General features: G+C 39.3%; 51 protein-coding genes, 12 tRNA genes, 1 rRNA gene and 2 pseudogenes (1 of these 66 running past the window's edge). 54 read left to right on the top strand and 12 right to left on the bottom strand.

Translation table 11 applies throughout. The features are described 5' to 3' along the window. Positions 1–11: 11 nt before the first annotated feature. From rrf to cydC, 22 genes are all read left to right on the top strand, one after another. Positions 12–127: ribosomal RNA gene (gene rrf / locus ACYTR8_RS02190) — 5S ribosomal RNA — on the top strand. A 16-nt stretch (positions 128–143) separates the two neighbouring features. Beyond that, a tRNA-Val gene (locus ACYTR8_RS02185) sits at positions 144–216 on the top strand. 5 nt (positions 217–221) lie between these two features. Beyond that, a tRNA-Gly gene (locus tag ACYTR8_RS02180) sits at positions 222–292 on the top strand. Between the two features lie 27 nt (positions 293–319). After that, positions 320–393, top strand: a tRNA-Ile gene (locus ACYTR8_RS02175). A 16-nt stretch (positions 394–409) separates the two neighbouring features. Then, positions 410–481: transfer RNA gene (locus ACYTR8_RS02170), tRNA-Glu, on the top strand. A gap of 10 nt (positions 482–491) precedes the next feature. Next, positions 492–581, top strand: a tRNA-Ser gene (locus tag ACYTR8_RS02165). A 9-nt stretch (positions 582–590) separates the two neighbouring features. Then, positions 591–664 (top strand) — tRNA-Met (locus ACYTR8_RS02160). 17 nt (positions 665–681) lie between these two features. Then, positions 682–754 (top strand) — tRNA-Phe (locus tag ACYTR8_RS02155). Positions 755–773: 19 nt separating this feature from the next. Then, positions 774–854: transfer RNA gene (locus tag ACYTR8_RS02150), tRNA-Tyr, on the top strand. Between the two features lie 6 nt (positions 855–860). Further along, a tRNA-Trp gene (locus ACYTR8_RS02145) sits at positions 861–931 on the top strand. Between the two features lie 10 nt (positions 932–941). Then, positions 942–1,014, top strand: a tRNA-His gene (locus tag ACYTR8_RS02140). 8 nt (positions 1,015–1,022) lie between these two features. After that, positions 1,023–1,094: transfer RNA gene (locus tag ACYTR8_RS02135), tRNA-Gln, on the top strand. A 19-nt stretch (positions 1,095–1,113) separates the two neighbouring features. Beyond that, a tRNA-Leu gene (locus tag ACYTR8_RS02130) sits at positions 1,114–1,197 on the top strand. A 143-nt stretch (positions 1,198–1,340) separates the two neighbouring features. Beyond that, on the top strand, positions 1,341–1,742 hold the full coding sequence (locus tag ACYTR8_RS02125) for a hypothetical protein (protein ID WP_479641598.1): 402 nt from the start codon (positions 1,341–1,343) through the stop codon (positions 1,740–1,742). Positions 1,743–1,762: 20 nt separating this feature from the next. Beyond that, a complete protein-coding gene (locus ACYTR8_RS02120; RefSeq protein WP_479641597.1) occupies positions 1,763–3,349 on the top strand; it encodes an ATP-binding cassette domain-containing protein in 1,587 nt (528 codons plus the stop codon). A 507-nt stretch (positions 3,350–3,856) separates the two neighbouring features. Then, complete coding sequence (locus ACYTR8_RS02115; RefSeq protein WP_443597147.1) at positions 3,857–4,393, top strand: NUDIX hydrolase; 537 nt, start codon at positions 3,857–3,859, stop codon at positions 4,391–4,393. A gap of 134 nt (positions 4,394–4,527) precedes the next feature. Beyond that, positions 4,528–5,427, top strand: coding sequence for a prenyltransferase (locus ACYTR8_RS02110; RefSeq protein ID WP_111714726.1), 900 nt, complete (start codon positions 4,528–4,530; stop codon positions 5,425–5,427). Between the two features lie 14 nt (positions 5,428–5,441). Next, positions 5,442–6,650, top strand: coding sequence for an NAD(P)/FAD-dependent oxidoreductase (locus ACYTR8_RS02105; RefSeq protein ID WP_269759962.1), 1,209 nt, complete (start codon positions 5,442–5,444; stop codon positions 6,648–6,650). Between the two features lie 109 nt (positions 6,651–6,759). Beyond that, positions 6,760–8,187 carry a cytochrome ubiquinol oxidase subunit I gene (locus ACYTR8_RS02100; protein WP_479641596.1) on the top strand — a complete coding sequence of 476 codons (1,428 nt, stop codon included), beginning with the start codon at positions 6,760–6,762 and terminating at the stop codon, positions 8,185–8,187. After that, entirely contained in the window at positions 8,188–9,207 is a 1,020-nt protein-coding gene (cydB, locus tag ACYTR8_RS02095) for a cytochrome d ubiquinol oxidase subunit II (protein WP_111714733.1), read from the top strand. Further along, positions 9,207–10,922: a thiol reductant ABC exporter subunit CydD gene (gene cydD / locus ACYTR8_RS02090; RefSeq protein WP_479641595.1), complete on the top strand. Its 1,716-nt coding sequence runs from the start codon at positions 9,207–9,209 to the stop codon at positions 10,920–10,922. The genes cydB and cydD overlap by 1 nt, the downstream gene beginning before the upstream one ends. Next, positions 10,919–12,667, top strand: a complete 1,749-nt coding sequence (gene cydC / locus ACYTR8_RS02085; RefSeq protein ID WP_479641594.1) for a thiol reductant ABC exporter subunit CydC — start codon at positions 10,919–10,921, stop codon at positions 12,665–12,667. The genes cydD and cydC overlap by 4 nt, the downstream gene beginning before the upstream one ends. Positions 12,668–12,732: 65 nt before the next feature. On the opposite strand, the gene ACYTR8_RS02080 is transcribed toward cydC, so the two are convergent. Continuing rightward, positions 12,733–13,713, bottom strand: a complete 981-nt coding sequence (locus tag ACYTR8_RS02080; protein WP_129555178.1) for a polyprenyl synthetase family protein — start codon at positions 13,711–13,713, stop codon at positions 12,733–12,735. 256 nt (positions 13,714–13,969) lie between these two features. On the opposite strand from ACYTR8_RS02080, the gene ispE reads away from it, so the two are divergent. From ispE to ACYTR8_RS02060, 4 genes are all read left to right on the top strand, one after another. Further along, a complete protein-coding gene (gene ispE / locus ACYTR8_RS02075) occupies positions 13,970–14,821 on the top strand; it encodes a 4-(cytidine 5'-diphospho)-2-C-methyl-D-erythritol kinase (protein ID WP_065355136.1) in 852 nt (283 codons plus the stop codon). Positions 14,822–14,889: 68 nt separating this feature from the next. Next, positions 14,890–15,333 (top strand): zinc-dependent MarR family transcriptional regulator, encoded by a 444-nt coding sequence (locus tag ACYTR8_RS02070; protein ID WP_479641593.1) that lies wholly within the window; start codon positions 14,890–14,892, stop codon positions 15,331–15,333. 3 nt (positions 15,334–15,336) lie between these two features. Next, positions 15,337–16,056, top strand: a complete 720-nt coding sequence (locus ACYTR8_RS02065; protein ID WP_111714744.1) for a metal ABC transporter ATP-binding protein — start codon at positions 15,337–15,339, stop codon at positions 16,054–16,056. After that, entirely contained in the window at positions 16,049–16,861 is an 813-nt protein-coding gene (locus tag ACYTR8_RS02060) for a metal ABC transporter permease (protein WP_003055293.1), read from the top strand. Before ACYTR8_RS02065 ends, ACYTR8_RS02060 begins: the two co-directional genes overlap by 8 nt. Before the next feature lie 160 nt (positions 16,862–17,021). On the opposite strand, the gene ACYTR8_RS02055 is transcribed toward ACYTR8_RS02060, so the two are convergent. The 3 genes from ACYTR8_RS02055 to ACYTR8_RS02045 all read right to left on the bottom strand — a co-directional run bounded on the left by ACYTR8_RS02055 (position 17,022) and on the right by ACYTR8_RS02045 (position 20,240). Next, the gene (locus tag ACYTR8_RS02055) at positions 17,022–18,167 is read right to left on the bottom strand and encodes a tyrosine-type recombinase/integrase (protein ID WP_479641592.1); all 1,146 of its coding nucleotides are present in this window, start codon (positions 18,165–18,167) and stop codon (positions 17,022–17,024) included. Between the two features lie 714 nt (positions 18,168–18,881). Then, on the bottom strand, positions 18,882–19,043 hold the full coding sequence (locus ACYTR8_RS02050) for a hypothetical protein (protein ID WP_164714879.1): 162 nt from the start codon (positions 19,041–19,043) through the stop codon (positions 18,882–18,884). Positions 19,044–19,442: 399 nt separating this feature from the next. Then, the gene (locus tag ACYTR8_RS02045) at positions 19,443–20,240 is read right to left on the bottom strand and encodes a KilA-N domain-containing protein (protein WP_479641591.1); all 798 of its coding nucleotides are present in this window, start codon (positions 20,238–20,240) and stop codon (positions 19,443–19,445) included. 42 nt (positions 20,241–20,282) lie between these two features. Here ACYTR8_RS02045 and ACYTR8_RS02040 point away from each other — a divergent pair. Next, positions 20,283–20,447 (top strand): annotated as a pseudogene (locus ACYTR8_RS02040) (ArpU family phage packaging/lysis transcriptional regulator); the annotation flags it as partial. Between the two features lie 40 nt (positions 20,448–20,487). On the opposite strand, the gene ACYTR8_RS02035 reads toward ACYTR8_RS02040, so the two are convergent. Further along, positions 20,488–20,835, bottom strand: coding sequence for a hypothetical protein (locus ACYTR8_RS02035; RefSeq protein ID WP_479641590.1), 348 nt, complete (start codon positions 20,833–20,835; stop codon positions 20,488–20,490). 76 nt (positions 20,836–20,911) lie between these two features. Continuing rightward, positions 20,912–21,430: a hypothetical protein gene (locus ACYTR8_RS02030; protein WP_479641589.1), complete on the bottom strand. Its 519-nt coding sequence runs from the start codon at positions 21,428–21,430 to the stop codon at positions 20,912–20,914. 220 nt (positions 21,431–21,650) lie between these two features. Here ACYTR8_RS02030 and ACYTR8_RS02025 point away from each other — a divergent pair. The 3 genes and pseudogenes from ACYTR8_RS02025 to ACYTR8_RS02015 all read left to right on the top strand — a co-directional run bounded on the left by ACYTR8_RS02025 (position 21,651) and on the right by ACYTR8_RS02015 (position 26,305). Then, positions 21,651–22,032: pseudogene (locus ACYTR8_RS02025) on the top strand (ArpU family phage packaging/lysis transcriptional regulator). Positions 22,033–22,310: 278 nt separating this feature from the next. Then, a complete protein-coding gene (locus ACYTR8_RS02020; RefSeq protein WP_479641588.1) occupies positions 22,311–25,391 on the top strand; it encodes a serum opacification factor in 3,081 nt (1,026 codons plus the stop codon). Between the two features lie 107 nt (positions 25,392–25,498). Further along, the gene (locus ACYTR8_RS02015; protein WP_479641587.1) at positions 25,499–26,305 is read left to right on the top strand and encodes a hypothetical protein; all 807 of its coding nucleotides are present in this window, start codon (positions 25,499–25,501) and stop codon (positions 26,303–26,305) included. 247 nt (positions 26,306–26,552) lie between these two features. Here ACYTR8_RS02015 and tyrS read toward each other — a convergent pair whose 3' ends face one another. Beyond that, the gene (tyrS, locus tag ACYTR8_RS02010; protein WP_479641586.1) at positions 26,553–27,812 is read right to left on the bottom strand and encodes a tyrosine--tRNA ligase; all 1,260 of its coding nucleotides are present in this window, start codon (positions 27,810–27,812) and stop codon (positions 26,553–26,555) included. Between the two features lie 106 nt (positions 27,813–27,918). On the opposite strand from tyrS, the gene pbp1b reads away from it, so the two are divergent. The 16 genes from pbp1b (at position 27,919) to ACYTR8_RS01930 (ending at position 46,120) form a co-directional block, all read left to right on the top strand. Further along, on the top strand, positions 27,919–30,219 hold the full coding sequence (gene pbp1b / locus ACYTR8_RS02005) for a penicillin-binding protein PBP1B (protein WP_479641585.1): 2,301 nt from the start codon (positions 27,919–27,921) through the stop codon (positions 30,217–30,219). A 263-nt stretch (positions 30,220–30,482) separates the two neighbouring features. Continuing rightward, positions 30,483–34,049 (top strand): DNA-directed RNA polymerase subunit beta, encoded by a 3,567-nt coding sequence (rpoB, locus tag ACYTR8_RS02000; protein ID WP_049519675.1) that lies wholly within the window; start codon positions 30,483–30,485, stop codon positions 34,047–34,049. A 95-nt stretch (positions 34,050–34,144) separates the two neighbouring features. Continuing rightward, positions 34,145–37,786 carry a DNA-directed RNA polymerase subunit beta' gene (rpoC, locus tag ACYTR8_RS01995; protein WP_111714766.1) on the top strand — a complete coding sequence of 1,214 codons (3,642 nt, stop codon included), beginning with the start codon at positions 34,145–34,147 and terminating at the stop codon, positions 37,784–37,786. A 202-nt stretch (positions 37,787–37,988) separates the two neighbouring features. Then, entirely contained in the window at positions 37,989–38,354 is a 366-nt protein-coding gene (locus ACYTR8_RS01990; protein WP_003055257.1) for a DUF1033 family protein, read from the top strand. Positions 38,355–38,433: 79 nt separating this feature from the next. Then, positions 38,434–39,375, top strand: coding sequence for a competence type IV pilus ATPase ComGA (comGA, locus tag ACYTR8_RS01985; RefSeq protein ID WP_479640525.1), 942 nt, complete (start codon positions 38,434–38,436; stop codon positions 39,373–39,375). Then, a complete protein-coding gene (gene comGB, locus ACYTR8_RS01980) occupies positions 39,311–40,342 on the top strand; it encodes a competence type IV pilus assembly protein ComGB (RefSeq protein WP_479641599.1) in 1,032 nt (343 codons plus the stop codon). Before comGA ends, comGB begins: the two co-directional genes overlap by 65 nt. A gap of 1 nt (position 40,343) precedes the next feature. After that, positions 40,344–40,670, top strand: a complete 327-nt coding sequence (gene comGC, locus ACYTR8_RS01975; RefSeq protein ID WP_269760230.1) for a competence type IV pilus major pilin ComGC — start codon at positions 40,344–40,346, stop codon at positions 40,668–40,670. After that, a complete protein-coding gene (comGD, locus tag ACYTR8_RS01970) occupies positions 40,645–41,073 on the top strand; it encodes a competence type IV pilus minor pilin ComGD (protein ID WP_269760229.1) in 429 nt (142 codons plus the stop codon). The genes comGC and comGD overlap by 26 nt, the downstream gene beginning before the upstream one ends. 7 nt (positions 41,074–41,080) lie before the next feature. Then, the gene (comGE, locus tag ACYTR8_RS01965; protein ID WP_231871990.1) at positions 41,081–41,326 is read left to right on the top strand and encodes a competence type IV pilus minor pilin ComGE; all 246 of its coding nucleotides are present in this window, start codon (positions 41,081–41,083) and stop codon (positions 41,324–41,326) included. Next, entirely contained in the window at positions 41,307–41,747 is a 441-nt protein-coding gene (gene comGF, locus ACYTR8_RS01960; RefSeq protein WP_111714778.1) for a competence type IV pilus minor pilin ComGF, read from the top strand. The genes comGE and comGF overlap by 20 nt, the downstream gene beginning before the upstream one ends. After that, a complete protein-coding gene (comGG, locus tag ACYTR8_RS01955) occupies positions 41,725–42,099 on the top strand; it encodes a competence type IV pilus minor pilin ComGG (protein ID WP_111714780.1) in 375 nt (124 codons plus the stop codon). Before comGF ends, comGG begins: the two co-directional genes overlap by 23 nt. Before the next feature lie 62 nt (positions 42,100–42,161). Next, positions 42,162–43,115 carry a class I SAM-dependent methyltransferase gene (locus ACYTR8_RS01950; RefSeq protein ID WP_115246884.1) on the top strand — a complete coding sequence of 318 codons (954 nt, stop codon included), beginning with the start codon at positions 42,162–42,164 and terminating at the stop codon, positions 43,113–43,115. Between the two features lie 58 nt (positions 43,116–43,173). Beyond that, a complete protein-coding gene (locus ACYTR8_RS01945) occupies positions 43,174–44,370 on the top strand; it encodes an acetate kinase (protein WP_269760226.1) in 1,197 nt (398 codons plus the stop codon). A 305-nt stretch (positions 44,371–44,675) separates the two neighbouring features. Further along, positions 44,676–44,882: a helix-turn-helix transcriptional regulator gene (locus tag ACYTR8_RS01940; RefSeq protein WP_111714788.1), complete on the top strand. Its 207-nt coding sequence runs from the start codon at positions 44,676–44,678 to the stop codon at positions 44,880–44,882. Positions 44,883–44,984: 102 nt separating this feature from the next. After that, a complete protein-coding gene (locus tag ACYTR8_RS01935) occupies positions 44,985–45,665 on the top strand; it encodes a lysostaphin resistance A-like protein (protein ID WP_479641584.1) in 681 nt (226 codons plus the stop codon). Between the two features lie 17 nt (positions 45,666–45,682). Beyond that, the gene (locus ACYTR8_RS01930; protein WP_111714792.1) at positions 45,683–46,120 is read left to right on the top strand and encodes a hypothetical protein; all 438 of its coding nucleotides are present in this window, start codon (positions 45,683–45,685) and stop codon (positions 46,118–46,120) included. A gap of 138 nt (positions 46,121–46,258) precedes the next feature. On the opposite strand, the gene proC is transcribed toward ACYTR8_RS01930, so the two are convergent. Both proC and pepA read right to left on the bottom strand, forming a co-directional pair. Continuing rightward, positions 46,259–47,035, bottom strand: a complete 777-nt coding sequence (gene proC / locus ACYTR8_RS01925; RefSeq protein WP_111714795.1) for a pyrroline-5-carboxylate reductase — start codon at positions 47,033–47,035, stop codon at positions 46,259–46,261. A gap of 46 nt (positions 47,036–47,081) precedes the next feature. Next, on the bottom strand, positions 47,082–48,149 hold the full coding sequence (gene pepA, locus ACYTR8_RS01920; protein ID WP_012766453.1) for a glutamyl aminopeptidase: 1,068 nt from the start codon (positions 48,147–48,149) through the stop codon (positions 47,082–47,084). A gap of 557 nt (positions 48,150–48,706) precedes the next feature. On the opposite strand from pepA, the gene ACYTR8_RS01915 reads away from it, so the two are divergent. The 3 genes from ACYTR8_RS01915 to ytpR are packed head-to-tail and all read left to right on the top strand — an operon-like array spanning position 48,707 to position 49,950. Then, positions 48,707–48,991 carry a DUF4651 domain-containing protein gene (locus ACYTR8_RS01915; RefSeq protein ID WP_479641583.1) on the top strand — a complete coding sequence of 95 codons (285 nt, stop codon included), beginning with the start codon at positions 48,707–48,709 and terminating at the stop codon, positions 48,989–48,991. After that, positions 48,988–49,305 carry a thioredoxin family protein gene (locus tag ACYTR8_RS01910; RefSeq protein ID WP_241067298.1) on the top strand — a complete coding sequence of 106 codons (318 nt, stop codon included), beginning with the start codon at positions 48,988–48,990 and terminating at the stop codon, positions 49,303–49,305. Before ACYTR8_RS01915 ends, ACYTR8_RS01910 begins: the two co-directional genes overlap by 4 nt. A gap of 18 nt (positions 49,306–49,323) precedes the next feature. Beyond that, entirely contained in the window at positions 49,324–49,950 is a 627-nt protein-coding gene (ytpR, locus tag ACYTR8_RS01905; protein WP_111714803.1) for a YtpR family tRNA-binding protein, read from the top strand. A gap of 140 nt (positions 49,951–50,090) precedes the next feature. On the opposite strand, the gene ACYTR8_RS01900 is transcribed toward ytpR, so the two are convergent. After that, a complete protein-coding gene (locus ACYTR8_RS01900; RefSeq protein ID WP_443597173.1) occupies positions 50,091–50,819 on the bottom strand; it encodes a class I SAM-dependent methyltransferase in 729 nt (242 codons plus the stop codon). 78 nt (positions 50,820–50,897) lie between these two features. Here ACYTR8_RS01900 and ACYTR8_RS01895 point away from each other — a divergent pair, with 78 nt between their 5' ends. The 5 genes from ACYTR8_RS01895 to ACYTR8_RS01875 all read left to right on the top strand — a co-directional run bounded on the left by ACYTR8_RS01895 (position 50,898) and on the right by ACYTR8_RS01875 (position 55,868). Further along, on the top strand, positions 50,898–51,293 hold the full coding sequence (locus ACYTR8_RS01895) for a single-stranded DNA-binding protein (protein WP_269760223.1): 396 nt from the start codon (positions 50,898–50,900) through the stop codon (positions 51,291–51,293). 509 nt (positions 51,294–51,802) lie between these two features. Beyond that, positions 51,803–52,765: an ABC transporter substrate-binding protein gene (locus tag ACYTR8_RS01890; RefSeq protein ID WP_479641582.1), complete on the top strand. Its 963-nt coding sequence runs from the start codon at positions 51,803–51,805 to the stop codon at positions 52,763–52,765. 29 nt (positions 52,766–52,794) lie between these two features. Further along, positions 52,795–53,754: an ABC transporter substrate binding protein gene (locus tag ACYTR8_RS01885; RefSeq protein WP_479641581.1), complete on the top strand. Its 960-nt coding sequence runs from the start codon at positions 52,795–52,797 to the stop codon at positions 53,752–53,754. A 417-nt stretch (positions 53,755–54,171) separates the two neighbouring features. Continuing rightward, positions 54,172–55,056: an ABC transporter permease gene (locus ACYTR8_RS01880; RefSeq protein WP_111714817.1), complete on the top strand. Its 885-nt coding sequence runs from the start codon at positions 54,172–54,174 to the stop codon at positions 55,054–55,056. A gap of 8 nt (positions 55,057–55,064) precedes the next feature. Then, positions 55,065–55,868 carry an ABC transporter ATP-binding protein gene (locus ACYTR8_RS01875; protein ID WP_479641580.1) on the top strand — a complete coding sequence of 268 codons (804 nt, stop codon included), beginning with the start codon at positions 55,065–55,067 and terminating at the stop codon, positions 55,866–55,868. Between the two features lie 135 nt (positions 55,869–56,003). On the opposite strand, the gene ACYTR8_RS01870 is transcribed toward ACYTR8_RS01875, so the two are convergent. Together ACYTR8_RS01870 and dusB are read right to left on the bottom strand one after the other, a co-directional pair. Then, the gene (locus tag ACYTR8_RS01870; RefSeq protein ID WP_269760220.1) at positions 56,004–56,645 is read right to left on the bottom strand and encodes a deoxynucleoside kinase; all 642 of its coding nucleotides are present in this window, start codon (positions 56,643–56,645) and stop codon (positions 56,004–56,006) included. A 19-nt stretch (positions 56,646–56,664) separates the two neighbouring features. Continuing rightward, on the bottom strand, positions 56,665–57,400 hold the 3' portion of the coding sequence (dusB, locus tag ACYTR8_RS01865; RefSeq protein WP_479641579.1) for a tRNA dihydrouridine synthase DusB. The gene runs 242 nt beyond the window's last position; 736 of the gene's 978 nt are visible here — the last part of the coding sequence; its start codon lies beyond the right edge, outside the window — the gene reads right to left on this strand; the stop codon is at positions 56,665–56,667.

Here is a 57,400-nt window from a genome sequence, read left to right as displayed (position 1 = left end):
AGGTTCAAAAGTTAAGTGACGATAGCCTAGGAGATACACCTGTACCCATGCCGAACACAGTAGTTAAGCCCTAGAACGCCTGAAGTAGTTGGGGGTTGCCCCCTGTTAGATACGGTAGTCGCTTAGCTTAGAGGCCACTCAATGGGAGTTTAGCTCAGCTGGGAGAGCATCTGCCTTACAAGCAGAGGGTCAGCGGTTCGATCCCGTTAACTCCCATTTTAGCGGGTGTAGTTTAGTGGTAAAACTACAGCCTTCCAAGCTGTTGTCGCGAGTTCGATTCTCGTCACCCGCTTTATAGTTTTTCCCAAGCTATTGGCTTGGGCGCGTAGCTCAGGTGGTTAGAGCGCACGCCTGATAAGCGTGAGGTCGGTGGTTCGAGTCCACTCGTGCCCATTATCTATATTATTATGGTCCGTTGGTCAAGGGGTTAAGACACCGCCTTTTCACGGCGGTAACACGGGTTCGAATCCCGTACGGACTATATTATATTTGGAGGATTACCCAAGTCCGGCTGAAGGGAACGGTCTTGAAAACCGTCAGGCGTGTAAAAGCGTGCGTGGGTTCGAATCCCACATCCTCCTTATAACTATCGCGGGATGGAGCAGTTAGGTAGCTCGTCGGGCTCATAACCCGAAGGTCGTAGGTTCAAATCCTGCTCCCGCAATACATATAAATGTAGTTGGCTCGGTAGCTCAGTTGGTAGAGCAATGGATTGAAGCTCCATGTGTCGGCGGTTCGATTCCGTCTCGCGCCATTAAAATTTAATATTTTACGGAAAGATAGCGAAGAGGCTAAACGCGGCGGACTGTAAATCCGCTCCTTCGGGTTCGGGGGTTCGAATCCCTCTCTTTCCATCCTAAACGGGCATAGTTTAAAGGTAGAACTAAGGTCTCCAAAACCTTCAGTGTGGGTTCGATTCCTACTGCCCGTGTTAGAATATGGCGGGTGTGGTGAAGTGGTTAACACATCAGATTGTGGCTCTGACATTCGTGGGTTCGATTCCCATCACTCGCCTATTTTATTGGGGTATAGCCAAGCGGTAAGGCAAGGGACTTTGACTCCCTCATGCGTTGGTTCGAATCCAGCTACCCCAGTTTAAATATTATATTTAAAGCCGGCGTGGCGGAATTGGCAGACGCGCTGGACTCAAAATCCAGTGTCCTCACGGACGTGCCGGTTCGACCCCGGCCGCCGGTATACTTACAAAGACAAGGTTTTTAGACCTTGTCTTTTTTGTTTCATGTATTTTATTTTGTGATAGAGTTACTAAAAATTACTTAATATGATTTTTTTTGTATTTATGGTGTTATAATTTGTATATATACATAAGGAGACATTTTATGGTAAAAAAGATTGATTTTCATATTCATACTGTATCAAGTATTAAAGATTCTGGTTTTAAATTTTCAATGGATTGGTTAAGTAGATATGTTTCGTTGACAGATGTTGATTTATGGTTATCTTGGTTTGAAATGTGTGAGAGTTGTACTAAAATGACTAAATCATTAGAAATATTTCAGTCAGGATATTCAGATTTACGTTTTTTGAAAAATTTGAAATTTGAACAATTAACTAGGGAAGAAAAAATTAGAGCAATTATACTTTGTAATACTGATACAAATAAAAAGTTGGCAAGTCTCTTAACTAATTCATTGACAGATAAATTACTGAAGGATAAGTTAGAAATAATGGTAAAAAATTATAATTTCAATTGCTATTTAGAAGGGACGGTAAGACCGTGATAATCTGGAAAAAACTAAAATTGGATATTATAAAATACATATTTCAGACAATAATATTATCATTGTTAATGATCTCAGAGGCTTTTATATTAGAAATAATCATTAAAGTAGCTAAGTCAAAATCTTATGATACATTTTTTTTGATAACGTTAATAGTTATTGTGTTTATTGTTAGTCAAGCCATTGTTTATTTCTATCAGCAATTTTTAACACAAAAATTAAGTAATAAAGCTATAGCACTATATAGAAAAGATATTTTTGAAAAGCTTAGTGAGCGTCCGTTGGAGCAGTTATCTACTGATTCTAAAGGTATGTTTTTAGCAAGTCTTACTAATCAAACAGATTTGATATCTCAGAATTATTTTTATGTAATTTTTTGGGGAGGTTATCTGTTTTGTCAGTTTATATTATCAGTTATTGTTGCATTTTATGTCAATCCAACAATTGCTATTGCAGCACTCTTGTTGAGTTTACCTAACCTTTTAATAGCAATTTTCTTTAAGAAGAAATTAGAAAAACGGCAAAAAATACTAATTGATGCTGTTAATGATTATACAAGTGATGTTAAAGATTTGATAGATGGTATAATTGAATGGAAGATTTATAGTAATAACGAATCAATTAAGAAGGTTTTTAGTTGCAGCACACAAAATTTATTTCTAAAACAAGTATTTGTGGAACGATTTCAATATTTTGTGATATCACTTAATCATTTTTTCTCTAATTTACTTTTTTTTGGAAGTTGGCTTGTAGGAATTTATTTTATCATTGTAGGTCAATTAAATCTAGCAAGTATGGTAGGTTTTTCTCAGTTATTAATCAGAATATCTTTTCCTGTTTATAGCTCGTCAGATTTAATCACTCAGTATATAAGTGGTAAGAAAATTTTACTTTCAATTAACGAAATGTTGAATATTTCACCAAATACTTTCTTGGAAGCTGATATGATTGAAACTATAGAGGATATAGAAATAAAGAATTATTCATTTATTTCTTCTGACAATAGAGAGATTGAGCCATTAAACTTTACTATCCATAAGAACGAAAAATATCTTTTGAAAGGAGCTAGTGGGATTGGTAAAACTACTTTTCTGAGATCTCTGTTTAAAGAATATACATCTTATAATGGGGAGCTACTTTTGAATGGGAAAAATATTAAGAATATTGATGAAAATAGTATTTTTAAACAAATAGGATATGTTTCACAAAATCCACATATTTTTTCAGCCTCTTTAAGAGAAAATTTAACATTATTCTCAAATCACTATACTGAACAAGAATTATTCGAAGTCCTTCATTTTGTTGAGCTAGGTAAATGGGCTAATTCAGCTTCACTTTCTAATTTCTTGGGTGATAAAGGATTAAAGATCTCTGGTGGAGAAGTAAAAAGAGTTGCTCTTGCACGTGTACTTTTAGCAAATAAACCAATATTGTTTTTAGATGAATTAACTTCAGGGTTAGATCGGCAAACAGCAAATAAACTAGAAACTGCTTTATTAAAGTTAGATAAAACGATTATATATATAAGTCATACTGTTGATAGAGATGTAGAGATGCAGTTCAATCACTTGATTACATTTAAAACAAAAGATATTTTAAGTTTATAGAAATTAGCTAATAGATGCAGTAGTTGAGAAAATTCAGAATTAACATTATTATCATGATATTGAATTCGCTATTAAGTAGATATAGTTTCTCTTATAATTAAATTAATTTATAGTTACTCCAAAATCACTAAAATCTTAAAACCGTCTAGCTATTAGATTAATTTTCAAAACTCAAACGTTGTTATATCAATGTTTGCTATTTTTAAAAAGTGTTTGGTAGCACTCAAAATCCAGTGTCCTCACGGACGTGCCGGTTCGACCCCGGCCGCCGGTATACTTGAAAAGACAAGGTTTAATGACCTTGTTTTTTGTTTTGTCTCAACTCTCACTTATATATTATGCCTTATCCTACTGATAGGGTCTGTTTAATGATTTAGCTTTGTGGTATGATAGCTATGCATAAGTATTTTTGGGGTTGCTACTGCTGTGTGTTGTTATCTCTATTTGGATTGGGAAACTAGTTGTTAATTTGTTTAGGATATTTTGTGAGTTTTGTGGAGGCTTATGATGAGTGAATTTTGGGATATTTATACTGCTAATCGGGTGAAGACGGGCCGGGTGATGGAGCCTGGTTCTTTGTTTAAGCAAGGGGACTATCATTTGGTGGTGCATATTTGTTTGTTCAACGATGGGGGTGAGATGCTGATTCAGCAACGCCAAGCAGATAAAGCTGGATGGCCAGGACTTTGGGATGTAACTGTTGGTGGGAGTGCGCTTGCGGGTGAGACAGCACAACAAGCAGCTATGCGAGAGCTTAAGGAAGAATTGGGACTTTCTTTAGACTTGACTGGAGTGAGACCTCATTTCACTATTAATTTTGGCGAAGGATTTGATGATACGTTTTTAGTGACTGTTCCTTATCTTGGTGATTTGGAGAGTTTGGTTCTTCAGGAAGAAGAAGTTCAGGCAGTTCGTTGGGCTAATCGTCACGAAATTTTACGTATGATTGATGAAGGCTCATTTATCCCTTACCTGAAAAGCAAGATAGATTTGTGTTTTGATATGGTTGGTCAGTATGGGGCCCATCAGTCTCAAAGGAAATGATCCTTTCCATCTTTAATTAAATATTTTATTATTTTTCTATTATTGTGAAATAATTTAATTCAATTTATTTGTAATTGCTTTCTTTTTCTCTATAATAGTAATGTTAGAGATTTTGTGTGACATAGGGGGTTCTCATGACGATTCCTGTTTTCTTGGAATTAGTTGAAATCAAAGCAAAAACGGCTAGTATTCTTCCTTTCCTTATTGGTCTTTGTTTTAGTTACTACTATTACGGAACTATTCATCCTTGGTTGGTGTTCTTGTTTTTTATTTCCATGCTATTATTCAACATGTTTGTGGATATTTGGGATAATTATAATGATTACTTGCATGCACATGATAGTCATTATCAACGGGACACCAATATTATTGGTAGGGAGAAGCTTTCTTTGACGATTGTCAGGAGGCTGATGCTTGTTTTGTTTGTGGTTTCTGTTGTGATTGGTTTTGCACTAGCTTGGTTGGTGGGATGGCCTTTGCTACTGATGGGTGGTTTTTGCTATGCTGTAGGTATTTTGTATTCTGCAGGGCCAAGACCCCTGTCTAGTTTACCTTTAGGTGAGGTTTTTTCAGGCTTTACTATGGGCTTCATGATTACCTTAATCTGTGTTTATTTGAACACTTATCAACAATTTAGTTGGGATTGGCAGCGCTTAGCTAGTATTTTTTTGATTTCTCTTCCTAATACTTTATGGATTGCAAACTTGATGTTGGCTAATAACCTCTGTGATAAGGAAGAGGATGAACGTAATCATCGCTTTACTTTAGTCCACTATACGGGAACTAGAGGGGGCTTAATATTATTTTCTCTAAGCAATATTTTGGCTCTTTGTGCGATTGTGTTAGAATTTCTTTTTGGACTTGCTCCAGCTACTATTTTATTGACCTTGTTATTGATTCCTTTTATCTATAAACAGACCAAGCTATTGTGGTTGAAACAAATTAAAAAAGAGACATTTAGCTGTGCGATTCGTATTTTGGCTTTGGGTTCTACTTTACAAGCCTTGACTTACGTTATCGGTATTATTTTATGAGGAGACATGTAACAATGCAAGAAGTCTTAGTTTTAGGCGCAGGCTATGCTGGCTTAAAAGCAGTACGACAATTACAAAAACAAAAAGATGATTTCCATATTACCTTGATTGATCGTAATAGTTATCATTATGAGGCGACAGAACTTCATGAGGTGGCAGCAGGATCCCATTCAAAGGAGAAAATTTCTTATCCGATTTTGGATGTTATTAATCCTGATAAGGTGACTTTTTTACAAGATGAAGTGGTTCAAGTTAATCGTGAGGCTCAGACGGTAACTATGAAGGAAAATGGAACCTTGACTTATGACTATTTGATTGTGTCATTGGGCTTTACATCAGAAACGTTTGGTATTCCTGGGGCACAAGAAAATGCGCTTCAGATGGTTAATATTGAGACGGCTGAAGCTGTTCATGAGCATATTTTAAAAACGATGGCTAGTTACCGTGAGACTAAAGATGAGACATCTCTTCGTCTGTTGATTTGCGGAGCTGGGTTTACAGGAATTGAATTGGCAGGTGCCTTTGTGGATGAACGCCAATGCTATGCAAAACTTGCTGGTGTTGCTCCTGAGCAGATTGAGATTATTTGTGTGGAAGCAGCTAATCGTATTCTACCAATGTTTGATGACGCTCTTGCTCAGCATGGTGTTAATTTATTAAAGAAACTCGGTGTGAAGTTGATGCTTGGCTGCACGATTAAAGAAATTCAACCCGGTCATGTCTTATATGCGGTTGATTCTGAAGATATGGCTTTACAGTCTCTTGCTGCCGGGACAATTGTTTGGACCACAGGTGTGAGTGGTAGTCCAGTAATGGGGCAGTCAGGGTTTAACCAGCGTCGCGGTCGTGTGGTTGTGGGAAATGATTTGCGTGATCCTGAACATGATAATGTTTATGTGATTGGAGATGTATCAGCCTTTATGGACACGTCTTGTAATCGTCCGTTCCCAACAACTGCACAAATTGCAACACGCATGGGAACACATGCAGCCAAAAATGTGCTTCACCAATTAAGAGGGGAAGCGACAGAAGACTTTAGCTATCAACCTTTGGGAACAGTAGCATCGGTAGGGAATACACGTGCCTTTGGTTTGGTCGGTAAATTGCCAGTTAAGTCTTATCCTGCTTCTGTTATCAAAAAGAGTATTATGAACAAATCCCTTTTAGATATTGGAGGCTTAAAGGAGCTATTGGCGAAGGGTCGTTTTGACTTGTATCATTAATAAGATAGTCTGCTCTGCGGCTAGCAATATCCATATGGGGTAGCAATGTAGGTAACAAATTATTAATAGGTTGTGTCGGTCTAAGCCGATTTGAAACTGGAGGAAATTTATGACTATTGAGGCGTTGGCACGTTTTCAATTTGCAATGACAACTATTTTTCACTTTTTCTTTGTTCCTTTTTCTATTGGAATGTGTTTAATTGTTGCTATTTTAGAAACGTGTTATGTGGTCACTAAAAATGAAGACTACAAAAAGTTGACAAAATTTTGGGGTAACATGATGCTCTTGAGTTTTGCAGTTGGAGTTGTAACGGGGATTATTCAGGAATTTCAGTTTGGAATGAACTGGTCAGACTACTCACGTTTTGTGGGAGATATTTTTGGTGCTCCCCTTGCAGTCGAAGCGTTATTGGCTTTCTTTATGGAATCAACCTTCTTAGGGTTATGGATGTTTACTTGGGATAATCAGAAAGTCAGTAAGAAAGTCCATTTGAGTTTTATCTGGTTGGTTGTTTTTGGCTCTTTGATGTCTGCGATGTGGATTTTGATTGCTAATAGCTTTATGCAACATCCTGTTGGTTATACCATTGAAAATGGTCGTGCTCAAATGACAGACTTCTTTGCGTTGATTACCAATCCCCAGTTTTTCTATGAGTACAGCCATGTGATTACTGGTGCTATTACCATGGGTGGTATCTTGGTTGCAGGGATGTCGGCTTTCAAATTATTGAAAAAAGAGACGCTAAAAGAAACAACAGTTTCTCTTTACAAAAAATCTATTCGTATTGGGCTAGTTATTTCCCTTTTTGGCTCTTTGGCAGTTATGGGGGCAGGGGACTTGCAAATGAAAGCTTTACTCCATGAGCAACCCATGAAATTTGCTGCTATGGAAGGGGATTATGAAGATTCAGGTGATCCGGCTGCTTGGACAGTGGTTGCCTGGGCTAATGAAGCCGATAAAAAGCAAGTGTTTGGCATTAAAGTGCCTTACATGCTAAGTATTTTATCTTATGGCAAGCCATCAGGTGCAGTTCCTGGAATGAATACCGCTAATAAGGACTTGGTTAAGAAGTACGGGGAACGGAACTATTTCCCTATGGTTAATCTCCTGTTTTACAGCTTCCGATTGATGGCTGGTTTTGGGATGTTGATGCTTGGAGTATCTGTACTTGGTTTATTCTTGACACGAAAGAAAAAGCCAGTGCTTTATCAGCACAAGTGGCTGTTACGCATTATGGCACTGACGACATTTGCGCCATTTATTGCTAATACACTTGGTTGGATTATTACTGAGCAAGGGCGTTATCCTTGGACTGTTTATGGCTTGTTTACGATTAAAGATAGTGTGTCACCTAATGTTTCTGTGGCATCACTCTTAATATCAAATAGTGTTTATTTTGTCTTATTTAGTGGACTTGGTGCGATGATGGTAAGTTTAGTGATTCGAGAATTGCATAAAGGTCCTGAACACGAAGAGGCGCACTTATCCATAGCCAGTCAATCTTCTATTGTTCCATTTGAGAAGGGGGCATATTAAATGACGGCGTTACAATTCTTTTGGTTCTTTCTTATCGGCCTCTTGTTTGCAGGATTTTTCTTCTTAGAAGGTTTTGACTTTGGCGTTGGGATGGCTGTGCAAACCTTAGCCCATAATGAGCATGAAAAAGATCAGATTGTTGAAACTATCGGCCCTGTATGGGATGGTAATGAAGTCTGGTTGTTAACGGCAGGTGGTGCTATGTTTGCCTCATTCCCTTATTGGTATGCCTCATTATTTAGTGGCTATTACCTGATTCTACTAACTATTTTGTGTGGTTTGATTATTCGCGGAGTTTCCTTTGAATTTAGACACAAGGTTCCAGCGGAGCAAAAAAACATTTGGAATTGGACCTTAACCATTGGTTCAGCCCTTGTTCCCTTCTTCTTTGGGGTTATGTTTATTAGTTTGATTCAGGGTGTACCTCTTGATGCTAAAGGAAATATGATGGCTCACTTTGGGGATTATATTAATCTCTTTTCCCTTGTTGGTGGGGTGGCTGTGTTACTCTTATCTTACTTGCATGGTTTGAATTACATCAGCTTAAAAACGACTGGTCCTGTTAGGGATCGGGCTCGTAATTATGCAGCTTTTTTATACTGGGTCTTGTATCTTGGCTTGCTTGTTTTTGCCCTTCTTTTGTTCCTCAAAACAGATTTCTTTAGCCAACATGCTTTAGGAACACTAGTTTTATTGGTCGTGATTGTGGCTTTGTCCCTTTTTGCGCATGCTAGTGTCTTTAAACAACATGAAATGTCTGCTTTTATAGCAAGTGGGCTGACCTTTGTTGCTTTGGTCGCGCTCTTATTCCAAGGACTTTTCCCACGGGTAATGATTAGCTCCATTAGTTCAAAATACGATTTGTTGATTCAAAATGCGTCATCGTCACCTTATACTCTAAAAATCATGTCTATTGTGGCGATTAGCTTAGTGCCATTTGTTTTGGCCTATACTGTTTGGGCTTACTACATTTTTAGAAAACGTATTAGCCTTCCAGTGATTGTGACAGGAGACAAATAATGCTAGATAAAGCGGTGATGCGCTTGTCAGGTATTCATAAGATTATGGGATTGCTTGTGGGGCTGGATGTTCTTCAGGCAATCTTTATTATCGGACAAGCTTATTTTTTAAGTCGTACCATTACGGGTTTGTGGCAGGGGGATACTTTGTCAGTTCAATGGCCTGCAGTGTGTCTATTCTTATTATCGTATATGGGAAGGCACGTCATTACTTATATTAAAGATAATCGTTTGGACCATTTTGCCAGACGAGAATCTAGTCAGTTAAGGAAACAGTTGCTCGGGAAATTATTTGAGCTTGGTCCTCGAATTGTTCAGGAAGAGGGTACTGGAAATGTGATTACCATGGCACTTGATGGTATTGGGTTAGTCGAAAACTACCTCCATCTAATTTTGAGTAAGATGATCAACATGAGTATCATTCCTTGGTTTATTTTGGCAGTTGTGTTTTATTTAGATTGGGAATCTGGCTTGGTCTTGTTGCTAGTCTTTCCTTTGATCATTATTTTTATGGTTATTTTAGGATTTGCAGCGCAGGCAAAGGCTGATCGCCAGTATGCTTCTTATCAACGTTTGTCTAATCATTTTTTGGATTCGTTGCGAGGCATTGATACCTTAACATTTTTTGGTATTAGCAAGCGTTATGGCAAAAACATTTATCGTAGCAGTGAAGCTTTTCGTAAGGCAACCATGAGTAGTTTACGGATTGGGATTTTATCTACTTTTGCCTTGGATTTTTTCTCAACCTTGTCGATTGCCATTGTTGCTGTCCTTTTGGGACTTCGTTTGATTAAAGGAGAAATCTTACTCTTTCCAGCCTTGAGGGTGCTGATTTTGTCACCAGAATATTTTTTACCAGTGCGTGATTTTTCTAGTGACTACCATGCGACTTTGGATGGTAAAAATGCTTTTCAGGCTATTCAGAAGATTCTTAATCGTCCAAGTCATCGTAAGGCGCAACTAGAGCTTCCAAGATGGAGTGCCGACAGTCAGTTGGTCTTAGATAATATTGCCATTCAGTATGGGGATAAAGGTTTACTTGAAGAAACTTATTTTGCTGTCAGTGGTTTTCAAAAGGTTGGCATTATTGGGATGAGTGGTTCAGGAAAAACGAGTCTGATTAATCTCTTGAGTGGTTTTTTAGAAACGAGTGCTGGTCAAATTCGCTTGGGAGATCAAGTGCTTGATAACCTAGATCAGGAGGCTTGGCGTCAGCAGCTATTGTATATTCCTCAAAATCCATATGTTTTTGAAACCAGTTTGAGGAACAACATAACCTTTTACACACCAGATGCCAGTGATCAGGAAGTTTGGGAAGCCATTCGCGTGGTTGGTTTGGAAGAATTGGTAACAGCATTGCCAGACAGTTTGGATACACGCATCGGAAATGGGGCAAGGCCCCTAAGTGGTGGTCAGGCACAACGGATTGCCCTAGCGCGTGCTTTTTTAGATAAGAATCGTCGCGTTATGATTTTTGATGAACCAACTGCCCACCTTGATATTGAGACAGAACTAGAACTGAAAGAAAAAATGATTCCTTTAATGGAAAATCGTTTAGTCTTTTTTGCAACACATCGGTTGCACTGGCTTAATCAGATGGATGTGATTTTAGTGCTTGAAGACGGTCGCTTGGTTGAAATGGGAGATTATAATAGCCTTATTGCTCAAAAAGGCAAATTGTATCAGTTGACAGCAGCTATGGGAGGTGATGTGTGATGAAAATTCCCTTACGAGATGCCCTGAAACATGATGACTGGGTAAAACCCTATTTGAAACAATACCGAATCCCACTGGTTTTAGCCCTGTTTTTAGGATTTTGCACTTTCTTTTCAGCTGCGGCTTTGATGTTTAACTCTGGCTTTTTAATTAGCAAATCGGCTTCTTTGCCGACTAATATTTTGTTGGTTTACATTCCCATTGTTTTGACCCGTGCCTTTGGAATAGGACGTCCTGTCTTCAGGTATTTGGAACGTTTGACAAGCCATAACTGGGTGTTAAAAATGACCTCTAATCTTCGTTTAAAGCTTTATGAAGCTATTGAACAGGATGCTGTTTTTATGAAGCGTGATTATCGCTTGGGAGATGTGATGGGGTTACTGGCTGAAGACATTAATCACCTTCAGAACCTCTACTTACGAACGATTTTTCCAACCATTATTGCTTGGTTGCTCTATTTTGCTATTATTATTGGACTTGGATTTTTCTCTCCTTTCTTTGCCATTATGATGGCGCTCTATTTTTTAATTATTTTAGTGCTATTTCCTTTGTGGTCTGTGGTGGTTAATGGAGCTAGGCAAAAGCGGGAAAAGGCTTTGAAGAATGCACTGTATACAGACCTAACTGATAATGTCATGGGGATTTCTGATTGGATTTTTAGCCAACGGGGAGAGGATTATGTGCAGTTGCATGAGGCTTCTCAAGCAGACTTACAAGCCGTGCAGCAACAAATGCGTCATTTTCATCATGTACGAAATTTGTTGTTTGAATTGGTATTTGGACTTCTAGTGGTCTTAACCATTATTTGGACCTCAATGACCTTTTCTGGAGATCATGGAGGCCAAGCCAATTGGATTGCGGCGTTTATCTTATCTGTCTTTCCTTTGGTGGATGCCTTTGCTGGTTTATCGGTAGCAAGTCAAGAGACCAATGTCTACGCTGACTCAATTAGTCGTCTCAATGACCTACCTCACCCGAAAGAAAGCGAAATACAAGCTTTATCACCTCGGGTACCTCTTGATTTTCATATTGAGAATCTGACATTTCGTTATGGGTCAGAGGAGAAAAAAGTCTTGGATCACTTTAGTCTGGACATTAAGACTGGTGAGAAATTAGCTGTTCTAGGTCGTAGCGGCTCTGGGAAAAGCACTTTAGCGACCCTTTTACGTGGTGATTTGCTTGCTGAAGAAGGCCAAATCTTGTTAGGAGGTGTTCCTGTGACCCAATTAGGTGATCAGGTTGCTGAATATATTGGTGTTATCCAACAGGCTCCTTATCTCTTCAACACAACACTGCTTAATAACTTGCGTTTGGGAAATGAAGATGCCAGCTTATCTCAGGTTTGGGAGGTTTTAGACCGTGTTGGCCTGCGTAAAATGGTAGAGCAGTTACCAGATGGCTTGAACACTATGGTTGATGAAGCAGGCTTGCGTTTTTCAGGCGGGGAAAGACACCGCTTGGCTTTGGCTCGTATTTTACTGCAAGAAAGCCCAATTGTTATATTGGATGAACCAACTGTTGGGCTAGATCCCATTACGGAAAAAAACTTGTTAGCCACCTTTATGGAAGCTTTGGAAGGCAAGACCTTAATTTGGATTACCCATCATTTGAAAGGGATTGAACATGCTGATCGTGTGATTTTCTTAGAAGGTGGTAAACTTGAAATGGTAGGAACTCCAAAGCAACTCTATGCTACCAGTGACAGGTATCGTCGCCTGAAAGCCATTGATGATGGCAAGTGGTAATACAATAAAAAAAGAAGCCTGAGACAGCGTGTTGTGCTGTTTCAGGCTTCTTTGGGTTTTAAAACTTAGATATGACGTTTAAGCAGGTGATCTGTTAATTGCAGCAGTTGCTTTTGAGCTTTGATTTTTGGTAATTGTTTGATGTCAATGATAGCTTTTTCGGTAAAGCGTCTTGCGAGTTGCCGAGAAGCTTCAATACCACCAAGGTCTATAACTTTTTGGGAGACTAACTGTCGCTCTGCTAGGGTTATTGCTCTGCCTTTGTCAAGGAGAGGTTTGAAACTTGTTGGTTCTTTTTGTAGCGCAAAAAGGAGAGGCAAACTATAAACACCTGTTGTTAGGTCTTCCAAGACAGGTTTGTTAAAGGTGTTCTGATCTGCGGTATAGTCTAAAATATCGTCTAAAATCTGAAAGGCCATACCTATATTAAAGCCGATTCTGCCAGCTAAAGCGACAATTTTGCCATCTGCTCCTCCAAAATACGCTCCTTCTTTACTTGCTAGTCTAAAAAGCTCTGCTGTTTTACCAGAAATAGAATGGAGATAGCTACGGATGGTTTGTTCTTGATTAAATTGTAGATGCATTTGGTTAAGCTCACCCATTAAAATTTTCTTCATGGTTTTGGCGTTTACCGTCATATAAGGAGTATCTGCCATGCTTTCTAAAATTAACTCAAAAAAGACAGTGAATAGTAAGTCTCCAGTATAAACAGCGACATCTTTCCCAAATTGACTTTGAATGGTTTCTTGCCCTCGTCTGAGAGGCGAATCATCGATAATATCATCGTGGATGAGGGTTGCCATGTGTAGAATTTCAAGTGAAGTAGCAATTTTGAGCAGTTTGTCTTCATCCACAGATTCTTCTTGTCCAAATTCTGAGAAAAGATAGAAGAAAGCAGGACGGAGGTATTTTCCCCCTGCGGTGCTGAGGTCAACAATAGCAGTTTCGATAGCGGGGTTTCTAACTGCAACTCGTTTGTCAATTAAGGCACAGATTTGGTTAATTTTGGCCTGCATACGAGGGTTTTTGCTCCAAAACGAAGACATAGTGTACTCCTTGGTTACTTTATTTCTTTATTTTACCGTATTTAAGGCACTATTACTAGGATTAGAATTAAGAAATCTTCTGCTTTTTAAAGGGGATTAAGAGAAGTCTATTTTTTAGAAGCGATTTTACGAATGGATAGATGAGATCATTTCAAAATACGAGAGGAGGCTTGCTTTAGAAAGAATACATTTATTTGAATTTTTCTCGAGGTTTGTGTATATTTGTTAGTGTAACGACAATAGAGTAAGGAGTATTATGGTGACAATCATTGAGAGAGCTCCTGCAAAAATCAATTTAGGGCTGGATATTCAGGGGAAACGCTCAGATGGGTATCATGATTTGTCCATGGTTATGGTTAGTATTGACTTATGCGACTATGTGACTGTTGATCATTTGGACGAGGACAGGATTGTTTTTTCATCCAATTGTCCTAAAATGCCTACTAATCACAACAATGATGTCTATAAGGCTGCTCAGTTAATGAAAGACCGCTTTCAGATTAAAACAGGAGTGTCACTTTTTTTAGAAAAACGCATTCCAGTTTGTGCTGGCATGGGTGGCGGATCGAGTGATGCAGCAGCAACCATCAGAGCCTTGAATCAATTATGGCACTTAGCCCTCAGTCAGAAAGATATGATTGAAATAGGGATGCAGATTGGTAGTGATGTCCCTTATTGTTTAGTTGCAGGATGTGCCCAAGTGACAGGTAAAGGGGAAGTGGTCAGCCAACTTGCTGGTCAGTTATCGTCTTGGGTGGTTTTGGTAAAACCAGAATTTGGCATTTCGACACGTACAGTATTTCCGGATATTAATTGTGACACCATTTCAAGAGTGTCTATTGCTAACTTGGTTGCTGCGATTGAAGCGGGTGACTATAATGGGATATTGGCTGAAATGGGCAATTCTCTGGAAGATATTTCCATTGCCAAGCGTCCCTTTATCCAAAAAATAAAGGACAAAATGATGCAATCTGGTGCTGACATTGCCTTGATGACAGGCAGTGGACCTACGGTTTTTGCCCTGTGTCAAACAGAAAAGCAGGCTAACCGAGTGGTCAATAGTTTAAAAGGGTTTTGTAAGGAAGTTTATAAGGTGAGAACCCTGTAAATCCGTGCTGGGTTTGCTTCTTTGGGGGCTTTATGTTATAATTAACTGGTTAATGAAAGAGAGTAGTTATGGGGACTTTAGAAAAAAAACTGGATAGTTTAGTAAATGCGATTTTGATGAAGGCTGAAAATCAGCATGAATTATTGTTTGGGGCTTGTCAAAGCGATGTCAAGCTTACCAATACACAAGAACATATTCTAATGTTGTTATCGCAAGAGCGTCTGACCAATACAGACTTGGCTAGAAAACTAAATATCAGTCAGGCAGCGGTTACCAAAGCTATTAAAAGTTTGGTGAAACAAGACATGTTAGCAGGGATTAAAGATACTGTCGATGCTAGGGTGACTTATTTTGAACTAACAGAATTAGCTAAACCGATTGCTAAAGAACATACCCACCATCATGACGAAACCTTAAATGTTTACAGCCGCTTGTTGAAGAAATTCTCCGCAGAAGAACAAGAGGTGGTTGACAAGTTTTTAACAGTTTTCGCGGAGGAATTAGAAGGGTAGTCCATGAGATACATATCAGTGGAAAATCTCTCCTTTCAATATGAGAGTGAGCCAGTTTTAGAAGGCATCACTTACCATTTAGATAGTGGAGAATTTGTCACCATGACTGGCGAAAATGGTGCCGCAAAGTCAACCTTGATTAAGGCGACCTTAGGCATTCTCAAGCCAAAAGTTGGTCAAGTTACCATTGCCAAGAAAAATAAAGATGGTAAAAAATTAAGAATTGCTTATTTGCCACAACAAGTGGCTAGTTTTAATGCTGGTTTTCCCTCTACAGTTTATGAGTTTGTCAAGTCAGGTCGCTACCCACGCAGTGGTTGGTTTAGACACTTAAACAAACATGACGAGGAACATGTTCAGGCAAGTCTTGAAGCTGTTGGCATGTGGGAAAGTCGCCATAAGAGAATTGGTAGTTTATCAGGTGGTCAAAAACAACGTGTGGTTATTGCTCGTATGTTTGCTTCTGACCCTGATATTTTTGTGCTAGATGAGCCAACGACAGGAATGGACAGTGGGACAACTGATACTTTCTATGAATTGATGCACCACAGTGCGCATAAACATGGCAAATCGGTATTGATGATTACTCATGATCCCGAAGAAGTAAAGGCCTATGCTGATCGCAATATTCATTTGATTAGGAATCAAAAGCTTCCTTGGCGTTGTTTCAACATTCATGATGTTGAAGCGGACGATGATAAAGGAGGTCATGCGCATGCTTGATATTTTGTCCTATGACTTTATGCAACGGGCGGTAATGGCTGTTGTGGCGATTAGTATTTTTGCTCCAATTTTAGGGATTTTTCTCATTTTGCGTCGTCAGAGTTTGATGAGTGATACCCTTAGTCACGTTTCTCTAGCTGGGGTAGCTTTTGGGGTGGTTCTTGGAATTTCACCAACTATCACCACTATTATCGTGGTAGTTTTGGCTGCGATTTTACTAGAATACCTGCGTGTTGTTTACAAGCACTATATGGAAATTTCGACGGCTATTTTGATGTCCCTTGGTTTGGCTTTGTCCTTGATTATCATGAGTAAGTCTAACAGTTCTTCCAACATGAGTTTGGAACAGTATCTTTTTGGGTCTATTATCACAATTAGTATGGAGCAAGTTATTGCCTTATTTGCTATCGCGGTGATTATTTTGGTTTTGACCATTCTTTTCATTCGTCCAATGTATATTTTGACCTTTGATGAGGATACTGCTTTTGTAGATGGTCTGCCTGTTCGCTTGATGTCTGTTCTGTTTAATATTGTGACAGGGGTAGCCATTGCCCTGACTATTCCGGCAGCAGGAGCACTCTTAGTTTCAACGATTATGGTTTTGCCAGCAAGTATTGCCATGAGATTGGGTAAAAATTTCAAATCTGTTATCTTTATTGGTATTGCTATCGGTTTTGTTGGGATGCTTTGTGGCATTTTCCTTTCCTACTATTGGGAAACCCCAGCCAGTGCAACTATTACGATGATTTTCATTAGTATCTTCCTTGTGGTGAACCTTTTGGCGTTGATTCGTAAAAAACTATAAAAAACTATAAAAAATAAGAGCTTAGAACGACTGTTCTGAGCTCTTTAGTTATTGCTGTTTAGTAAGTTAAGACAGCGTAACTTTACTTACTGTTGTTACAAACCCTTATAAAATAAGTGTTTATGCGGGTTATCGCCTTCTTAATTTAGTTTTTGTGGACTTACAGGTTATTTATAGCTTTCTCAAAATAGGAAACAGCTTCCTTTTCTTTTTCTTTTGAGATATGTCCGTACGTGTCTAAGGTCATTTTGATATTGGAGTGACCTAATCGGTGTTGAAGTTCCTTATAACTAATACCAGCGTTCAGCAATAAACTAGCGTGAGTGTGTCTAAAAGCGTGAAAGGTGAAGCGAGGGATGTCTACTTCTTTGCAACGGTGTGCTAATGCTTTTGATCTAACGTCACTACTCGCGTATGTTAGGGTTGGACTAGCAAAAATAACTTTAGGAGCACGCGCACCGATTTCTAAAAAAATTAATCTTTGCCTATTCCTATATTGTTTTAACAGTAGAACCAGTTTGTTATCAATGCTAATGATACGCTTACCGGATTTTGTCTTGGGTGTGCTGATTTGATTGATTTGTCGGTTATACGTCTTTGAGATACTAACGGTACCAGCTTCTAAATCAATATCAGACCATTCGAGAGCTACCGCTTCACCAAAACGGCAACCAGTGGCTAACAAAAAGCGATAAAGGACGTTATCATAATAATATTGATATTTGGTTGGTGCTAATGTTTCCATATAGTTGAGCAATGATTTTAGATTTTGAGGATTAATAAATTTTACCCTATCGACTGATTTCTTTTGCTTTTTAGGGATAATGATTACCCTAGCTGGATTATAGGGAATAAGTTGCAATAGTACCGCATATTGGAGAATTCTGCGGTTAATAGAGCAAGCAACCTTAAAATTTACTAAGGTGTGTGCTAGTTTATTGGCAAATTGTTGAACAAAGCTAGGAGTTATTCTTTCTAACTTCATATTACCGAAAACGGGCAAAATATGATTTTTAAGCAGCAATTTAGTGCTTTCATAAGTCTGTGGCTTAACGGTGAGCTGAGAACTGTTTAGCCATAGTTCTGCCAACTCTTGATAATTCCTAATCTGTGCTTCTTTATGTATTGTAGAACCATTAGACAGGAAGTCAAACTGCGCGTGCTTGGCTTTTTGCTTGACCTCTGTTTGTGTTCTTCCTGTGATGCTTGTTTTTACCCTCTTACCTGTCATTTGGTCAATGCCTAGATAAATACTAGCACGATAAACGATTGTACCGTTTTTCTTCTTATGTTCTGTTATTTTCATGATCATAAACCTTTCCATCAGCAGACAAGCTATTATCAAAAGAGTTTTAGATTAGTTCATATCATGGTATAATAATGGTATCGGGTAAATATCCGAAATATTATAAAAGAAAATCATGGTATAATATTAGGCTTTTTAAGACCTTGCGAGCGTGGAAAACTTGCGGGGTCTTTTTTGTTTGGTTTTGTAAGGTATAGAGAGTTTCAGAAGAAGTTTTGCATGTCTAAAAACTAGGTCAAGGTTTACATGGATTCGAGCTCTTGAAAATGATTGCCTTTGGTACTCTGATAGTAGCTATCATGAATAACAAGAACAAATAGAAAAACCGTCCCACACTTTAGCCAATCGTGGACGGTTTATAGAAAATATAAACAAATACGGTACGGCTGCCGTCTTAAACGGTGCTACCTTTTTCTATGTCCATTATAGCTTTGTTTGATAAAGAAGTCAAAGGGTATAGTTAGAAAGTATAGTCTTTGGTACTCTCAGAGCGCCTTAGCATTATCTAAATGAATAAAAATAATTTTATACACTTTATTATGCAACCACTTGACAGATAAGATAATAGTTTTTAGTTATAGGTCGTTTTTCCTGCTCTAGTAGCTCATTTTTAGATTTAAAACAGCGGGATATAGTTTTACCCTGCTAGAGTATTTCATGTCTGTTTCAACACATTATAGTGGGTATTTTCGACCTTAAAATAGAAACTATGGGCTATCCATCTCTATCTTTGCTAAATATGACAAAAATTCCAAAAGCTAAAATCAACTTGATAACTCCTCTTAGATACTCACCAGATAGAAGCATATCAATACCTGTCACTGAAATAGAAATACCACACAGTGTCAAAAATACTTGCTTTTTGTTTATACTCATAGAAAATCTCCTTTTATTGAAATACAACCACGCGCATAACGCTGAACTCCGAGCGAACTTCGAGAATAGAAGGTTACTACTCCCAAACACGAACACATGGTCGCATTTCGGAATGCTGGAAAATGTTGGCACGTACTGACATAATACGTCAACCTATTTCAATAGTTCTAAAACGCTCGGTAAATTCACTTAAAGAACTTGAAAAAACTTGATATATCGGTCGTTTATTAATTTACTTTTTCGTTGTGACAGTTTCTAAAATCAGTTGGCATTTTTAACGTATAGTATTCAGAAAATCGGACTTTTCGGCTGTCTTAAAGAGCAAAATGCGAGTTCTTAAAGGGAAAGTGAACAAAATTAGTGGAAAATAGTGGAATTCGGCGCGTGGGTATCAGATAGTCATGATTTAGATGTAAAACTCCCAATAACTTCTCCGATAATCCTGAAGTCGCGCCGACCAAAGTTGATCGCGGGGCTTTTTGATTTGTTATCTAATTTTTTCAATTCTTGAAGAGCTTTTTGATTATTGTTAACAAGCGTTTGATATTGTTCTTTAGCTATTCGGTTTAGTTCTTTTAGTCGAGTTGGGCTATCAATCCCAGATTTTATCATTTCAGAATTGAGTAATTGGGTGTTATTGATAACCAGTAGTTCTTCAATACTAGCGTTATTTCTTAGAGTCCCTTCTTTATTTGGAAATTGTTTTTGAAATTGCTTGGCAGTCATCCCGAAGACAGCGACATTCACAAGGTCTGCTTCATTGGCATAAGCGTAACGTTGTTGGGCTGGTGTGATGGTTGGAACAATGTGTTCTTTAACAGCATCAGTTTGAAAACCGTAATTGAGTTTAGATAGGTAGCGATTGACTCTCGACTCAATTTGATTCTTATAAGCTTCCTCTTGCTTTAGTCTTTGGTAGTCTTGTATGATGTAGAGTTTAAACTCTGGGGAAATCCACGAAGCAAACTCAAAAGCAATATCGGAATGAGCATAAGTGCCCCCACCACGTCCTGAACGTGAGGTGATACCGACAACATTCATTCGTTCAATCCATTGTTTTGGAGTAATAATTAGTCGACCAGGCTCACTTCTAAACGATTGGAATTCCAATCGTTTAGAAGTGGGATTATTTAGTACCTCCCACGCTGCCAAAAAGTCAATCGTAGCGTAAGAACTAAGCCAGTTAGTGACTACCATTCTAGGGTCTTCACTATTTGGATGTATACTATAAAAGTAGACATCCAGTATAGAAAGATACTGATTGAGTGTTAGTTAATCGGTGAGAAAAAAACTCAACAGGAGATTATAGCAGAACTTAACAGAAGTCAAAGCTGGTATTATGAGACTAAGAAACGAGCTTTGCTCGAGTTTTCGGAGAATTACAGGGGTGGAGTGCTAAAGTAAAAAAAGAAGCGAGAAAAATTTCGCTTCTTTTACATATAGATTAGTTATCGTCTTGACGTGTCTGTAAATTTTTTTCTAAGTTATTAATGACACTATTAACCTGTTCTACATCCCAAGACTGTCTAGCTTGTCTATAGTAACTGTTAAAATAGTCATTATATTCTTCCTCGTCAACATGATACTGATTTAATAAGTTTCTGATTTGTAACTCTGCCGCATATTTAGCTTCTCTAAGAGCTTCCCTTCCACCTTGTCTCAGATAACGACTATCATTTTTATAGTAATTTGTATAAGGATAGCGTTCATACGCACTTACGGAATGAGTTGATAAAGCAGCGGTACTAGCTAGCATCAAACCAGCAACACTCAGTAATAGTGTTTTTTTCATAAAAACCTTTCTTATTTACAAGACATATGTTCCTCGGTTTTAAATCTGGTTAAGATTCTATCTTGAATTCCACATATTAAAACCAGCTATAGAACCATTCGATAATTGAAGCGATAGTAGACATAATACCAAAACCATTACCAGTTGTAATGACTGCCCCATCTTTGGAGAGGTCTTGTTCGTTTGTAGCTTCAACTGTTTGATCGTCTTGTGTTTGAGGTTCCTCACGACTTTTAGTCCATGCAGTAGCAAAGCCAACCCGGTAACCATCGTTATAATCGCTTGAATATTCTCCGTCATGATATTCAGAATAAGGAATATCATGGATTTCGATTTCTGGTCCGCTAGCATCCGATTTAAGACCTTGTTGATATCCATCTTCCCATCCAGACGCCCAAGCTTTTTCAAAGTCACTTAATTCTTTTGGTTCTAACCTAACCTCTAAACCCTGTTCATTAACTTCTCCTACTTCAATTAAACCTGTTGTAACATCAGAAACATCCGCACTTACAGGGTTAGTCATTAGCACACTTGCTCCTAATAAAGCCACCGTGAGGTAGCTCAAGCCTAAAACAGATTTCTTTTTGAGTGACATAATATACTCCTTTTTTATTGAATATTGTTCAAGCGGTCTAAACCAATCTCAAAACGATTTTAATTATACCTGAGTCTTATTGTAATTTAAAGTTCACAAAAAACTCATTTTTTAAAATTTATGATTAGATAAAAAGCATTTATATTAAACGTTCCTACTCTATATATATTTTGAAAACTACTAGTATTATCGCATGATTTGAATAAGTTAGAGGTATTAGATGAACCATAAGAACGCTATTCGTAAACTAAAAGAGTTTCATAGATGGCAACGTATCGCCAATAGCCTTGATTTAAGCTATAACGAGCGTTACCAGTTTGATATAGAATACCATCCCACGCACAGAAAACACCTTGAAATAAGCCGAGAATGCGCTCTAGAGGAGCTATACGCGATTAAGCATGCCATTAATCAACTATCTAAGATAGAGTATAGAAAGATATTGATTGAGTATTATAGATTAGTGAGAAACTCTCTAACCAAGAGATTATGGAAGAACTTAGAAGAAGTCAAAGTTGGTATTATGAGCCAAGAAAAGAGCCTTGCTTGAGTTTACAGAACTCTATAGAGGTAGGGATGTTCAGGAACACATTTTAAATTAGGAATTTATACTAAAAAAGCCAAAAATCTAAAAGTATTTTTATTTTTGAGCCGTTCGATTAGAGTGTAAATGAAAAAAATTAACAAAAATAGAATCATCTCTAATTTAATGTTGATATAACTTGTTTTCTTGTTTTTTCAGAAAAATACAAGAAAATCACCTTTGTAATAGATGCCCTAAAAGAGTTCAGAAAAAAAGCATCCCGCCAAAAAGTGGTCTTAACTAAAGTTTGTTTAGTTAGTAAAATAATAAAGTATAAAAATAATAAATAAGGAAAACATGGAAATGTCTAATTGTAAGTATAAACTACGGAAATTATCTGTCGGTCTTGTTTCCGTTGGGACAATGTTCACCGCAACAACTGTTATGGCAAACGAGGCTTCTCAACCAACTGCTGCTGAAGTTACCGCTTCGCCTGTAGCGGTAGAGGTACCTAGTGAGGAAGTAGATACTTCCGAATCTGTTACAACTTCAAAAACAGAAGAACCGCAGACTCCTACAGCTAACCAACCTGAGACTACTAGTATCACTGTGGAGACTGAAAGTGAAGAACAAATCTCCGAAGCAACAGCTGATAGCCAAGAAGAAGGTGCATCCCTACAGCTAAAATCACGAAGCAAACGTTCGACAGATTCAGTGTCTGAACAACCACAGCTTATGGAAGTGGAAAAATTTGAGGTGGATAAAGAAATCTCCAGTCTTACTGTTAAAGATGGTGAAACAGGCAATCCGCTTATTAAAAACCGAGATGACAATCAGCGTGATATTTTTGATATTAGTCGAGATGTAAAAGTCAATCAAGATGGAACAATGGATGTTACTTTAACAGTCAAACCTAAAGAGATTGACAAAGGAGCAGAGGTTATTGTTCTTCTAGATACTTCTAAAAAGATGACTGATGAAGACTTCGATACTGCCAAAGAAAATATCAAAAAGTTAGTGACTACATTGACTTCCAAGAGTACTAACGAATCTCCTAGTTATAATAGTCGTAACTCTGTTCGCTTAATTGACTTTTATAGAAAAATAGGAAATTCTATCGATTTATCTGGATGGGAAGAAAGTAAAGTCGACGCCAAGCTCCAGGAAGTTCGTAAAAAAGCAATTGATGATTATAATGGTTGGGGAGTAGATTTACAAGGAGCGATTCATAAAGCTAGAGAAATCTTTAACAATGAGAAAGAGAAAAATTCTGGCAAACGTCAGCATATTGTTCTTTTTTCTCAAGGAGAAGCTACTTTTAGTTACGCCTTAGGCGATGAAGCTAAAAAGAAAACATCCCCAGTAAAAGGACAAATTACATCTTCTAATGCCACACTATCTTGGCTTCCAATATTTGAATATACAAATAGTAATTCTAATATGATTGACGATGTTAATAAAATTGTTGAATGGGCTGAAACTTTAGGATTAGGTAATAAGCTTAGTTCAGTCAAAACAGCAATAAAAACAGCTAGCAAAGTGAACGGTGTTCTAAACTGGATAGGAATATCTCCTACTGAGTATTTAACACTCAAAGAATACAAATCAGAGAGTTCTTCAGAAAAAGATTTTAATTATAAAAAACGTGTAGGAGAGGGGTATCATAATTATAGTTTTGATGAACGAAAAACATCTGACATGCCACTCAAATCGATTTTGGGAAGTCAGTTAGAGTCGGCTGTCAAACCAGATAAAAATAACTGGCTTGGATGGGCTCTAGATAAACTTTCATTGTCTGAAACTTATACAAAAGTCTTGAAATCATCACTTATGAAAGCTATCGAATCTATCTTCTATAAACGTGAAGATATTTACTATAATCACAATCTCTCAGCCCAAGCTGAAGCTAAAATGGCTCAAGACGAAGGAATTGTTTTCTATTCATTTGATGTTACAAATCCTAGTAAATTTGCAAAAAAAGCTGTTTTTACCCCCGATTATCCAACCTACTCCAAATATTTAATAGAAAAAGACGAAAAAGCGAAGAAAACAATTGAAGAACGCAATAAGAAGTTTGACCAGTATCTAAAAGAAATGTCAGAAGGTAAAAACTTCTTAAAAGATGTTGATGATAAAGATAAATTTAAAGATATCTTATCAGAAGTTATAGTAACCGAAAAATTTGAAGATAAAGTTAACGTCGTAGAGAAGTCTTGGAAAACTTCGTCAGAAAATAAAAGCGAGAGTGTTAGTCACACTAAAGCAAAAGAAGGATGGCTATCAACTAAAGAAAGTCTCGCTTGGAAAATTTCTAAAGATGAACTAAAAAAAGCTTTCGAGTCCAGAACACCTCTAATTTTAAGCTATAAACTTGATGTTAATAATGACAAACTTCAAGCCTCTCTTGATAAGCGCAGAAATAAGCGTTCAACATCAACAGAAAATAATGATTCATTGACCGAAAAAATTATTTCTAATAAGATTTCTTATAAAATTAATAGTAAATCAGCGAATGGTCAGAAACTTGAGGATGTAAAATTAACATATAGTAAAGTAATGGTTCCTGTACCAGATGTTGACGGAACTATTGAGATACCAAAGGCTCCTGAGAAACGCCTTGTAGATCCAGTATTGCCTTCACAACCATTATTCCCAGATATGCCAAAATATGATGAAGCAGAGACGAGCTATGGTTCTAGTGAAATAATTGATATTGAAGAAGATACAGGCTCAGGTATAGAAATGGGCGCTGCAAGTGGTGCTATCTCAACCCAAGAGAATACAGACCCTATTGTGGAAATCACCGAAGATACTCAACCTGGTATGTCTGGTCACTCTGAAGATATAACAATTATCGAAGATACAAAACCAGAGAAAATAGATACTATTATTGGTGGCAATGTGATTGACTTCACAGAAGACAGCATTACACATAATCAATATACTGAATCTGGTCAAAACTCAACTAATGAGAGTCAAGAAATTATTGAAGATACCAAACCAGAATCTGATACAATTTCAATCGGTGGGCAAAGTGATCCGATTGAAATAACAGAAGACACGCTACCTAATGTATCTGGTCGTTCTGGCGATATTACTATCACTGAGGATACGAAACAACCTGAAGTTATTATCGGCGGTCAAAGTGACCCAGTCGAATTATCAGAAGATACAGCTCCTGGCATGTCTGGATTCAATGAGGGGACTGTTGTTGAAGAAGACACACGTCCTAAGCTACAATTCCACTTTGATAACGAAGAGCCTATCCCAACAATTAATAAAGCTATCTCTCAAACTCCTATTGCTAGAGTAGATAATAACTTACCTCAAACTGGAGATAAAGATAAGTCAGAAGCATTCTTTACTATCGCAGCGTTAACTGTTATTGGAGCAGCAGGGCTTCTTAGTAAAAAAAATCGTAAAAATCAGATTGATTAATCACTAAATTTCATAAAACAGCATAAACAAGGTCATGTATAAAGTGATCCTTGTTTTATGTTGTATAGGAAACTAAAAATATTATGAATTACTTAAAGGAGAATAAAGTGAAAAAGAAATTAATGTTAGCTACAGCACTACTTGCTTTAGGTGCAACCACGAATGTGAAGGCGGAAGAAGAGAGCAATGCTGTGTCTGTACCTCTAGAGAATAGTCACAGTAAAGTTTTTGAAGTTGATGGAGAAGACTCTCAAAAAGTTATAGTTGCTCCGTTCAAAGTAGGGGATGAAAGTATTAAATTAAATATTCCAAATGTCCCTTATGGCTATGTATATGCCTCAACAACTTCTACAAGTAACGAAAAGAAAGAAGATAAGGTAGAAAAGCCCTCAGCTATAACTGTTGAAAGAGAGTGCTCAGAGCTTGAAAAAACAAAATACAGACACGATCAAGAATGTCCAAAAATAACTTATCAAATCAGTGGGTATCGAGCTAACGGAGGAGGCGACTATACTGTGAAGCTAAAATCTCCCTTGGATACAGGAGATCGAGTAGCAATAAGAATATTCGACGAGGGTCATGATTATATTACCACCAAGATATATCATATTCCAGTCAAAGAAATATTATCCAGCCGTGAAGAGAATAAAAGTGAATCCGAAAGCTCTGAAACTACAAAAAATCCATCAGGAATTAAAAATATATTAAGCGAAAGTACTGCTAAGCCTTCTAACTTTGTTGATTTAGCTTCAGATACCCAAAACCAATCTACTGTAAATGAAGAATCAAGTCCACTGCCGACTGACGAGCCACAAGCATGGACTCAACGTGTAAAATCTCTCATTAATAAAACTTGGGAAGATTTCAAATATTATGTTAACCCAATTAACTGGTTTACAAGCTGGTGGAGCTAATATATGTTATAATAAGGTAAACTAAAAAGCGTAGTATTTAAACCACGCTAGTTCTTGCCTGCTGAACTCGTTAAAAATTTGTTCACCTTATACTACTTCTTTAGGCTATCAACCATTGAGTTGATAGCCTTTTTTTTATGCCCAAATTTGTGGACTTTGAAAGAATATCTAAGGATAGTTAAAGTTATAGGAAATCCCTAGAAACGTTGTCATATCAGTAGTTAAGGCGATTTAAAGCCGTTTAAGGTTAGTTAAATTTTAGAACAGCGTATTTTTTCTTACCACGGCGAACCACAGTTAGTTGGTTGTCGATTTTATCGGTGTCAGACAAGGTATAATCCAACTCTTGAATACGCTCGCCATTAATATAGATGGCACCGTTTTGCACATCTTCACGCGCTTGGCGTTTTGATGGGGAAATACCTGCGGTGACAAGCATGTCAACAAGGTTAAGGCTGTCTGCTGATTGAACGTGATAATTTGGTACATTGCTCAATCCTTGTTTCAATTCATTTGCAGAAAGATTTTTGATGTTTCCAGCAAATAATTGCTCGGTAATGTTAAGGGCTTGTTTATAAGCTTCTTCGCCATGAACTAAGGTAACCACTTCACGGGCTAACGTTTTTTGAGCGAGACGTTCGTGACGGGCAGCGTTAAATTGACTTTCAATGTCTACAATCTCATCTAAAGATAAGAAAGTGAAGATTTTCAAAAAACGCACCGCATCGTCATCCATGACATTTAACCAGAATTGGTACATTTCGTAAGGAGAAGTCTTATCGGCATCTAGCCAGACTGCATTACCCTCTGATTTCCCGAATTTTTTTCCAGTGGAATCGGTGATGAGTGGTACAGTCATGACATGACCGGTTTTATCCGCTTTTCTGCGCAGCAATTCTGTTCCTGCAGTCATATTGCCCCATTGGTCTGAGCCGCCAATTTGTAAGGTCACGTTATGTTTATTATTGAGTTCGTAAAAGTCGTAGCCTTGCATGATTTGGTAAGCAAACTCAGTGTAAGAAATGCCTGTTTCGATACGTTTTTTAACAGAGTCTTTACTCATCATGTAGTTAACGGTGAAGTATTTCCCAACGTCGCGTAAGAAGTCGATGAAGCTAATCTGAGAGAACCAGTCGTAGTTATTCACGAGCTCTGCTTTATTATCTCCATTTTCGAAATCAAGGAAAGTAGACAACTGCCCTTTAATCTTATCGCTCCATTCGAGGACAGTTTCTTTAGTTTGAAGGCTGCGCTCTGCATCTTTGAAGGAAGGGTCACCAATTAGCCCTGTTGCTCCACCAACCAATGCATAAGGTTTATGCCCGGCTAATTGCAAGCGACGAGATGTTAAAATAGCAACCAAATGGCCAAGATGAAGGCTGTCAGCGGTTGGATCATAACCAGTGTAATAGGATACTTGCCCTTCTGTTAGTGCTTTAACAAGGGCTTCTTCATCGGTCGTTTGAAAGACCAAGCCACGTGCTTTGAGTTCTTCAAAAATATTCATAGGCTTTCTCCGTTTTCCGTTATAGTTTCGGAAATCATTATACCAAAAACAGTTGTGGCTATGCAACCTTTATCAAAGTTTGGTATAATAGAGGTTGAGGTATTTTATGGTGAAATGGAACACAAAACGAAAAAGAAAAGGTGAGCAAGGGTTAGGTCTCTTAGATTTGGGACCTGTTCTTTTGCGTACCTTGAAACTCATGTCTAACTTTTTTTACATTATCATCTTCCTTTTTGGAATGATGGGAGCTGGTATGGCTTTGGGCTATTTGGCTAGTCAAATTGACTCTGTCAAGGTCCCAAGTAAAGCTAGTTTAGTCAAACAAGTTAAATCCTTAACCATGATTTCACAGATGAACTATTCTGATAATAGCGTGATTGCAACTCTAGATACAGATTTGCTCAGGACACCAGTAGCGAATGAGGCTATTTCAGATAATATTAAAAAGGCTATTGTCTCCACTGAGGATGAGAATTTCCAAGGACACCAGGGTGTTGTACCAAAGGCTGTTTTTCGAGCAACGTTAGCTTCAGTGCTAGGGTTTGGTGAATCAAGTGGTGGTTCAACCTTGACACAGCAGTTGGTCAAACAGCAGGTATTGGGTGATGACCCAACTTTTAAACGGAAATCTAAGGAAATTATCTATGCACTTGCCTTGGAGCGTTATATGTCCAAGGATGATATTTTGTCTAACTATTTGAATGTTTCCCCTTTTGGGCGTAATAATAAGGGACAAAATATTGCTGGTGTGGAAGAAGCAGCGCGTGGCATTTTTGGAGTGTCAGCCAAAGACTTAACTGTTCCGCAAGCAGCTTTCCTAGCGGGACTTCCACAGAGTCCTATTGTTTATTCTCCTTACATGTCAACGGGTCAAATGAAATCAGAAGAGGACATGTCTTATGGCATCAAGCGTCAGCAAAACGTGTTATACAATATGTATCGGACTGGTGTCCTAACGAAAAAGGAATACGACGATTACAAAGCCTACCCAATTAGTAAGGACTTTATTCAGCCAGGAAGTGTTACCGTTACAAATCACGATTACCTCTATTATACGGTTTTGGCAGATGCTAAAAAGGCTATGTATAGCTATTTAATCAAACGAGACAAGGTCTCTAGTCGTGACTTGAAAAATGATGCAACCAAAGCAGCATATGAAGAAAGAGCATTGACAGAACTGCAACAAGGTGGCTACACGATTACCACAACTATTAACAAGCCGATTTACAACGCTATGCAGACAGCGGCAGCGCAATTTGGTGGCCTTTTAGATGATGGGACAGGCACTGTTCAAATGGGAAATGTCTTGACTGATAATGCAACCGGAGCTATCCTAGGTTTTGTTGGTGGTAGAGACTATGCCCTTAACCAAAACAATCATGCATTTGATACGGTTCGTTCTCCAGGATCTAGCATTAAACCAGTTATATCTTACGGCCCTGCTATCGACCAAGGTCTAATGGGAAGCGCTAGTGTTCTATCTAACTACCCAACGACCTATTCGAGTGGCCAAAAGATTATGCACGCTGATAGTGAGGGGACAGCTATGATGTCTCTTCAAGAAGCGATTAACACCTCTTGGAATATTCCTGCCTTTTGGACACAGAAATTATTACGTGAAAAAGGCGTTGATGTTGAAGACTACATGACCAAGATGGGTTATAAGATTACAGACTATTCTATTGAAAGCCTACCGCTTGGGGGAGGAATCGAAGTGTCTGTTGCTCAACAAACCAATGCCTATCAAATGATTTCAAATAACGGAATGTATCAAAAGCAATACCTTGTGGACAAGATTACTGCTAGTGATGGGACAGTGGTTTACCAGCATGAAAGCAAGCCAGTTCGTGTCTTTTCTGCACCAACAGCCACTATTTTGCAAGATTTATTGCGAGGCCCAGTCTCTTCAGGAGCTACGACAACCTTCAAGAGCCGTTTGGCAGCAATCAATCCTAGTTTGGCTAATGCTGATTGGATTGGTAAGACAGGAACAACCGAGAATTACACTGATGTGTGGCTCGTTTTGGCGACGCCAAGGGCTACTTTAGGAGGTTGGGCAGGTCACGATGATAATACCTCACTGGCACCAATGACAGGTTATAACAATCACTCTAATTACCTTGCTCATTTAGCTAATGCTATTAATCAGGCTGATCCTAATGTTCTTGGTGGTGGGCAACGCTTTGCACTTGATCCAGGAGTTGTCAAAGCTTCAGTCTTGAAGTCAACGGGTCTGCAGCCAGGAACGGTCACGGTCAATGGCCGAGCCTTCTCTGTCGGAGGAGAAATGACGACTAGCTTATGGGCTCAAAAGGGTCCGGGAGCGATGACTTACCGATTTGCTATCGGAGGAACAGATGCTGACTATCAAAAAGCTTGGGCAAGTTTTGGTGGCAAGAAAAATTAAGTTGCATTTTGTCGGAAAATAGTGTATAATATCTGTAACTATTTGTCGTCCAATCTAGCTGAAATATTGTCCAGCTAGGAAGAACAGCAGTTAAATCACACTGATAAAGTCAGATTTAGCTGCTCTTTTTGTGCCTATTTTTAAGAAAAATAGGGTTTGTAACCCATATTTAAAGATTCTAAAAATTCACACCGAGGACAAATAATCATTTAGTTGCGATTTGCTGAAACAGCAAAGCTTAAAAAGAAGAAGGAGCTAAAAACTTGGCAGGACATGAAGTTCGATACGGAAAACACCGTACACGTCGTAGCTTTTCAAGAATCAAAGAAGTTCTTGATTTACCAAATTTGATTGAAATTCAAACTGACTCATTCCAAGATTTCCTTGATTCAGGCTTGAAAGAAGTATTTGAAGATGTACTTCCTATTTCAAACTTTACGGATACTATGGAACTTGAATTTGTTGGTTACGAATTCAAAGAACCAAAATACACCCTTGAAGAGGCTCGTATCCACGATGCAAGTTACTCTGCACCAATCTTTGTTACCTTCCGCTTGGTCAATAAAGAAACTGGTGAAATCAAGACACAAGAAGTTTTCTTCGGTGACTTCCCTATCATGACGGAAATGGGTACTTTTATCATCAATGGTGGTGAACGTATCATCGTTTCTCAGTTGGTTCGTTCTCCTGGTGTTTATTTCAACGATAAGGTTGATAAAAATGGTAAGGTTGGTTACGGATCAACAGTGATTCCTAACCGTGGTGCTTGGTTGGAGTTGGAAACTGACTCAAAAGACATTGCTTATACTCGTATTGACCGTACGCGTAAGATTCCATTCACAACCTTGGTTCGTGCACTTGGATTCTCAGGTGATGATGAAATTGTTGATATTTTTGGAGAAAGTGACCTCGTTCGCAATACCATTGAAAAAGATATCCACAAAAACCCAAGCGATTCTCGTACAGATGAAGCCCTTAAAGAAATTTATGAGCGTCTTCGTCCAGGTGAGCCAAAAACTGCAGATAGCTCTCGTAGCCTATTGATTGCACGTTTCTTTGATGCTCGTCGTTACGATTTGGCTGCGGTTGGTCGCTATAAAGTGAACAAAAAACTTAATATCAAGACTCGTCTCTTGAACCAAATCATTGCTGAAAACCTTGTGGATGCTGAAACTGGCGAAATCTTGGTAGAAGCTGGAACTGAAATGACACGTAGCGTCATTGAATCAATTGAAGAACACCTTGATGGTGATTTGAACAAGTTTGTTTACACTCCGAATGATTATGCGGTGGTTACAGAACCTGTTGTTCTTCAAAAATTCAAGGTTGTGTCACCAATTGACCCTGACCGCGTGGTAACTATAGTTGGTAATGCCAATCCAGATGACAAGGTACGTGCCTTGACACCTGCTGATATTTTGGCAGAAATGTCTTACTTCTTGAACCTTGCTGAAGGTCTTGGAAAAGTTGACGATATTGACCACTTAGGTAACCGCCGTATCCGTGCCGTTGGTGAACTGCTTGCCAACCAATTCCGCATCGGTCTTGCCCGTATGGAGCGTAATGTGCGTGAGCGTATGTCTGTTCAAGACAACGATGTGTTAACACCACAACAAATCATCAATATCCGTCCTGTCACAGCAGCTGTTAAAGAATTCTTCGGTTCTTCTCAGTTATCACAGTTCATGGACCAACACAACCCATTGTCAGAGTTGTCTCACAAACGTCGTTTATCTGCCTTAGGACCTGGTGGTTTGACACGTGACCGTGCTGGTTATGAGGTTCGTGACGTGCATTACACGCACTATGGCCGTATGTGTCCGATTGAAACGCCTGAAGGACCAAACATTGGTTTGATTAACAACTTGTCTTCATTTGGACATCTTAATAAATATGGTTTCATCCAAACACCTTACCGTAAGGTTGACCGTGCGACTGGTAGGGTAACTAACGAAATTGTTTGGTTGACTGCTGATGAAGAAGACGAGTACACAGTTGCACAGGCCAATTCTAAATTAAACGAAGATGGCACTTTTGCTGAAGAAATCGTTATGGGTCGTCATCAAGGTAATAACCAAGAATTTTCTGCAAGTGTTGTTGATTTCGTTGACGTTTCTCCAAAACAGGTAGTTGCTGTTGCGACGGCATGTATTCCTTTCTTGGAAAACGATGACTCCAACCGTGCCCTCATGGGTGCCAACATGCAACGTCAGGCTGTGCCATTGATTGATCCAAAAGCGCCATTTGTTGGTACTGGTATGGAATATCAAGCTGCCCATGACTCTGGAGCTGCGGTTATTGCTCAGCATAATGGTAAAGTTGTCTTTTCTGATGCTGAAAAAGTTGAAGTTCGTCGTGAAGATGGCTCACTTGATGTTTATCACATTACTAAATTCCGTCGTTCAAACTCAGGAACTGCCTATAACCAACGTACTCTTGTTAAGGTTGGTGACATCGTTGAAAAAGGTGACTTCATTGCTGATGGACCTTCTATGGAAAATGGTGAAATGGCCCTTGGACAAAACCCAGTCGTTGCTTACATGACTTGGGAAGGTTACAACTTCGAGGACGCTGTTATCATGAGTGAACGTCTTGTGAAAGAAGATGTCTACACATCTGTTCACTTGGAAGAATTTGAATCAGAAACACGTGATACAAAGCTTGGGCCTGAAGAAATCACTCGCGAAGTACCAAACGTTGGTGAAGAAGCCCTCAAAGACCTTGACGAAATGGGAATTATCCGTATCGGTGCTGAGGTTAAAGAAGGCGACATTTTAGTAGGTAAAGTCACACCTAAAGGTGAAAAAGACCTCTCTGCTGAAGAGCGTCTCTTGCATGCCATCTTTGGAGATAAATCACGTGAAGTTCGTGATACGTCTCTTCGTGTACCTCACGGTGGTGATGGTATCGTTCGTGATGTGAAAATCTTTACACGCGCTAACGGCGATGAATTGCAATCAGGTGTTAACATGCTGGTTCGTGTTTACATTGCTCAAAAACGTAAGATCAAAGTCGGAGATAAAATGGCCGGTCGTCACGGAAACAAGGGTGTCGTTTCACGTATTGTACCAGTTGAAGACATGCCATACCTTCCCGATGGAACACCAGTTGATATCATGTTGAACCCTCTTGGGGTGCCATCACGGATGAACATTGGTCAGGTTATGGAACTTCACCTTGGTATGGCTGCTCGTAACCTTGGTATTCACATTGCAACACCTGTCTTTGACGGGGCTTCATCAGAAGACCTTTGGGACACTGTTCGTGAAGCTGGTATGGATAGCGATGCTAAGACGGTCCTTTATGATGGACGTACTGGTGAACCATTTGACAATCGTGTATCCGTTGGTGTCATGTACATGATTAAACTCCACCACATGGTTGATGATAAACTCCATGCCCGTTCGGTAGGACCATACTCACTTGTTACCCAACAACCACTTGGAGGTAAAGCTCAATTTGGTGGACAACGTTTTGGTGAGATGGAGGTTTGGGCCCTTGAAGCTTACGGTGCATCAAATGTTCTTCAAGAAATCTTGACTTACAAGTCAGATGATGTGACTGGACGTTTGAAAGCTTATGAAGCCATTACTAAAGGTAAGCCAATTCCAAAACCAGGTGTACCAGAATCCTTCCGCGTTCTTGTGAAAGAATTGCAATCTCTTGGTCTTGATATGCGTGTCCTTGATGAAGATGATAATGAAGTTGAACTTCGTGATCTTGATGAAGGTGAAGACGATGACGTGATGCACGTTGATGATCTTGAAAAAGCGCGTGAAAAACAAGTCCAAGAAACCCAAGAAGTTTCTGAAACAACTGACGAAAAATAAGCAATCAATTCTTATAAACAATTATTTACTAGTTGGAGGCAGGTGAGTCTTGCCCTTAGACTGGTAAAGTCATCAAAGGCAGAAAGGTAAAACTAGTGGTTGACGTAAATCGTTTTAAAAGTATGCAAATCACATTAGCCTCACCAAGTAAGGTCCGTTCATGGTCTTATGGTGAAGTTAAAAAACCTGAAACAATCAACTACCGTACACTGAAACCAGAACGTGAAGGACTCTTTGACGAAGTCATCTTTGGTCCAACAAAAGACTGGGAATGTGCGTGTGGGAAATACAAACGTATCCGTTATAAAGGAATCGTGTGTGACCGCTGTGGGGTTGAGGTAACTCGTGCCAAAGTACGTCGTGAACGTATGGGGCATATCGAGTTAAAAGCTCCTGTATCACACATCTGGTACTTCAAAGGGATTCCATCACGTATGGGATTGACTCTTGACATGAGCCCTCGTGCCCTTGAAGAAGTTATTTATTTTGCGGCTTATGTGGTCATTGACCCAATGGATACTCCGCTTGAACCAAAATCATTATTAACAGAACGCGAATACCGTGAAAAACTTCAGGAGTATGGACACGGATCATTCATTGCTAAGATGGGTGCTGAAGCCATTCAAGATCTCTTGAAACGTGTTGATTTGGCAGCTGAAATCGCTGAATTAAAAGAAGAATTGAAATCTGCTTCTGGTCAAAAACGGATTAAGGCAGTTCGTCGTTTGGACGTGCTTGATGCCTTCCACAAATCTGGAAATAAACCAGAATGGATGGTTCTGAACATCTTGCCAGTTATTCCACCAGATCTTCGTCCAATGGTTCAATTGGATGGTGGCCGTTTTGCGGCATCAGATTTGAATGACTTGTACCGTCGTGTCATTAACCGTAACAACCGTTTGGCACGTTTGTTAGAACTTAATGCCCCAGGTATTATCGTTCAAAATGAAAAGCGGATGCTTCAAGAGGCGGTAGATGCGCTGATTGATAACGGTCGTCGTGGTCGTCCAATTACTGGACCAGGTAGTCGTCCATTGAAATCATTGAGCCACATGCTTAAAGGTAAACAAGGGCGTTTCCGTCAAAACTTGCTTGGTAAACGTGTAGACTTCTCTGGACGTTCCGTTATCGCTGTTGGTCCGACCCTTAAAATGTACCAATGTGGTGTCCCACGTGAAATGGCTATTGAGCTCTTTAAACCATTTGTAATGCGCGAAATTGTTGCCAAAGAATATGCTGGTAACGTTAAAGCCGCTAAACGTATGGTTGAACGTGGAGACGAACGCATCTGGGATATCTTAGAAGAAGTTATCAAAGAACACCCAGTTCTTCTTAACCGTGCACCGACCCTCCACAGACTTGGTATTCAAGCTTTTGAACCCGTTCTGATTGACGGTAAGGCCCTTCGTCTTCACCCACTTGTGTGTGAGGCCTACAATGCCGACTTCGATGGAGACCAAATGGCCATCCACGTGCCATTGTCTGAAGAAGCACAAGCTGAAGCTCGTCTCTTAATGCTTGCCGCAGAGCACATCTTAAATCCTAAAGACGGTAAACCTGTTGTTACCCCATCTCAGGATATGGTTTTGGGTAACTATTACCTTACAATGGAAGATGCTGGTCGCGAAGGCGAAGGCATGATTTTCAAGGATAAAGACGAAGCTGTGATGGCATATCGTAATGGTTATGCTCACTTGCATAGTCGTGTGGGTATCGCTGTTGACAGCATGCCAAACAAACCTTGGAAAGATAGCCAAAGACATAAAATCATGGTGACAACTGTTGGTAAGATTTTGTTTAACGACATCATGCCAGAGGACCTTCCGTACCTCCAAGAGCCAAACAATGCCAACTTGACAGAAGGAACACCTGATAAATACTTCCTTGAACCTGGTCAAGATATCCAAGAAGTCATCGATCGCTTGGACATCAATGTGCCATTCAAGAAGAAAAACCTCGGTAACATCATTGCGGAAACCTTCAAACGTTTCCGTACAACAGAAACATCAGCTTTCCTTGACCGTTTGAAAGATCTTGGTTACTACCATTCAACCCTTGCTGGTTTGACAGTGGGTATCGCTGACATCCCAGTTATCGATAACAAAGCAGAAATCATTGATGCTGCTCACCATCGTGTTGAAGAAATCAACAAGGCCTTCCGTCGTGGTTTGATGACAGATGATGACCGTTATGTTGCCGTTACAACAACATGGCGTGAAGCTAAAGAAGCCCTTGAAAAACGTCTGATTGAAACACAAGATCCTAAGAACCCAATCGTTATGATGATGGACTCAGGAGCCCGTGGTAACATCTCTAACTTCTCACAGCTTGCGGGTATGCGTGGTTTGATGGCTGCTCCTAACGGACGCATCATGGAACTTCCTATCTTGTCAAACTTCCGTGAAGGTTTGAGCGTTTTGGAAATGTTCTTCTCAACCCACGGTGCACGTAAAGGGATGACCGATACGGCCCTTAAAACAGCCGACTCAGGTTACCTTACTCGTCGTTTGGTTGACGTTGCCCAAGATGTTATCATTCGTGAGGACGATTGTGGCACTGACCGTGGTCTTCTTATCCGTGCTATTACCGATGGTAAAGAGGTTACCGAAACTCTTGAAGAACGTCTTCAAGGTCGTTACACACGTAAATCAGTCAAACACCCTGAAACTGGTGAAGTCTTGATTGGTGCTGACCAATTAATCACTGAAGACATGGCACGTAAGATTGTTGATGCGGGTGTTGAAGAAGTGACCATTCGTTCTGTCTTTACCTGTGCGACTCGTCATGGTGTCTGCCGTCACTGTTATGGTATCAACCTTGCAACTGGTGATGCTGTTGAAGTTGGTGAAGCAGTTGGTACGATCGCTGCCCAATCTATCGGTGAGCCTGGTACTCAGCTTACCATGCGTACCTTCCACACGGGTGGTGTAGCCTCAAATACCGATATCACACAGGGGCTTCCTCGTATTCAAGAAATCTTTGAAGCACGTAACCCTAAAGGGGAAGCGGTCATTACTGAAGTGAAAGGTAATGTCGTCGAGATTGAAGAAGATGCGTCAACTCGTACCAAGAAAGTCTACGTTCAAGGTAAAACTGGTATGGGTGAATACGTCGTACCATTTACAGCACGTATGAAAGTTGAAGTTGGCGACGAAGTTAATCGCGGAGCTGCTCTTACAGAAGGGTCAATCCAACCGAAACGTCTCCTTGAAGTACGTGATACCTTGTCAGTTGAAACTTATCTTCTTGCAGAAGTGCAAAAAGTTTACCGTAGCCAAGGGGTAGAAATCGGTGATAAACACGTTGAGGTAATGGTTCGCCAAATGCTTCGTAAAGTTCGTGTCATGGATCCAGGTGATACAGACCTCCTTCCAGGAACATTGATGGATATTTCTGATTTCACAGATGCTAATAAAGATATTGTTATCTCTGGTGGTATCCCTGCGACATCTCGTCCAGTTCTTATGGGAATTACGAAAGCTTCCCTTGAAACCAATTCCTTCTTATCAGCTGCATCCTTCCAAGAAACAACTCGTGTTCTTACAGATGCTGCCATCCGTGGTAAAAAAGATCATCTTCTTGGTCTTAAAGAAAATGTTATCATTGGTAAAATCATTCCAGCTGGTACTGGTATGGCGCGCTACCGTAACATTGAACCACAAGCAATCAATGATGTTGAAGTTATTGACAAGCCAGAAGTTTCGGAAGAAACAGTTGCTGCAACTGAAACAGAATAATATTAAAAAGAGTCCTGAGGGGCTCTTTTTGTGATATTGAGAAGCAAGCGAGGAAGACCTGTTGTTATTGCGGTAACTATCACCATAATTGTCCCTCTAGTTATCATAACCCGATAACAAAGGAATAGAAGCCCCCCAATGAGCAGATATTTTTCAAAAACCTTTTAATTTAGCTATAATAAGCATAAGAGGAATAGGTATTATGTATCAAGTGATAAAAATGTATGGTGATTGGGAACCCTGGTGGTTCATCGATGGGTGGCAAGATGATATTTTAGAAGAAAAGAAGTTTGATGAGTGGACAGAAGCTTTTGCCTATTTTGAGGAAGAATGGCAGAACATGAGAAATCATTTTCCAAGTTACCACAGTCAAAAGAATCTCCTGGCCACATTTTGGGAGAAAAAAGATACGAGATGGTGTGAGGATTGTGGTGAAGATTTGCAGCAATATCATTCTATATTACTGTTGAAAAATAGGGATATTGTGCCTAATACACATTATATGCCTGGTTTTGAACAGAGAAATGATTCACCTCAAAATGCATCATTCTGTAAGCTAAATTTATAAACGCGCTCAAAACAGAAGAAAATGTCATTAGTTTGGCATTTTCTTTTTTTGTTTTACGAATAAATCAATGGGGGGCGTTATGGTACAAGCATTAGCAAAATCTATTTTGAAAGAAGCTGAGCAGATTCAAGCTCAAGATATCTATATTTTGCCAAAGGAAGATCAGTATGAGCTATTGATAAGGGTAGGAGATGAAAGGAGATTGGTGGATGTTTATCGGGGCGATCGGATGGCTCATCTTATTAGTCACTTTAAGTTCGTTGCAGGAATGACCGTTGGTGAGAAACGACGCTGTCAAGTCGGTTCTTGTGATTATGATATCGGTGAAGACACACTTTTGTCTCTACGCCTGTCTAGTGTTGGAAATTACCGTGGACAAGAGAGCCTAGTGATTCGGTTATTACATCATCAACAAAGAAGTTTACATTACTGGTTTGACGGACTGAAAACAGTTGCACGTCAGATTGGAGGCCGAGGACTCTATCTTTTTGCAGGTCCAGTCGGATCAGGCAAAACGACTTTGATGCACCAATTGATTGCTGATTATTATCAGGGAGCACAGGTCATTAGCATAGAAGATCCGGTGGAAATTAAAAATCATCAAGCGCTCCAATTACAAGTTAATGATAGTATTGGCATGACTTACGACAACTTGATCAAACTATCTTTACGGCATCGCCCTGATATTTTAATCATTGGTGAAATTCGAGACAGCCAGACAGCTAGAGCGGTTATTAGAGCAAGTTTAACAGGTGTCTTAGTATTTTCAACAGTTCATGCCAAAAGCATTTCTGGTGTTTATGCCAGATTACTAGAACTAGGAGTGACAAGAGCAGAATTAGACAATTGTTTGGCTTTGGTTGCTTACCAACGATTGCTTAATGGAGGAGCATTGATTGACTCAACTCAAACAGAATTTGAACACTACTCACCAAACCAATGGAATCAGAAAATTGATCACCTTCTTGCAGCAGGACATCTCAGTCCGGAGCAAGCAAGGCTTGAAAAAATTATCCAGTAAGGAACAATACAAACTAATTCAGCTATTAGCTAACCTTTTGTTAACAGGATTTAACTTGACTGAGATAATAGCTTTCTTAACAAAAAGTCATTTGATTCCCGAGCCCTATGTTCTCCGCATGGAAGAAGCACTCTTAAAAGGTCGAGGGCTGGCAGATATGTTAGCTGGGATAGGTTTTTCGGATGCTATTTTAACTCAAATTAGTTTAGCAGATGGTCACGGAAACATTGAGACGACGCTTGTTAATATTCAGGGCTATCTCAACCAAATGGCTAAACTTAAACGAAAAACCATTGAAGTCGTCAGCTATCCGATTATTCTCCTGGTATTTCTTTTTGTGATGATATTAGGGTTAAGGCATTATGTTATGCCTCAATTAGAAACTCAAAATCAGCTTACTATTTTTCTGACTCATTTTCCAGCTATTTTCTTTGGTATTATCCTTTTTATAGGTGTGTTGTTAGGGGGAATTTGGCTGCATTGGCGATCGCAAAGTCGCCTCAAACTTTTTACTCACTTCAGTGCTTATCCTGTTTTAGGGAAACTCTTACAACAGTATCTGACGGCTTATTATGCTAGAGAATGGGGAACATTGATTGGACAGGGACTTGAATTACCAGTCATTCTGGATATTATGGCCATGGAGAAATCTTTATTCATGCAAGAATTGGCTGAAGATATTCGAGTTAGTTTATTGGCAGGACAAGCTTTTCATGATAAGGTAGCTACCTATCCTTTCTTTAAAAAAGAGTTAAGTTTGATGATTACTTATGGAGAGATTAAATCCAAGTTAGGAAGTGAACTAGAGATTTATGCTCAAGAGAGTTGGGCTCAGTTTTTCAGCCAACTTCATCAAGCAACTCAGTTTATTCAACCGATTATCTTTTTAGTGATTGCTTTGACGATTGTCATGATTTATGCAGCAATTTTATTACCAATTTATCAAAATATGGGAGGCGTTTTATAAAATGAAAAATCAATGGAAACCATTGCGGCAATACCAACTACAAGCTTTCACACTTCTAGAAATGTTACTGGTGATTTTAGTCATCAGTGTCTTAATGCTCTTATTTGTACCTAATTTAAGCAAACAAAAAGATAGGGTTACCGAAACAGGAAATGCTGCTGTTGTCAAATTAGTGGAGAATCAAGCAGAGTTGTACGAATTATCGCAAGGATCAAAACCAAGTTTACAACAGTTGAAAGACGATGGCAGTATTACAGATAAACAGGTAAAAGCTTACACAGACTATTACGAAAAACATACCAATGAAAAGTCCAGTCTTAAACCTTAAAGCTTTCACAATGCTTGAAAGCTTATTAACGCTATCAGTAACAAGTTTTATTGTCTTGGGGTTATCTGTGCCTGTGACAAGTAGTTATCGAAGGGTTCAGGAACAGCTTTTTTTCACTCGTTTTGAGCACTTTTATCGTCACCAACAAAAGTTGGCTATTTTGGAACATAATCAACGAGTTTTGACAATTTCTTCGAAACAAATGCTAGCGGCAGAAGAATCGTTAACAATACCTGACTCGATAAGAGTTAAGAATAGCCAGCAATTGGTTATTGATCAAATGGGAGGAAATCATTCTTTAGCAAAGATAATATTCGAGACGACTGATCAACGGGTAACTTATCAATTTTATCTAGGGAGTGGAAATTATCAAAAAACAAGTCAAAGCTTACATCGCTCTTGAGAGTGTCATGGCAACAGGCCTCCTCGTGGCTATTGTCATACTGGTTCTAACGAGTTTGAAGCAAAGTCAGACAAGGTTGACATATTATCGCAGCCAACAAGAAAAGCTCAACCTAGCTCTGATGGCAGTACAAACTGGTCAAACGTCTCTCAATATGAATGATTGTCGTCTGACGGTTTCGTGCACAGAAAAAACACTTATCGTTAGGGATCAGGAAGGAGAGGTTATTAGAATTGAAAAAAAGGACAGGTAGGGTCCAAGCATTTACTTTTTTAGAGGCTTTAATTGCCTTGCTGGTGATATCAGGTTCTCTTCTAGTGTATCAAGGATTGACCAAAACACTCCTTAGCCACAGTCGCTACCTTACCAAAAATGATCAAGACCATTGGCTTTTGTTCTCCCAGCAGTTACGAGAAGAGTTAAGTGGAGCGCGATTTCACAAAGTAGAGAACAATAAATTATATATCGAAAAAGGCAAGAAAAAACTAGTTTTAGGACAATTTAAAAGCCATGACTTTCGAAAATCGGCAGGCAATGGACAAGGTTATCAACCCATGCTGTTTGGCCTGTCTCATAGTTATATACAAGCAGAGCAGTCTCGTATTCGTATTACCCTTCACTGGAAAAGTGGACTAGAAAGGACCTTTTACTATGCGTTTCAAGACCAACCTTAAAGCAGGGATACTGTTGTATACCATGTTTATGGCTTGTGTTTTTATGTTGGTTTTGCAGGTCTATCTTTATCAAATCTCTTATTTTTATAAAGAATGCCAAGCTCAAACAGCCTATGTGAGAGCAAGGTTAATGGCAGAAATGGTTTATCAGACGCCAAATCAAGATGTTGAGCGGGTTGTCTTTGAAGGAGGAGTGGTTACATCACGTTTTAATAAGCATCAACACGTAATGACTGTCACTCTTGGTCAAAAAAAGCACTACCAATTCTACTACTCGAGAAATACTAAACAGCCATCCAAGGAGAATGCAAGTCAAGCAATCTCGTTACCAGATGGGACTCTTTCTCCATAAACTTAGGGGATTTAAGATCGGGAATCCTTTTCATTTAAGGTGTAATCTGATATGATAGGTATATGAATTTTGAAAAAATTGAAGAAGCCTATCAGTTACTTTTAGAGAATAGTCAACTGATTGAAAATGATCTAAAAACACATATTTATGATGCCATCGTTGAACAAAACTCTTTTTATTTAGGTGCTGAGGGAGCTAGTCCTCAAGTTGCCCAGAACATTAACAAACTGAAAGCCTTACACCTGACTAAAGAAGAATGGCGTAGAGCTTACCAGTTTATTTTTATTAAGGCAGCTCAGACTGAGCAGCTCCAAGCAAACCATCAGTTCACGCCAGATGCTATTGGTTTCATTCTGCTATATCTTTTGGAACAATTGAGTGACAAAGATAGCCTAGAAGTCCTTGAAATTGGCAGTGGTACGGGAAATCTAGCACAAACTCTCCTCAATAATACGAGTAAGAAACTTGATTATGTAGGGATTGAACTTGACGACCTCTTAATTGATTTATCAGCAAGTATTGCTGAAGTAATGGACTCTTCAGCTCGTTTTATTCAAGAAGATGCGGTAAGACCGCAATTGTTAAAAGAAAGCGATGTTGTTATCAGTGACTTGCCAGTGGGTTATTATCCTAATGATGACATTGCTAAGCGCTATAAGGTAGCTAGTTCTGAGGAACACACCTATGCTCATCATTTGCTCATGGAACAATCTTTAAAGTATTTGAAAAAAGATGGTTTTGCCATTTTCTTGGCACCTGTCAATTTGTTGACAAGCTCTCAGAGCCAATTGTTGAAAAATTGGTTAACTGGCTATGCCCAGGTAGTGGCCTTGATTACTCTACCAGATTCTATATTTGGTCATCCTTCTAATGCTAAGTCCATTATTGTCTTGCAAAAGCAGACAGACCATCCGACAGAAACCTTTGTTTATCCTATTCGAGACTTGAAACTTGCAGAGAATATTCATGACTTTATGCAAAATTTCAAAAAATGGAAACAGGATAATGTCAATTAACTGATTTTTTGTTATAATAAAATAGCATCACAGAAAACGATTTCAAGAGAGGTTAAAAATGTCAAAGACAATTGCAATTAATGCAGGTAGTTCTAGTTTAAAATGGCAACTTTATCAGATGCCAGAAGAAGAAGTGTTAGCACAAGGAATCATTGAGCGTATTGGTCTCAAAGACTCTATCTCAACTGTTAAGTACAATGGTAAAAAAGAAGAGCAAATTCTTGATATTCACGATCATACCGAAGCCGTTAAAATCTTGTTGAACGATTTGATTCATTTTGGTATTATCGCTGCTTATGATGAAATTACAGGTGTTGGTCACCGCATCGTCGCAGGTGGTGAATACTTTAAAGAATCAGTTGTTGTCGACGATACTGTTGTCGAACAAGTTGAAGAATTATCAGCCTTAGCTCCACTTCACAATCCTGGAGCGGCGGCAGGGATTCGTGCCTTCCGTGATATTTTGCCAGATATTACCAGTGTTTGTGTGTTTGACACATCATTCCACACCAGCATGGCAAAACATACTTACCTTTACCCAATTCCTCAAAAATATTATACGGATTATAAAGTTCGTAAATATGGAGCTCATGGGACAAGTCATAAATATGTGGCAGAAGAGGCTGCAAAAATGCTTGGTCGTCCATTAGAAGAATTAAAATTAATTACTGCTCATATTGGAAATGGTGTCTCAATTACAGCTAATTACCACGGTAAATCAGTTGATACCTCAATGGGATTCACTCCGTTAGCTGGTCCTATGATGGGAACACGTTCTGGTGACATTGACCCAGCTATCATTCCTTATTTAATTGAGCAAGACCCAGAGTTAAAAGACGCTGCTGACGTTGTTAATATGTTAAACAAAAAATCAGGTCTTGGAGGAGTATCAGGTATTTCTAGCGATATGCGTGATATCGAGGCTGGCCTACAAGAAAACAATCCAGATGCTGTTTTAGCTTACAATATTTTCATTGATCGCATTAAAAAATTCATCGGTCAATACTTTGCTGTTTTGAATGGGGCAGATGCTTTAGTCTTTACAGCTGGTATGGGTGAGAATGCACCATTGATGCGTCAAGACGTTATTGGTGGCTTAACATGGTTCGGAATGGACATTGATCCTGAGAAAAATGTTTTTGGATACCGTGGTGACATTTCAACTCCAGAGTCAAAAGTGAAGGTGCTTGTTATCTCCACAGACGAAGAATTGTGTATTGCGCGTGACGTTGAACGTTTAAAAAATACAAAATAAAAGAGACTAAGTCTCAATAGATTAACCAAGTAAGGTAAAGTCATTGCTTTCCCTACTTGGTTTTTTTGATAGTCTTCAAACGATTTCCACCACTATTATCATCCTGTAAGCAGTGAATCAATGTATCTAAAAGGGACATTGAGAAGGCAATCTGATAAAAAGAACGACGGTTCCAGACAATTAGAAGTTGATTTCAGTAACACTATTTTAAAATGACAAATAAGTGAGAAAAGTATTGACAAAAAATGTAAAGGAAACTATACTATAAATGTAAAGTTAACTTGACATAATTTTTGGAGGATGAGATGGATAATCGTATTCAGGAACTCCGTAAAGCTAGACATATTAGCCAGGCAGAACTAGCGGATGCTATGAATGTGACAAGGCAGACGATTATTTCCTTGGAAAAAGGAAGATATAATGCCTCTCTTGAGTTGGCTTATAAACTTGCTATTTTTTTTCAATTAAGCATTGAAGAAATTTTCTTGTTTAATCAAGAAGAGAGTGATTAGTGGTGGAACGAAACAACAAGAAGAGTTTGATTAGTTACTATTTTGGGGAGTATTCTCCAGTAGTCTAGCCATTTATTTTAGAAAATGCATAAGGAAATTAGGATGACAACGGGATATATTACTAAGTTAAAGGCAATATTTGCTAGGCTGAGATGGTTTTTGCTAGCTCTGATAGTGATAGTGTTGGAACAGCTGCCAACTTTATGGATTAGGAAAGGACAGCCTTTTGGGCAGGTTCTCATCATCACAGGTATTTTGTTACTAATCGCAACAGTTGTTTTTTATTTTGGGAAAAGACTTGGTTTGTTAGGCAATAAAAGGGTTCCTGAGGATGAGTATCGTTGGCTATGGATTGGGTTAGGACTTGTTTCCTTATTTGCTGTTCAGATTATCGGTAAAATGATTTTAGTTATTGAGAAAGGCCAACAGGCTGATACAGTGAATCAATCGGCGATTCTTGGGGTGGGAATGCATCCGATTCTTCTGGTAACTTTGGTAGGACTTGTGGCTCCTATTGCTGAGGAAATCGTTTTTCGTGGTCTACTATATGATAAATTATTTGGACCTAAGTACTATATAAGACTGATGTTTAGCAGTTTCATGTTTGGTCTTATTCATGAGCCCACTGATTTTGGAAGCTGGGTTATTTACGGCGGTATGGGGCTTATTTTGGGGCTTGTGTGTCGAAAAATACAAAAATTAGAACACGTCATGCTGGTTCACTTTTTGAATAACGGCATAGCCCTGATATTGATTGCTTTTGCGACAAAGATGATTTCTTAAAATAAGGAGATTGAGGTATGAAAAAGGAACCTTCACTTAAACAAAAATGCCAGTACTGGGAAAAGGTCTATACTCGAATTGGACATGTATTGGTTGCTTTAGGCTTTTTATCCGCGACTTGGGGTATTTGGTTAATGACACGTGGAAATATGAGACAGGGAACTCTGTTATTTTTCCTTGCCCCCTTGTTTTTGATTGCTTCAACTTTTTTCTTTTATGTGTTTACAGAACCTACTGATTTAAAAAACTATTTGGTGGCTCTACATGATGAGCGTAACCGTGCCATTCGAAAACAGACACAGGTTTACTGCTTTTACGTGATCATTAATCTTTTTATTGTTTTATACTTTTTCTTCCCCCAATTAACTATTCGAGACCTTGTGTCGTATAAATTTCCTTTGATCTTGGCTTATCTTTATTTCTTCCTTAGACATTGGGTTTCTAAAAAAATGTAACCCCATCCTGAACATTTTAAAGACGTGAAAACACCCCTGTTTGAGACTGTTTCAACTTCCTTGTTAGCTGTATTGTCTAACAAGGAGATGAGTTGTCCTTGAACGGGGTGTTTTGCTAAGTAGGGTGCTTGGTAGCACCTATTTTTGTAAATGTTTAGCCTTATCAATGGTTTTGTCAATGGCAGAGCTGACAGTGGCTGTGAGGCCGAGGCGTTCTAATTCCATCAGCCCAGCAATAGTCGTTCCTCCAGGACTGCAGATGGCGTCAATAAACTCATTAGGACTTTGTTGACTGGCCAAAAGGTTATTGGCGCTCGCCAAAACAGTCTGCGTAATAATGTCAAGAGCTTTTGGTTTAGGAAGACCATTGTTAACCCCGGATTTGGCCAAGGCCTCAATAAAGAGGTAAATGTAAGCAGGGCTTGATCCTGCTAGAGCAGTAAAGGTATCAAAATCTTTTTCGTCAATGATAAAAGTGCTGCCAAAACTATCGGTTAGCTCTTGTACGCTTGCTTGTAATTCCTTGGAGACCAGAGCATTTCCAGTAAGGGCAGTGCTGCTTTGGAGAATTTGAGCATTCATGTTTGGCATAATACGTAGTAAAGGGAGGTCTTCCCCTACTAAGGTTGCTAGGTCTTGGAGCGAAATGCCAGCCGCCATAGAGATAATGGGTTGTCTAAAATGGAGTGGGTGGAGAACAGCCTTAAACAGCTGAGGTTTAATGCCTAAAATAACGAGGTCTACTTGATCAATAAGCTCTTGATGAGATGAAGCGTAACTAAGTGATAACTGCTCTGCAATCTCTCTAGACCGTTCCAAGGAAGATCCAGAGATAATCAGTTCATGTGGTGTTTTTTTTAAGCCTGTAATCATAGCGCTAGCCATTTTGCCAACACCAATAATACCAATTTTCATGTTGCAACTCCTTGTGAATAGTTGTGATAAATCTGGTCTTCGACTGTTAATAACGTTTGATTAAGTCAACAGTTGAGCGATCAAGTTTTTTGACAATGGCTTGTAAGAAGGTTTGTGCTTCTACGAAATCATCCATAGCGTAGAGGGTTTGGTGAGAGTGAATGTAACGTGCACAGACCCCGATGGTAGTAGATGGAACGCCACTATTTTGAAGATGTGCAGCTCCTGCGTCGGTACCACCTTTACCACAATAGTATTGGAAACTTACACCGGCTTCCTCAGCCGTTGTGAGTAAGAAGTCACGCATATCCTTGAGCATGACATGGCCTGGGTCGTAAAAGCGCAATAAGGTACCATCTCCGATTGTTCCAGGATTGCCATAAATATCGCCAGCAGGGGAGCAATCCACCGCAAAGAATAATTCAGGGTCGAACTTGGTGGTTGAGACATGGGCTCCGCGAAGGCCAACTTCTTCCTGAACATTTGCTCCTGCAATGAGGGTATTGTTAAGGTCTTGTCCTTTTAGAGCTTCAAGCATTTCCGTTACCATGAGGACGCCATAGCGATTATCCCAAGCTTTTGAAATGATATTTTTTTGATTAGCTGTTAGGATAGTTTCAGATTGAGGGACGATGATATCTCCTGGTGTAATGCCAAAGCTTTCAGCTTCTGCCTTATCCGTAAAACCACCATCAAACACAATATCTTCGATGTTAGGGAGGCTAGCAGAGCCATTTGCCCCACGTAAAAAATGAGGAGGTACTGATCCTGAGATTAGTGGGATAGCCTGTCCAGTACGGGTGTAGAGAGTAAACCGTTGTGAACTGACAACAAGTGGGTTCCAGCCACCGATACCAACCACGCGCAGTGTGCCGTCTGCTTTGATGTCACTCACCATAAACCCGACTTCATCCATATGAGCAGCCACTAAAATACGGGGTGCTTGGTCAGCTTTACTATCTCTAATACCAAAAATGCCCCCAAGTCCATCTGTTTCAACACGATCAACAAGCGGCGTTATTTTTGTACGGAGATAATCGCGGACACTGTGCTCATAGCCGGCAATGCCATCTAATTCTGTCACTTCTTTGATTTTTGAAAATAAGTCTGTCATCTTTTACTCCATTAATAAGGGTTTAGACAAGTTTATGCTTGTCGTCTATCTTATATTCTACCACTTTTTAGGTAAGAATGGATGATCATTTCAAGGATGAACACTGGAGAAAAAATACTCAGAAAGCTCACAGTAAGGTGAAATGATGTTAACGCTAAACAAAAATCCTAGAGATTAAAACTCTCTAGGATTTCTATGAAGGGGAGATGCCTTTTTGCCATAAGCTGTTTTTTTAGGAAGCAAGGTGATTATCAAAATGATAAAGCAAAGGCTGGTCAGTAAGAATAGTAGGGCGCTTATGATGCGAAAAGACTCTCCACTGGCGAAAAGTAAGGATAATGGGGTCATAAAGGAACCTTCCATCTTCTATCAATTAAATTTTTGGTATAGTTAATAAATAAATAAACTATACCTAATCATTATAAATTAAGTTTAATTGCTTTTGTATTCTTTGTCAAGTCTTAAAGAGATAAAAACATTATTTTTCCTTGTAGCTTAGCCTCTCTTTTTGAATTTGGGCTAGCCCATTTAAACTATTTTGTGATAAAATGAAAAGTATGAACAAAAAGCAAACAGGTATCCTTTCAGGCCTCTTGGGGGCAGGGCTTGTCCTAGGTCTTGGATTAATGATAAATGACTATTATCAAGAAAAAGAACGTCAGCACATCACAAGGGACTTACGTGCCTTTTTTTCAGACTTGGGACACATTGACGTTTTATATGTAACTCCTAAATTGCCTAGAGTAGCTCAGGTTTCTGGTGGCGTGGTCATGGCAGATGGTAGACACTACACGTACACTTATGATAGAGGCCAGTTTAGCATTGAGGAGGAGCGAATATGATTGTGCCAAGTACTTATGAGGAACTAGCAGGATTGATTGAAAATGAAGATAAACTGGTTTTGTTTTTCACAGCTGACTGGTGCCCAGATTGCCAATTTATCTATCCTGTGATGCCAGATATTGAGGCAGAACATACCAATATGACCTTTGTGCGCGTTAACCGAGATCAGTTTATGGAAGTGGCACAAAAGTGGGATATTTTTGGTATTCCTAGTTTTGTCGTGATTGAAAAAGGTCAGGAAGTAGGGCGTCTGGTTAACAAAATGAGAAAAACTAAGGCTGAGATTACTGATTTTTTAGCGGCTTACGATTAATAGAAAAGGAAGAATGACATGATTTTTGCATACAATAAAGAGCAAGTTGGCGACGTGTTGATGGTAATCTTACAAGAGACAACACCTATGAAACGTCAAGTGGAACGTAGAGGAAAAGTCGCTCGTGTTTTTGCAGAAGAAAGCGGCAAAACCCTTGCTTGGAATATCTTTGAAGCATCAAGCCTTATTGCTATTGAGGGCAATGGACAAGTCTTTTTGACTGATGAAGATGTGGCTACTTTAAATGATGAATTGGCTAAAGAAGGATTTTCAGAAAGGCTTGAACCGACTGCGGGACCTGTTTTTGTCGTTGGTCAAATCGTGGAGATGGTGGCTCATCCAGATAGCGACCATTTGAATATTTGCCAAGTGGCTATTGGTGAGAATCAAACAGTTCAAATCGTAGCGGGCGCACCAAATGCTGCGCTTGGTTTAAAAACGATTGTTGCCTTACCAGGTGCTATGATGCCAAGTGGGAGTTTGATTTTCCCAGGGAAACTGCGCGGCGAAGAAAGTTATGGCATGATGTGCTCTCCTCGTGAGTTGGCCTTGCCAAATGCACCACAAAAACGTGGTATTATTGAACTTGATGAGTCAGCTGTAGTAGGGGAAGCTTTTGCCCCAGCTAAACATTGGAAAGGTTAAATGAATCAGTTGAGCGATAATGACAGAAAGTCGTTGTCATCAATGATTAGTTTTAGAAACACAAAAATAAGTCTAGGAAAACCAGTCTTAACATTAGTCTTTAATGATTAATGAGTAAGATTGGATTTTCTTAGACTTTTTTAGTTAAAGCTAGTTTTGCTCTTTTTTAGGATTAAGTGTTGTAAAAAAGCAATGTCTTTATAGGGTCTTAGGTCACAAATAGCCAATTCCATATCAAGCAAGTTTTCTCGCCATTCTTCAGTCGTTTTAAAAGCATTTGGTTGCAACCCGTAGACGGTTCTGATGCCGTAGTAATGCTGCAAGGCTAATTGTGTTTTTGACAAGAGGTCCTCAATGCTAAAAGTTTGTCCAGCAGAAAAAGATAGGCTTTCAAAAGCATCTCCCTTTAGCAACTGCAAGGCTTTTTGACAGTCATTTTCAAAGATAACAGAATGAAGAACCTTTCCAACGTGATTGTGCTTAACCAGGGACAATGTTCCACCTTGTTTTAAGATGCGTTCAAATTCCTTTAGGTAAACAGGATGGTCTTGTGGGCTAATATATTCTAAGACATTATGGCAAATAATCAGATCGAAGGTGTTATCAGCATAGTGGTGAAGACTTTCAAGAGAACCGTTTATTTTAGTAATAGTGTCTTGGGTATGGGCAAAAAGTAAATCAGGATTTGGTTCAATAGCGATGACCTGATTGTTGGCAGCTAGATGTTCGGCAATCAGGCAAAAACCTGCTCCAAAGTCCAATACGTGCTGATTCTGATGATGGCCTAGTTGAGCAAAAATAACATCGTACATTAACCGACCCCACGGTTGTTGTAACATGTCTTTATAAGTTTCGAGATTAGCGGTCATTAGCAGTTCTTTTCCTTTAGTTTAAGATGCCATTTATTTTACCATAGTTTTTACGAATAATAAGGTAAGGAGGTTGATATGTATAATAAAGTGATAGCAATAGGTCGTTTGGTGGCCAAACCAGAATTGGTAAAAACCGCTACGGATAAACATGTAGCACGTCTCTCTTTAGCTGTTAATCGAAGATTTAAAAATGCTTCAGGAGAGCGAGAAACAGATTTTATCTCTGTTGTTGTTTGGGGAAAGTTAGCAGAAACCTTGGTTTCTTATGCTAGCAAAGGTAGTTTGATGTCTATTGACGGTGAACTTAGAACCCGTAAATATGATAAAGATGGGCAAGTGCATTATGTGACAGAAGTGCTATGCCAGTCTTTTCAGTTATTAGAAAGTCGTGCTCAGCGTGCGATGCGAGAAAATAATGTCGCCAATGACTTGGTAGATTTGGTTCTAGAAGAGGAGGAGTTGCCTTTTTAAGCAGGTGTAGCTAATCCTTTAGAGGTGTAATATTATTTGAAAAAGTCTCTTTTTTACGAGTTGAATGCTCTAAAAATCTTTATGAGTGGGCTCTTTTTATCAATTGTTAGAATATTACCAAGAAACCGAAAATTCCATAAATAACAAAAAATCAGTTAAAAAGTCTTGACAGTGTTTAAAAAAAGGGTTAGAATGTTAAACAATTAAGACGAAAGAAAACAGGAGGTGCTGGTATGGTATCAAATAGCACAACTCACACGATGACTAAGCGTTATTACTATAGCTTCTTTAGATAGTGTTTGTAGACATGGGAAACATGGATACAAACACGGTAAACGTTACGTTTGTATCTATGAGGCTATGGCTATTTGAGTTGTTTGTCCGCATAGATGATATATCTAAGTGGACACCATACAGCGCGTATTTTGTTATACCATTGCACGTGTATAAGACCATTTAGGTAATTCTAAATGGTCTTATTTTTATGCAATAAAGAAAGAGGAAATAACATGGGATTTAAAAAAGCATCACTCATTGCCTTTATAGGCTTAGCAACTTTATCACTGGCTGCTTGTCGCAAGGAAGCAGGGCAGGCACATCAATCAGCTAAGGTGGGCATTATTCAATATGCAGAACACTCTGCTTTAGATGCTGCGCGTGAAGGATTTATTGAAGCCTTGGCAGAAGGAGGTTTCAAGGAAGGCAAAACGCTGACAGTGACAACTCGAAATGCTCAAGGGGATCAAGCAAACCTCCAAACCATGGTAGAACAGTTAGCTGGTAAAAATGACATGAATTTTGCTATTGCGACACCAGCTGCTCAGGCTTTGTTAAATGGCGATCAAGAGACGCCAGCTGTTTTCACGGCAGTAACGGATCCTGTTTCAGCAGGCTTAGTGGATTCTTTGGCTAAACCAGGTGGGAATATGACAGGATCAATTGATGCCACAGATGTAGCTGGGCAGATTGATTTATTGACAAAGGCTTTGCCACAAGCTAAAACCGTTGGTATTTTTTACAATTCAAGCGAGGTGAATTCTGAAGTACAGGCTAAAGCAGCTAAGAAAGCTCTGGAGAAAAAGGGCCTCAAGGTTCTTGTTAAGACTGTTACCACAACCAATGATGTGCAACAAGTCATGACGAGCTTAGCTAATCAAGTAGATGCCGTTTACCTACCGACAGACAATACTGTAGCTTCTACAGCCAGCACTATCGGTAATATTCTGAAAGAAGCCAAGGTGCCTTCTATGGGAAGCGACGATGCTTACTTGTCAGCTGTTCTGTTTACATCAGGAGTAGACTACAAAGCTATTGGGAAGCAAGCCGGCAAAGAAGCGGTAGCTATTCTAAAAGGGAAAAGTCCAGCAACTATTAAGGTAGCGAAACCTGAAAAGGCTAAAATTGCCGTTAATGACGACATGGCAAAAGCATTGGGGATGGATTCCCAAGCCATCAAAGCACTTGGGAAATAGAATCAGTTTTAAACAGATAGGAGAAGAGGATGAAAAAAGTTTATTATCTCGTAATGGTGGCACTTGCAACGTTAACGTTAGCTGCTTGTCGGTCTACTAAAGACCCAGTGACTAACCAGAAGGATGTTCACGTTGGTATTTTGCAGTATATGGAGCATGATTCCTTGTCTGCAGCCCGTAAGGGATTTGAGGCGGAGCTAGAGGCTGAGGGCTATAAAAAAGGTAAAAACCTGACGTTAGATTACCAAAATGCTCAAGGTGACCAGTCCAACCTACAGACCATTTCAGAACAATTGATTTCTAAAAATGATTTGATTTTGGCTATCGCAACCCCAGCCGCCCAGTCTTTGGCAACTGTATCAACAGAAACACCAGTTGTTTTTACGGCAGTAACAGATCCTCTATCAGCTGATTTAGTGGACAGTATTAAAAAACCTGGAAGCTTGATAACAGGAACAAGCGACCAGGCACCAATAGACAAGCAAATTAACTTGCTTGGTCAGGCCCTTCCCAAGGCTAAAAGAATTGGAATACTATACACCACTAGCGAACGCAATTCAGAAGTTCAGGTGAATGAAGCTGAAAAACTCATGACAAAGGCGGGATATCAGGTTGTCAAAAAAGGCATTTCTAGTTCCAATGATGTGCAAGATGCGGCTAACAGCTTGATGAAAGATGTAGATGCTATTTTTGTTCCAACAGATAATACGGTTGCCTCAACCATGACCATGTTGGGAGAACTGTCTATTGCCAATCAAGTTCCCATTGTCGGTGGGTCAACAGATATGGTAGATGCTGGAGGCTTGCTAACCTACGGTACTAACTACGAGAGCCTTGGAAAACAAGTTGGGAAAATGGCAGTCAAAATTTTAAAAGGGCAAAAGCCAGCTAATCTCGCCGTTGAATACCCTAAAACAGTTGAATTGCACATTAATCAAGAGATGGCTAAAGCCCTCAAGATTGATGTGTCACAATTAACAGCCGACTAAGAAGGCTATTACTATTAGATAAATTCATAAAGGAGACATTCTATATAAAAAGTCAAGAGAAAATTTTACAAAATAAAAAACACCCCCACTGAGATAAACTTGAATGCAAGTTACTCAATCGTCTGGAGGATGCACTTGAACAGGTTACACTAAACTAGACATAGTTTTTCTCCTATTTTCTTTAGTGTAGAACACTTTATAAATTCTGTCTAGTTTAGTGTAACCTGTTCAAAGCGTTATCATTCTCATTACCAATAAAACAAAGAGCTGTGGTTAGAGTCTCCTTTAAATCGTCAAAGCGATTAAAACATGGTACTAATCCACAGCGCTGAATTAAGTATAAAACAAATCTAAAAAATAATTAAAGAAAGGGTTTATACTAGCGGGAGCTACCCACTAATATAAATATAAGAAAACATGTCACTCGTTTTGTCAAGCTTGTCTCAAGGCTTACTCTGGTCTATCATGGCCATTGGTGTTTACCTCACTTTCCGTATTTTGGATATTGCGGATTTGACGGCTGAGGGTTCTTATCCTCTGGGCGCAGCTATTTGTGCGACAGGTATCGTCTCAGGTTTAAACCCTCTGTTAGCAACCATGCTCGCTTTTGGAGGTGGCCTATTAGCAGGATTGGTGTCAGGACTTATCCATACCAAATTAAAAATCCCAGCTCTATTAACAGGGATTGTCACTTTGACAGGACTTTATTCCATAAATCTCAAGGTTTTAGGCAAGGCCAATGTGGCCCTTCTTCGACAAAAAACCCTGGTAACGCAACTCTACGATATGGGATTTACTAAGATTGCGGCGGTGATGATTATTGGTGCTCTCTTTGCAGTAGTGGTGATTGTTCTCTTAACCCTTTTGATGAAAACCCAAATTGGTTTGGCGCTGCGCTCCACAGGGGATAATATTCCTATGAGTGAATCAAATGGCATTAAAACAGATCATATGAAAATGCTTGGCTATATGGTGTCTAATGGTTTAATTGCTTTGTGTGGTGCTCTTCTTTGTCAAAATAATGGCTACGCCGACTTGAATGCAGGGGTAGGAACCATTGTTATCGGCCTTGCGTCTATTATCATTGCCGAAGTCATGATTCGCAATTTGAGCATTGGTTGGCGCTTAGCTTCCATTGTTTTAGGATCAATCGTTTACCGTTTGATTATCTTGGCTATTCTAGCTATTCCAGGCATGGATGCTGATCTGGTAAAACTCTTCTCAGCTATTTTGCTAGCAACCGTGCTATTTGTCCCAGAATTGCAAAAGAAATTGAACATTCGTAAACCCAAATTAGGATAGGAGAAGTTATGTCAACGAGATTATCCATTCAAGCTATTCACAAAACCTTTGAAGCAGGAACCATTAATGAAAATCATGTTTTAAGAGGGCTATCTCTAGATGTAGCAGAAGGGGATTTTATTTCCATCATTGGAGGCAATGGGGCTGGTAAATCTACTCTCATGAATACTCTAGCAGGAACGCTCCCTATTGACCAAGGCGATATTTTACTAGATGGTCAATCCATCAAGAAATTATCAGCTTCAAAACGTGCTAATGATATTAGTCGAGTCTTTCAGGATCCTAAAATGGGAACAGCTTCACGTCTCACGATTGAAGAAAACATGGCTATTGCTCATCGTCGAGGCAAATCACGAGGGTTAAGTTGGGGAGTGAAAGACAAGGACCGTCAGTTGTTTAAGGAAGCCTTGAAAGAATTAGGCTTACATTTAGAGAACCGTCTGAAAGTAGATACCCAATTCTTGTCAGGTGGTCAACGCCAAGCCTTGACTCTCTTGATGGCCTCATTGGAAAAGCCAAAAGTCTTACTCTTAGACGAACATACAGCTGCCCTTGACCCTAAAACTAGTGCGATGGTCATGGAATTGACTCAAAAAATCGTCGAGAACCATGGCCTAACGACCCTTATGATTACTCACAATATGGAAAATGCTATTGATTATGGCAATCGGCTGGTCATGCTCCATCAGGGGAAAATTGTAGTCGATGTGAGAGGAGACGAAAAGAAAAACCTAACAGTTGCCCAGTTGATGGAACTCTTCCATCAAAATAGTGGCCAAGTATTGACAGATGATGCCCTTGTTCTAGGTTAATCTGCTCTAGAAAAAGTTGGGAGTCTTGTCTAATAGTTAAAAACCCTCTGCTAACCTTAGAATTAGCAGAGGGTTTTAGTTATGTTTTGATAGGATGGATGATTGTCTCTGGCCTCCACCCCTAGCAGAGGGCTATTATAAGAGATCCAACTCTTTGAGTTTGTCATCAACCATTTGTAACACAGTTGCTAAGTCGTCTGGGTTCTGAACAAAATCAAGAGAGTTGCCATCAATTTTCATCTTTGGAGACACCTTGTAGTCCTCATACCAACCTGGATATTCTCCATGAACTTGGTGATAATATTGTTCAAGTCCAGGATTGTCACCGACCTGTTCAAAACTCCGACCACGTTTTTCAATGCGCTCAAGCATTTTGTCAAAAGACACATCGATATAAATCAGAAGGTCAGGACGTTTCTTGGGCATGCCTTCTAGTTCCTCAAGCATGTTGGCGAGTAATTCTTGGTAGATTTCGAGTTCTGTCTTAGTGACATTGCCATTTTTGTAGTTGAGTTTTAAGAAAAGCTCGTCCTCAAAAATAGAGCGATCAAGGATATTATTATCAGCCTGATAAGCTTCTTTGATGGATTTGAACCGTTTATTTAAAAAGAAAATTTGAAGCAAAAAGGCGTATTTTTTAGGGTCTTGATAATAAAGGTCAAGTACAGGGTTGTTGTCAACGGCCTCGTAAAAGACTTCAGTTCCTAAATGATTTCCAAGTGCAGCAGCAAGCGAGCTCTTGCCGGCACCAATTGTTCCTGCTAGTACAATCAACATGTGTCTCCTTCTAATGTTCTTAGCGTACTGTTTCGAAGATGGCTTCAACCTCAGCTAGAGTCTCAGCGCGTGAAACAGCACCACGAACCTTTGCAGCACCAGCTGTTCCGCGAAGATAGTGTGGTGCTAAGCCACGAAATTCTCGAACAGCAATGGTTTCACCTTTGAGGTTAATCAAGCGTTTAAGGTGGTCTTCGGCGATGTCGAGTTTCTTGGCAAAAGGAAGATCTGGCAATTCTTGTCCAGTCTCAAAGAAATGATTGATTTGAGTGAAAAGGTAAGGATTGTTCATGGCTGCGCGGCCAATCATCACGGCATCCACACCGATTTCTTCGATCATAAATTTGGCGTCTTGGACGGAACGGACATCCCCATTTCCAATAAATGGAATCTTAGTGATAGCCTTAGAAACTCGGGCCAATGTTTCATGGTCACAGGTTCCTGTATACATTTGTTCACGGGTACGACCGTGCATGGCAAGAGCAGACACACCTGCCGACTCAGCGGCAAGGGCATTCTCAACGGCAAGCGAACTATCAGCCCAACCTGTACGCATTTTGACAGTCAGTGGAATATCTAAAACAGACGTGACTTCCTTGACAATGTGGTAAATCTTATCAGGGTCACGGAGCCACTTGGCACCAGCCTCGTTTTTGACAACTTTATTAACAGGGCAGCCCATATTAATATCAACAATATCGGCCTTGGTATTGGTTTGAATGAAATCAGCTGCACGCTTTAGCCCTTCTGCGTCA

It is taken from the genome of Streptococcus sp. F2, assembly GCF_056500955.1.
The sequence above is the reverse complement of the archived record's forward strand: the minus strand, read 5'-3'. Positions and strand labels throughout refer to the sequence as shown.

Excerpts from the sequence above, each read along its gene's own strand:
- ACYTR8_RS02125 (WP_479641598.1), top strand. The coding sequence starts at position 1,341 with ATGGTAAAAAAGATTGATTTTCATATTCATACTGTATCAAGTATTAAA.
- ACYTR8_RS02115 (WP_443597147.1), top strand. The coding sequence starts at position 3,857 with ATGAGTGAATTTTGGGATATTTATACTGCTAATCGGGTGAAGACGGGC.
- ACYTR8_RS02110 (WP_111714726.1), top strand. The coding sequence starts at position 4,528 with ATGACGATTCCTGTTTTCTTGGAATTAGTTGAAATCAAAGCAAAAACG.
- ACYTR8_RS02105 (WP_269759962.1), top strand. The coding sequence starts at position 5,442 with ATGCAAGAAGTCTTAGTTTTAGGCGCAGGCTATGCTGGCTTAAAAGCA.
- ACYTR8_RS02100 (WP_479641596.1), top strand. The coding sequence starts at position 6,760 with ATGACTATTGAGGCGTTGGCACGTTTTCAATTTGCAATGACAACTATT.
- cydB (WP_111714733.1), top strand. The coding sequence starts at position 8,188 with ATGACGGCGTTACAATTCTTTTGGTTCTTTCTTATCGGCCTCTTGTTT.
- cydD (WP_479641595.1), top strand. The coding sequence starts at position 9,207 with ATGCTAGATAAAGCGGTGATGCGCTTGTCAGGTATTCATAAGATTATG.
- ACYTR8_RS02080 (WP_129555178.1), bottom strand. The coding sequence starts at position 13,713 with ATGTCTTCGTTTTGGAGCAAAAACCCTCGTATGCAGGCCAAAATTAAC.
- ispE (WP_065355136.1), top strand. The coding sequence starts at position 13,970 with ATGGTGACAATCATTGAGAGAGCTCCTGCAAAAATCAATTTAGGGCTG.
- ACYTR8_RS02070 (WP_479641593.1), top strand. The coding sequence starts at position 14,890 with ATGGGGACTTTAGAAAAAAAACTGGATAGTTTAGTAAATGCGATTTTG.
- ACYTR8_RS02065 (WP_111714744.1), top strand. The coding sequence starts at position 15,337 with ATGAGATACATATCAGTGGAAAATCTCTCCTTTCAATATGAGAGTGAG.
- ACYTR8_RS02060 (WP_003055293.1), top strand. The coding sequence starts at position 16,049 with ATGCTTGATATTTTGTCCTATGACTTTATGCAACGGGCGGTAATGGCT.
- ACYTR8_RS02055 (WP_479641592.1), bottom strand. The coding sequence starts at position 18,167 with ATGAAAATAACAGAACATAAGAAGAAAAACGGTACAATCGTTTATCGT.
- ACYTR8_RS02050 (WP_164714879.1), bottom strand. The coding sequence starts at position 19,043 with ATGAGTATAAACAAAAAGCAAGTATTTTTGACACTGTGTGGTATTTCT.
- ACYTR8_RS02045 (WP_479641591.1), bottom strand. The coding sequence starts at position 20,240 with ATGGTAGTCACTAACTGGCTTAGTTCTTACGCTACGATTGACTTTTTG.
- ACYTR8_RS02035 (WP_479641590.1), bottom strand. The coding sequence starts at position 20,835 with ATGAAAAAAACACTATTACTGAGTGTTGCTGGTTTGATGCTAGCTAGT.
- ACYTR8_RS02030 (WP_479641589.1), bottom strand. The coding sequence starts at position 21,430 with ATGTCACTCAAAAAGAAATCTGTTTTAGGCTTGAGCTACCTCACGGTG.
- ACYTR8_RS02020 (WP_479641588.1), top strand. The coding sequence starts at position 22,311 with ATGGAAATGTCTAATTGTAAGTATAAACTACGGAAATTATCTGTCGGT.
- tyrS (WP_479641586.1), bottom strand. The coding sequence starts at position 27,812 with ATGAATATTTTTGAAGAACTCAAAGCACGTGGCTTGGTCTTTCAAACG.
- pbp1b (WP_479641585.1), top strand. The coding sequence starts at position 27,919 with ATGGTGAAATGGAACACAAAACGAAAAAGAAAAGGTGAGCAAGGGTTA.
- ACYTR8_RS01990 (WP_003055257.1), top strand. The coding sequence starts at position 37,989 with ATGTATCAAGTGATAAAAATGTATGGTGATTGGGAACCCTGGTGGTTC.
- comGA (WP_479640525.1), top strand. The coding sequence starts at position 38,434 with ATGGTACAAGCATTAGCAAAATCTATTTTGAAAGAAGCTGAGCAGATT.
- comGC (WP_269760230.1), top strand. The coding sequence starts at position 40,344 with ATGAAAAATCAATGGAAACCATTGCGGCAATACCAACTACAAGCTTTC.
- comGD (WP_269760229.1), top strand. The coding sequence starts at position 40,645 with ATGAAAAGTCCAGTCTTAAACCTTAAAGCTTTCACAATGCTTGAAAGC.
- comGE (WP_231871990.1), top strand. The coding sequence starts at position 41,081 with ATGGCAACAGGCCTCCTCGTGGCTATTGTCATACTGGTTCTAACGAGT.
- comGG (WP_111714780.1), top strand. The coding sequence starts at position 41,725 with ATGCGTTTCAAGACCAACCTTAAAGCAGGGATACTGTTGTATACCATG.
- ACYTR8_RS01950 (WP_115246884.1), top strand. The coding sequence starts at position 42,162 with ATGAATTTTGAAAAAATTGAAGAAGCCTATCAGTTACTTTTAGAGAAT.
- ACYTR8_RS01945 (WP_269760226.1), top strand. The coding sequence starts at position 43,174 with ATGTCAAAGACAATTGCAATTAATGCAGGTAGTTCTAGTTTAAAATGG.
- ACYTR8_RS01940 (WP_111714788.1), top strand. The coding sequence starts at position 44,676 with ATGGATAATCGTATTCAGGAACTCCGTAAAGCTAGACATATTAGCCAG.
- ACYTR8_RS01935 (WP_479641584.1), top strand. The coding sequence starts at position 44,985 with ATGACAACGGGATATATTACTAAGTTAAAGGCAATATTTGCTAGGCTG.
- ACYTR8_RS01930 (WP_111714792.1), top strand. The coding sequence starts at position 45,683 with ATGAAAAAGGAACCTTCACTTAAACAAAAATGCCAGTACTGGGAAAAG.
- proC (WP_111714795.1), bottom strand. The coding sequence starts at position 47,035 with ATGAAAATTGGTATTATTGGTGTTGGCAAAATGGCTAGCGCTATGATT.
- pepA (WP_012766453.1), bottom strand. The coding sequence starts at position 48,149 with ATGACAGACTTATTTTCAAAAATCAAAGAAGTGACAGAATTAGATGGC.
- ACYTR8_RS01915 (WP_479641583.1), top strand. The coding sequence starts at position 48,707 with ATGAACAAAAAGCAAACAGGTATCCTTTCAGGCCTCTTGGGGGCAGGG.
- ACYTR8_RS01910 (WP_241067298.1), top strand. The coding sequence starts at position 48,988 with ATGATTGTGCCAAGTACTTATGAGGAACTAGCAGGATTGATTGAAAAT.
- ytpR (WP_111714803.1), top strand. The coding sequence starts at position 49,324 with ATGATTTTTGCATACAATAAAGAGCAAGTTGGCGACGTGTTGATGGTA.
- ACYTR8_RS01900 (WP_443597173.1), bottom strand. The coding sequence starts at position 50,819 with ATGACCGCTAATCTCGAAACTTATAAAGACATGTTACAACAACCGTGG.
- ACYTR8_RS01895 (WP_269760223.1), top strand. The coding sequence starts at position 50,898 with ATGTATAATAAAGTGATAGCAATAGGTCGTTTGGTGGCCAAACCAGAA.
- ACYTR8_RS01890 (WP_479641582.1), top strand. The coding sequence starts at position 51,803 with ATGGGATTTAAAAAAGCATCACTCATTGCCTTTATAGGCTTAGCAACT.
- ACYTR8_RS01885 (WP_479641581.1), top strand. The coding sequence starts at position 52,795 with ATGAAAAAAGTTTATTATCTCGTAATGGTGGCACTTGCAACGTTAACG.
- ACYTR8_RS01880 (WP_111714817.1), top strand. The coding sequence starts at position 54,172 with ATGTCACTCGTTTTGTCAAGCTTGTCTCAAGGCTTACTCTGGTCTATC.
- ACYTR8_RS01875 (WP_479641580.1), top strand. The coding sequence starts at position 55,065 with ATGTCAACGAGATTATCCATTCAAGCTATTCACAAAACCTTTGAAGCA.
- ACYTR8_RS01870 (WP_269760220.1), bottom strand. The coding sequence starts at position 56,645 with ATGTTGATTGTACTAGCAGGAACAATTGGTGCCGGCAAGAGCTCGCTT.